Origin of the sequence: Pseudomonas sp. NBRC 111140 (assembly GCF_001320885.1) — a bacterium.
Lineage (GTDB): Bacteria > Pseudomonadota > Gammaproteobacteria > Pseudomonadales > Pseudomonadaceae > Aquipseudomonas > Aquipseudomonas putida_P.
Genome location: NZ_BCBQ01000046.1, coordinates 1 through 45,251 on the forward strand (window position 1 = coordinate 1; position 45,251 = coordinate 45,251).

Genomic DNA, 45,251 nt, shown 5'->3' on the forward strand with positions numbered 1-45,251 from the left:
GACCCAAAGTGGTGAGTCATCACCAATTTATAATCGAGAGGAATAGCAATGGAGTTGATATCAGTAAGCGCATTAGAGATCCGCTTTGATAACCGTCCTGACGATGATGTTCTTTTAGTCATTGACGAGCTGGTCAATGTGCTCCGAACCGTGCCGGGCTGCATGAACTATTCAACAATTGCGCTAAACAAAAATTTCAGCTCGATGATCATAAGCGGTTTCTGGAATGATCAGAAACATATGATAGATCATTTTTCAAGCTCTAGTTTCATAGCGCTGACGGAGTGCTTGACATCCAATTGCCGAAGCATCTCCTTTAGGTCCTTATTTATGGAAACCGATATGTGGGGTCAACATGCAGAACCTTGAGAAAATCTTGCTGGAAGCAGACCTGCATAGCCTGATCACTTTTTTGGTGGTATATCGTGAGGGAGGTGTAACAAGAGCTTCTGAACGTTTGGGGGTGAAGCAGCCAGCAATCAGTAACACTATAGCCAAGCTTCGCAAACGATTTGGCGACGAGCTATTTCTGGGAAGGCGCGCTTGGATACCAACTAAGCGGGCCGACCAGCTCGCTATCACTCTAGAGCCTGCATTCCATACCTTGCAGGAAGCGCTTGCTACACTGGATGCACAGCACACTGGATAGCGCTATTCACTAAGCATATCAAACGCCACTTTGCAGACAATTTCAGCTTCTGAAAAACGGGGACGAAAAAAACTATGGCCTAACGGCCATAGTAAAGGGAGGTTTTTATTCCACCCCAAGGAACCAAGAGGCCATTACGTGCTATTTGAAGACGCAATGAAAAAATAGATTTTGGAAAAAAGCCGCCTGCAGGCAAGCGGCAACACCAAAGGGGCAAATGAAGGACACTCGGCTGTTACAAAGAGGGGTACCGGGCCTCACTTCATCGAGAGTCACAATAATGGAAAGCCTCTAACCTGTGAAATCGAACCTACTAATAGTGACTATCGATACGCCAGTTAACCTACTCGATAAATACCTTCCTACAAACAAGGCGCAGGGTTAACCTTAGAAGTTGGTGATGAAAAATATGGAGCAGAGCTCATTAGCTGCTTCGCCGCCTGAGCGTCATGGACGGTGATTCTCCGAATCGCTGTTTATATTCAGCGGAAAATCGACCGAGATGAGTAAATCCCCATTTCAATGCCGTGGACGACACCTCCCCCCCAAAGAGCTGCTTGGTTTCGAGTTCAACACGAACGCGTTGCAAGCGAATTTCCTTTAGCCATTGCATAGGCGATAGCCCACGATAACGTTGAAAGCTCAGCTGAACTGTTCGAGCAGTCACGCCAGCGTGCCTTGCAATTTGGGAGATCGTGAGCGCCTCTTGCGCATGCTCTTCCATGAACTCCTCAATCATCCGAACAACCGCAGGGATTACTTTCTTTTCGGCCGACTCACGCAGCGCCTGGCTGTGGTTACTTTCATGAAATTCGAGCAAAGATGAGGCCAGCACCTCACCAATTTGGCTTTCTAGATACGATGAAGGTAATGACTTGGACGATAACTGGCTGTAAGCCCAGCCCAATGTCTGCAGCCAATTCTGACCAGCGGAAGTATCCGTGGGCAAGTGCGGCTGAAAGTAAATGTCTTGCTTGATACTCCTCCCCAGCTGACGTTGTAGTATGGTTTCCAGCAGCGTTCGGTCTATGCGCACGAGCAGCTTGTCAGTGCCAGGGAAATGGTTGAAGAAGGAGTGCTGGTGGTAGTTGAAAACAGTGGCATGTCCCGGGTTGCAGGTGAGGCGCAACTGATCACTGATCACGTGCTCATGTCCGGTGAGGACCGACTGGACCAGTACGATGTCATCCAGCTTCCCTGGATGGATCGCGACCTCTCCCCCAAAGGACATTCTGGCAACCCCAGCATCGCCAGCTGATCGATGAAAAAATCGAGCTTTGAAGTCAGCTCCCTTCTTCTCAAGCCGGTTCTTGCAGAACATCTGCTCACCGCACAGCACCGCCTGCTCTAGGTCGGACGACTCGCATACGCTGAAATCCGCTAGGACCTGATCAGGAGGTGTGAATGGATGGACATTGGGCCAGGCCATGGAACGCCCTCGGAAATGGCAATGACTTATACGAGCAACCTAGAACATAAGGGAGTTGAGAACAACGCCATGGCGACGATCTGTGTCGTCGCCATGCTTCGCCGTTATTCGTGCACGATGTGGTAGTTCAAGAAGCCGCTCGCATCGGTTTGGATGTCCTCAAGGGCTTGGTTGAGCAGGTCCAATGTGTAGGGGCGAGGTGCCCACTGATTGGTGTCGAGCAAACCCGCTCTGATCAACGCCATCAACTCCTGAGCTTCAGTCGTGGTGAACCATAGGGAGCCGATGTACTGAAGCTGAGTGCACATGAACGGGTGTGGATCGATCGGAATAGGCCCGCTTACACCGCCGATCTGTACGATTTTTCCTCCCGACGTGACGGCGCTCATGGAAGAAACAGAAAGCTCCGCAGGAGCCTTCGCGCCAAGCGTATCAACGACTGCATCAACTCCGAACGGAGCCATTTCACGAATGCTTGGGTTCAAATCGGTACTCGTGATCTGCAGGGTGCGAATGCGCTTTGGCGCCAGTTGGCGAAGTCGTTCGAGCACAGCCCCATCTCGTGCTGCCACAATGATGTCCGTCACGCCCATCGCCACTGCGGCAAGGGTCGCACCGATACCCAAGGTTCCAGAGGCACCCAGTACCAGCAAGCTCTTACCTGGTGTGAGTTCGAGCTTTTTCAACGCAGAGTAAGCGGTACCTAGGTATCCAAGACGCGTGGCTACTGCAAACGGCAAGTCATCTGCCAACGTGATCAGGTTACGTGCAGGTGCTCGGAGATACTGGGCGTACCCTGCATGGCGATACTCGCGGAATACCTCTTTCGATGACGGGCTAAATCCGAAATAGCCCATGAAGGTGTAGCTAGCACACCGCGTCGGAAGCCCGGCCAGGCACTGTTTGCAGCTACCGCAACTCAGTCCTGGATTGACATAGACCCGATCACCTTCCTTGAAATTCTTCACAGAGCGGCCAACCGATACCACGGTGCCAGCGGCGTCCAACCCGAACACAGCAGGCAGCTCAGGTAGAGGTAAAAACGGGTACCACTCAGGGAAATTTGTGACGACGTTACGTAGATTCGGGATAACGCCACAGACGGCAGTTTTGATCAGGACGTCATGCTCTCCAACAAGAGGAAGCGGAATTTCGTCCACGGTAAATTTGCCACCCACTTCGTGGAGGCGAGCAGCCAACATCGTACCTGGCATGAAGCTAACCCTCTTTTTTTCGTTGTCAGGGCTGTAGGGCTCTTGCAAGCCATTGAGGTGTGACCGGCACATCGGCCACATCTCCAATTATCCGCTCGACTTCCAACTTGACTATCCAAGTCGGGTAGACGCTATCCAGATAACGAAATTATTTGACGCCGCTCGATGGCGGTTGAAGGGGTGCGGCCAGATCTTGGGCCAACTGACGCAGCCAGCTAATAGCCGCGTCAGAATCGTCCCTCGGATGCCAAGCCATCACGAGATGGAAAGGCTCGCTTTCAAATGGCAACTCAAACGTCTCGATGGCATCGTTCTGGGATTGAATAAGCATGCGAGGCATCGTACAGACCAAGTCCGTCGACATCAGAATCCCTGGAACCATCCCAGCGGTCGGCACGGTGAGGTAGATCCTTCGGCTCATGCCGGAGGAGCGTAAATACTCATCCATATAGCCCCTAAAGCTCTCCCGCTCTGGCGATACGACAAGATGATCGAGCTCACAGTACCCATCCAGGGTAAGAGGCTCGCCGCCACGAGGGTGCCCTTTGCGCTGCGCCATAACGAACTCATCGGTCCCCAACGTTGTGCATTTGATCCCCGGCGGAACGCCGCGGCTTGAGTCGATCAGCAGATCGAAAACACCTTCCTCCATTTGCTTTCCAATGAGTCCAGGATCAACGGCATTGAGCGAGACCTGAATTTGGGTACCAGCGTGCTTGCTGATCGAGGCAATCAACGGCTGACAGATGTTGCTCAAGGCGGTATCACAGGCGGCTATCCGGAAGACTCTCTTGTCATTCCAAGGATCAAATCCCAGCTCACTTTGAATGACTGAACCGAGATTCTTCAATGCCGAGCGTAGAGGTCCCCGTAGCGCCATGGCCCGGGCGGTGGGGGTCATGCTCCGGCCTTTTTGAATCGGGACCAACAGCGGATCGCCCATCAGCTCGCGCAAGCGTGAAAGCTGCGCAGACATTGCCGGCTGGCTGATGTGAAGGCGTGAAGCTGCCTTAGTCACGTTCAACTCAGCCAGTAGCGTGTCCAGCGAAACCAAAAGGTTGAGATCAATACGCGACAGGTCCATAACCAATCCATCCCGATGATAGGTCGCATAACGATAAACAATTTCATGGATAGCTTCGCACGAATTTATTGTTCTGCAGACCTACGCTATTGGAAATGGACCATGACCAAACAGAGAGTACTGATCACGGCGGGAGCATCTGGTATCGGGTATGCGATCACTCTGGCGTTCAGCAATCGCGGAGCTGACATAACGGTAGTCGACATCGACTCTGACGCCTTGAACCGCCTTCAGTTAGAGCTTCCTGGTATTCGCACCACGGTGTGCGATGTAGCTGATCGCAGCAGCCTTGAACACAGCATTCCAAGCCTCATCGAAGCCATGGGTGGTTTAGATGTGCTCGTCAACAATGCCGGAGTATCCGGGCCCACTGCCCCCATTGAGCAACTTGATCCCAATGAGTGGGATCAGGTCATGGAGATAAACCTCAATGGAACCTTCAACGTCACGCGCCTGGCTGTTCCTGCGCTCAAGCGTTCATCCCAGGCATCAATTATCAACATGTCTTCTGTTGCGGGGCGACTGGGCTATCCAGATCGATCCCCCTACTCAACCAGTAAATGGGGACTGATTGGTTTCACCAAAAGTCTCTCACGTGAGCTCGGCGCGTATGGTATTCGTGTCAACGCCATTCTGCCCGGGGCTGTCGAAGGTGAACGCTTCGAGAACGTGCTCAAAGGTAGGGCCAATCTCAGCGGCAATTCCGTGGAGGAAGAACGCAGCAAGGCGTTTTCTGTTCAGTCACTCCAACGCCTGGTGGACCCGAAGGACATTGCAGAACTAGCAGTCTTCCTCGCATCGGACGCAGGCAAGTCTATTTCAGGACAGCTTTTGCCAATCGACAACGACATGCAGCAGACAATGTGAGGTACGACCATGAGCATGCGCGAAAAACTGATTGGAACCTGGTTGCTCGAAACCTATACAGAATACCCGGTGGACGGATCCGAGCCCGTACATCCCTTCGGCGAACATCCTGAAGGCTTCATAATTTACACAGCAGATGGTTATATGTCGGCTCAGCTGAGCATGCCAAATCGGGCATCGTTTTTCTCGGGTGACTGGTTTGAAGGTACCGATGCGGAATACCGCGCCCAAGGGCTGTCGTACATCTCCTACTGCGGCCCCTTCAATGTGGACGAGCAATCGGGTCAGCTCACCCACACCATCGCAGTTTCAATGTTTCCGAACTGGATAGGCCAGGTGCAGCCGCGAACGGTGAAGCTTGCGGGAGATGTCTTGGAGCTTGGCAATAACAGTCAATATCGCTCTAGCGGACGTGCAGTAAACGCAAGGATTCGTTGGCGTAGGGCAAAGTCGCCATTCCCCCATCGACCGCTAATGGAGCGGGGATGACTCACAGTCCGAAGTAGTTTAAACGATCTCCCCACCACAGAAGTGGAATGCTAGTATGCGCCATCATGTATATGGATACAGGCGTTTAAAATGGAAGACGCATATGGCAAGCCGCCCCTCCTCCGCGTCGCAAAAAAAGCCGCTTCAGCCCAACCTAAGGAGAAAGGCCGCAATGGCGACTTGGGGGCAGGAGACCAACGCTTGTTGTGGGGGCGCGCTGCTGGTAGGTGCCAACGATGTAACAAGGATGTCAGCCGTGACCGCCTAAGCTGGAGAGCCTACAACCTTTCGGAGAATGCTCACATCACCGCCTCCTCCGTCAATGGCACTCGCGGAACGAAGGAGAAATCTGCAGCTCTGGCTGACAAACTGGAGAATCACCTCCTGCTGTGCCGCGATTGCCACAAGATCGTTGATGACAAACGTCGGGGAGAGGTGCTCTTTCCCACAGAGTGGCTGCTCAAGCTGAAGCACGACCAAGAGGCATTGGTACAACGCCTCATGGAACTCGCCAAAAAACCACAAAGTGTGGCTGTCTATATCAGTGCCGCCGTGGGGCAAACGCGACTGCAACCGCTCGTAATCGATGACATCAACATGGCAATCGTGGACGCCGGTCTCGTCCCCGCGCTTAACCACCCCATCCACATCGACCTGCTCGACCTCCTTGAAGTCGATAAGCTCGACAGCGATCCAGCGTTCTGGGCAATGGCGAGTAAGCTGACCCTGCGGAAGCTTGAAGCCAAGCTCCTTGAAGGGGCACACAAGAAACTTAGTGAGGTCGAGCACTTCAGTTTGTTTGGAATAGCGCCAATCCCCGTACTGGCCCTGCTGGGCAACCTCATCCCCGACACTCGCAAAGCCATGATCTACCAACCCATCTGGGACGAAATCAACCCAGGTCGGGAACCGCTTGGTCCCACGATCGATATCGATATTCATCAGTATGATCGAGACCCTGAGACCTGGTGCTGGCCAAAAGAACGCAGACAACCTGTGCCGGTCTTCAGTTACGTGCACTTGGCTGGTCCCGCTCAACAGCGGGGGGGCGATATTGCAGTGTTGTGCGAGCTGTCTTTCCCTACTCACCTCGATCTGGTCGAAGCAGCTCTTCCGGGAGCACCTGTTTACCATTTCACCGCGAGCGACGTCATCCCCGATATCGTTCAGGCCCCTGCTGACGTGAAAGCCTTCATGGCGGCATTCAGGCAACTGCTGAGCGTGCTTGAGCGTGATCATGGCCACAACGCGCATGTCCATGTATTCGGATCGCTGCCGGTTTCCTGTGCCATAGCGATGGGTCGAATTCAGGTCAAAGGAAGCCTTTCGATGACCATTCATAACCTGCAACGAAACCCTAACCGCTACGAACGCGGGCTGACCTTGCCATTCGAGGCCTGAGCATGAAGCTGGAAACCTTCACTCCGGTAGGACCGACTGATCAATCGGAGCAGATGCTGACTCAATTGGTCGATGCTTTGGAAATCCCGGCCAGCCGCTATGAGGCCGCTGAGCGAAGTTACAAGTCGGTAGGTCGCTGGCTCGATCGACCTGCCTCGCGGCTAGCGGGTCATACCACCACGATATTTCCTCAGGGCTCGTTTCGCCTAGGTACAGTCATCAAGCCACTCAATGACGCTGAGGACTATGACCTCGACATTGTTTGCGAAATCCAGGCATCCAAACTGGACTACACCCAAGAGGGGCTAAAGGGCCTACTAGGGCTCGAACTTGAAGATTATGCCCTCAGCCAGAGCATGGCACCCCCGGTCGAGGCGCGACGTTGCTGGACGCTGAACTACGCCGATGGCGCACAGTTCCATATGGATGTTTTGCCCGCCCTTCCGGATGGTGTCCGCCAACGGCAGTTGATCGAGTCGCTCGGGCACCAGAATGAATGGGCTGATCATGCCATGGCAATCACCGACCGCGAGCACGTAGAGTACCGGCGCCCTAGCGCCAACTGGCCTGGCAGCAATCCCAAAGGCTATTCGGAATGGTTTCGCTCCCGTATGGAAGAAGTGTTCAATGCCAAGCGACACGGCATGGCGCTAAAAGAACACGCATCGGTCGAAGAAATTCCTGAACACCGGGTTCGCACTCCATTGCAGGCCGCGGTAAAGCTGCTAAAACGACACCGCGACATTCGATTCAGTGAAGAACCTGATATTCGACCGATCTCGATCATTCTCACGACGTTGTCTGCCCATGCTTACCAACAAGAGGTAACCATTGGTGGTGCCCTCCAGGGCATCCTGACTCGGATGTCAGAGCATATCGAGATCCGCAACGGTGTCTATTGGATCGAGAATCCTACAGACCCCCGAGAGAATTTCGCGGACAAGTGGGAGGCGTCTCCTGAAAAAAAAGACGCCTTCTTTGACTGGTTGTCGATGGCACGAACCGACTTTGAAATCGCCATGCGCATGGATGATACTGACGACTTTATAGATGCACTGTCGCCGCGCATGGGACGCCAACTGGTAGAAGATGCCGTCACTCCATCAAAAGCCTCATCAGGCCTTAACCTGAGCTTGGCCAGGGGGCGGGTCAGCAGCAAAATACGCAAAATCCTAGATGCCCCCCATCGCAAGCCCCTGGCCTGGCCTGACTTGGCCAGAGGTAGCGTGCATATTTCTGAAATGACCGTCACTCGCAATGGCTACCAGCCCTACTCCCTAGGCAGTGATGCCGCCGCCCTGCCGAAGAATTCGAGCCTGGTTTTCCATGCGAAAACTAGCGTGGTCTATCCATACAAGGTCTATTGGCAAGTGGTTAATACAGGGGAGGATGCCAGCCGACGGCGGGCACTGCGTGGGGGGTTCGACGAGGGGGTAGTCCAAGCAGGGCGCCTTGAGAAACGCGAGAGCACATTGTATTCCGGTAGTCACAGCATGGAATGCTTGATCGTCAAGGACGGCTACTGTGTCGCGCGCAGCGGACCGTTCATTGTCAACATCCTCTAGCTCAACACTTAACAACCAAGAATATCTGTAGGAAGTGCTGCTGCGCTGCGGGAGTCATATTTTGTTCAGATTGATACATGTTCTCAAGCCCACAAATCAGGAATTTGTTGCGCCATCGACAGGAGGAGCAGCACCATTCAAGAGTGTCATTGTCGGCGGGAACGCTACAGGAAAGACCCGCTTTATCGTATCGCTGATTGAATCATTCCGCTTGCTCTCAGAAGCAAAAAACCAGCACGGAAAATTCAGTACGGTTAAGAAGAAAGGAGCTATCACCGAGCAGTTGCAGTTCAAGTACTACATCAACGGTGATTTGGTGGAGTGCGTCGCTGGCGACTTTGGCGTGGGCTTTACCATCGATGGAGAGGAAGGCTCTGCCTTTGATCTCCCCTTACCGTCACGACTTTTGGCCATCAGCTCCACCGTCAATGATAAGTTCCCCTATGCTGACTCAGACGAAGACGACTTTTATCGATACTGTGGTGTACGTGAGACGTCCAATGCGTCTTGGACGGCGACGCTTTCACGTCGCACAATCGAGAACCTACTTAACATCCCCTTAAGACACCATCACCACTCGCTTTATGAACTATTTAAATATCTAGGCATTTCGCCCACAATCGAAGTAACCTTTAGCCTTAAGAATCTCAAGGAGTTTCACGAGCTAGTGGCTGACCCGGGCCTTGTAGTGCTGGCCGCGCAAAGTTACTCAAGTAAAAGTTCCAGACTGCAAGTCCAAATGTTTCGTAGCTTCAGCTATGAAGATGCTGCTCGAGCATGCAGTGGCTTGGCCAACAAGAAGTTTACCGGCCGTAACAACAGCGTGACCATAGACCTCAACGATACCCTAGCCGATTACAGCGACCTTTATTTCGGAATTAATGTTTTTCGCCGTATCGGCATGATTTCAGATGTCGACTTGAATATACAGAAGCTTCATACACAAAAATCGTTTGGATTCGGTCACTCCAGCTCAGGGGAAGCCCAACTACTCTACACATTCTCCAGCCTTATCCGGCATGCGAGACCGAACTGCCTGATATTTATTGACGAGCCAGAGCTTAGCCTGCACCCAAGTTGGCAAATAAAATATGTGGCATTATTGAAGCGCGCACTTGCCTCATTCCCTGGCAGTCACGTTATCATCGCTACGCACTCACACTTTATCATATCGGATCTTGAGAAAGAAACCAGCTCACTTCACGTATTCGAGAACAAGGACGAACAGCTGTGCGTCAGAAACGTTGAATACTCAACATACGCATGGAGCGCCGACCACATCCTATATGATGTTTTTGATGTAAGAACCGTGGGAAACTTAGCTTTCGAAAGTGATCTTGCCGAAGCGCTGAAGTTAATCTCAAGTAAGCCGGAGGACCACATTCGGCTCTCGCAACTGAAGAAAAAGTTTGAGCGTTTAGTGTTTAACGAGTCAGACCCCCTCCACAGAGTCATCAAAAACATTACGGAGTTGGTCAATGCCAATCAGTGAATGGTATCTAAACATCACCGAATTACCGGCATTCGAAAAGTCGACAACTGACTACCTTGATGGATTGAAGCCACACAAGGCCAAGCAATGGGACTTACAGACTAATCAGATGAAGGCGTACAAAACCAGCCTTCTTGAGCAACTGCTTAAAATCCAGGATAACAGGTGTGTATACTGTGGCACCGGATTGATGCGACAGCTTGTAGACCGAGAGCATTTCGCGCACAAGGATCAAAAAGGCGGCTGGCCAGAGTTCATGTTCATCACCGAGAACCTTTTTGCAGCTTGTGGTTACTGCAATAGAATGCTAAAAGGCATTAAGCCAATGGTCAAGCGCTACAATAAAAACTACAGCGATTGTGAGTTTCATCTAATTCACCCTTATTTCGACATACCTACGAAAGAAATCGTCTTTGTCTCACGCGGCGGTAGCGATGCTATTTTTGTAGAACATATAACCCCAAAAGGAGAAGAAACGATTGCATTCTTCGAGCTGGACTCCACTATCGCTACCGCCAGGCGCGCAGGTTACATAACTGAAATTGCTATATACAATCAGCTATCAGCAGACAATGCAGCCGAAGTGAAAGCTATTTCACACTACAGGCCCGCCTAGCAATCAGTGCGGCAACAACATGCTCCGGCGAGGAGAGCCTGTTACAGGCCATCTGCCATTGACCTAGACGGAATCGGCGACAGCATGGTAATAATCGCCGCCGCGGTCCCAGCGTCGCCGCTCCTTCTTCACCAATTGTTGCATATCCTCAATGCGCAGAGTCAATACTGAGCTTCTGCGCTGTGCACTCTGCTCAGCGGATAGAATACGTTTTGGATCCTGCTTAGCTGCCTTATGACAAATGTCCAAGAAACTCTCTTCATCAGCTCGCGCTGAACGCATCATCCGCGCGCCGTCATCGAAAAACATATAGCGAATAGGATTCAGCCGCAGCAGATTACGCCATCGAGTATCCAGTGAGACGAAGAATGGGACATAGAAATCCCCAAATGCCTTCTGCGCAGCGAGCCGTTCAAGTAAGCGTAAATGAGCGATATCCCAAGCCATTCCGGTAACTTTCTTGAGCATTGTGCTCGGACTGCCCAACAACGGACCTAGGAATGGCGCTGGAGCCTTCGCGGATATGGCTTTCCAAATCAGGCTGAGCTCCGTCAATGGCGTAAAACCAAGTTCAAGGTTACAGAAATCAATCAGTTGTCCAAAAATCACTTCAGGATCACGATTAGGCACGCGCCAAAGCGCCGCTAACCTCAACAGTAACGTCTCGATGGCCAGTGCTGTTGCTTCGTGCCGTAGAAATTCGTCGGACGTTTCAAACTCACTAATTACATTTTCGACATCCGGGCGTAGCTTTTCCTTCAAGGTATCCAGGGACATGCCATCGACTTGAAAGGTGCGCGATCGTTGGTAAACAGCCCAATTTATATGGTCCAACACACGGAACGCCACCATCGTATCGACAGGCCGTGTATTACTCGGGCTTTCACGTGACAATCTCACATTTTCAAACAGGAAAGGCAGTATATCAAACTGCACCTGCTTATTTTTCGCCTTGATCATCAGCACGCTTTCAACATCAAGCAATTCTTTATCAGTACCTGCCGCCCCTCGATTGATCAATAGTTTCAATTTTTCAGCAAAATTAGAATCGAAGCTGAGCGAGTAATCAATATTAACGCTTGAACGGCCTGCTTGCAGCATCCCTTTTAAGGCGGTCATGGCCGAGATAAAAAAAGCGCGCGGACCAAGCAGAATAGGGAGGATACAATTATTGGAATCAACCCCCAAACTGAGCCCTAAATCTATGGCGCCGGGATGATCCGTGCAGATAATGGCCCTCAGCGCTGCACATTCTTTTGCGCGCTCCTCCAATAGAGTCCAATGCTCAGTTTTCCCAGATATCACAGCCTGATAGAACTCGTCAATCAAAGCAGTCGGCACGCTGCCCTCCACTTAGAGCTGATCAATTCACCACCGCCTGAGCGATACTCGTGTACGCGAATCTGTTACAAAGTAACATACAACTATATTGACTAATCAGGATAACTTGGGTCAAGTTCATTGCAACTGCTCATCAACTGGCAGCTATTAACCGGTACACGCGACGTGTCGGTATAAACGCGTGTAATTTGAAGCTGTCCGAAACGGTAGCTGCCAGGCACACCGGCGAAAGGATGGGTTTCTTGGTCATTCGGTAAGCCATCGTAAATCGTGGCCTGCTCTCCGAAAAGCGGCGTCAGCGTGACCTTAATACGCCCATTGTAGTTACATGAGACTTGGAGAATCACATGCTGATGGGAATTATCGCGATCGAAAGTCCTCGTCAGGGTGTCACCGCCTGCCCGCTTACACCGTCCTGGCCACAAGGTGACGCGGGTGCGCTCGAACCTCGCTGTATCAGCATTTTCTTGCAGTCCAAAGCGAAAATCTAGACGGGTGACGACCCCCTCCGCCATCGGCTTATCGAATACATGAGCCCAGATAGCGGTGGCACGGCGCTCGATCGTGGAGGAGAGCCAGCCCTGGTACACCTGCCACATGGCAGTCAGAGAGGCGGCTAGTAGAGCCAACCAAAGCTTGATCATATGCCTACGCCAAGTTCCGCCCTCAATCCTGGTACCGTCTGGGCTGGACTTGGAAATGGAGTTCTTCGGCCGCTTTGCCACTCTTCTCTCTTTGCATTCCCAGAAAGCATCAGAGCATACATCACCATCGGCGCGGCAAGATAAATGATCACTTAAGCTTCGCATTCTCGGGTAATTGGCGAGAACCGACGCCTTTGGAAAACCTCTCTCGCGGCAGTGGCAGCGAGGTAAGTGCGATGAGAATACGCATACGGTCAGCGGGCCCAATCTCCAAACGGCGCGTCGCCTTCGATATAGCGCGCTGCCGTCTGCACATCGCGCCACCCGACATAGTCCATCAGGGCTTTATTACTCCATTGGTTTTCACTCGCCCACGTGGCGAACCCTCGGCGCAGCGAATGAGCAGAGTACCCTTCCGGGTCGACGCCGCTACGCAGAAAAATCTGGCGCAACAACCGCGACAGGCTATTCGGGTTTAGTGCATGCTGCCCTAGATGCCCCCAGCGATCGATGGAGCGAAACAGCGCGCCTTCGGTGAGCCCACTTTCATTCAACCACACCTGATAAGCCGCGACCGGGCACAAGCGCTTGAGTGCAGGAACTTTGACCAACCGGCCGCGGTTGCTGCGATCGGTTTTGCTGCTCGGCAAGAACAGCTCCAGTCCCTGCGCCTTACGTAGATGAATGTGCTCGATGCGCAACCGGCTCAATTCATCGCTGCGAAATGCCCGCCAGAAGCCGAGCAATATCAACGCCTGGTCACGAGTAGCACGCAACCTCACCCCCGGTAACGGATCCGCGAGTTCTTCGGCCAACTGGGCGATGCAGGTTTCCAACTCCTTTAGCGCCAGGGCCTCGGCTTGCTTTACCGGCTGCGGGTGCAGCGCCTGAATCCCCTTCAGCGTATCGCGCACCCGATAGGATTTGGTGGGGTCGTTAAAGCCGAATTGCAGGTGCCAGCGCGCCAAGGCGGCCAGATTCACACGCAGGGTTCGGGTCGTCAGTTGGTCGCCGTAATGCGTGAGGTAGCGCACGACACTTTCGCTGGAGGCCGGCAGCAAGCCGCCCCACTCCGTTTCGAAGTGCGCAATGGCTTGGGCGTAGCGCCGCTCGGTACTGGCTCGACGCGCGGCCTGTAAATAGCGATCGGGCGAAGTGTCCACCACCGCCTCCTTCTGTACCCTCGCACGCGGCAAAACACCGCTAAAAGCGTCATCACGTTCGAGAAACTTGGCTTCTCAAACGTCAGTCTGTCCGATTATTAGTACCGGATCAGGCGCTTGTACACGTGTACTTCCATACTGATTGAACAGTACGAAAAAGTGGGAGCAGAACCATGGCCCGCGCCGGTATCAACAAAGCCCTCGTGCAGCGAGCACGGGATGCCCTCCTCGCCCGTGGTCTGTCACCCAGCATTGAGGCCGTGCGTGCCGAACTCGGGAACACCGGTTCAAAGACCACCATCCTTCGCTACCTGCGTGAACTGGACGTAGCAGAACCCCATCCCCCACAGGTGAATCTGTCGGAAGAATTACAGGCGCTGCTGCAGAGTCTAGCTGAGCGCTTGGCCAACGAAGCGCAGGCCACGGTCGCCGCCGATCGCGCCCGCCTGGAACGGCAACAAGCGGCCTATCAGCAGCAGCGTGCGGTGGAGGCGGCGCGGTTCGAGCAATTGCAGGTGGCACATACCGCAGAGATGGAGGCCCACCGGCAGTTGCGTCTACGTGAAGTGCAGCTGACGGGCCAACTGCAACTGGCCGAAGGCGAGCGACGGCGTCTTGAAGAGGCTTGCCGGCAACAGCTCCAGCTGCTCGAGGAGCGAGCGACGACGATTCACTCGCTCGAGTCCAAGCACCAGCAGGCGCGTGAATCCCTGGAGCACTTTCGCCAGCAGCATCAGTTACAACGCCAGGAAGAACTGCAACGCCATGATCAGCAGTTGAGTCAGTTACAAGCCGAGGTGCGGGGATTACGTGAACAACTCGCTGTCCGCCAGGAAGAACTGACTCAACTCTACCGAGATCTGGAACGTTCAACCGGCGCACAGGGCTTCCAGCAGCAACAGCTCCGTCAGCTCGAGCGTGAGTTGAACGCCGCGCAGCAGCACTTGGCGGCCGAGAAGCTGCTCATCAACCAGGCGCATCAGCAGGAAGAAATCATGGCGAGCGAGATTACCTTGCTACGCGAGAAGTCCAGGTCTTACCTCTTGGCCCACCGACATGACCAGCGCCTCCTACGGGCGCAGGCGCAACAACTGGCACGCCTGCAAGGCTTGATCAAGCCGGGATCATCCGACAGCCCAATTCAATGACGAATTGAGCCTGGCGCGGAGTCGTCCCTCCACACGCGAGCGTCGCGGTGTGCCTCAGCGCATGCGGGCAGGAAAGTTAAGAAAAAATGCAGCAAAACGCCAAAACTGAAGATTTTCATGGGCCGCTTAAGAAAAAGCTGACGCCCGAGTCTTTCTGAACAGAAAATTCCCGGATAGCCTCATAACACTCCAGCACTAGCCTAGCCTGCCACAGCGACCTGGCGGTTCCTACTCACGACCCTGGTCCGCCCGCACAGGCCGGATGTGAGCTTACTAGCCACATCATAAAATTGGGTGGTAGGCGGCCACTGATCACCGGACGGAGATCCATGTCTATGCGCCCTACCCTTTCCCGTGAAACGGCCATGCTGGAGAAGGGCAAAGCACGCCTCCTGAGAAGCGGTGATTTCTTGAGTGTCGATGCGTTTGCAGTGGTGGCACAGTTAAGCACGGAGCAATCCAGAGCTGAACTCAAGGAGTGGAAACGCGCGGGCAACATCTTCTCGCTGGCTCAGGAGGACAAGGAATACTTTCCCCTCTATGCCTTTGACCCCGCTTCCAACTTCCGCCCATTTTCGTCAATGGCAGCCATCATCACGGCGCTCGGTTCCAGCAAGCCAGACTGGGCTGTGGCGCTCTGGTTCGGCTCATCCAATAGCTACCTAGGGGGGCAGATGCCAAAAGATGTGATGGTGGACGACCCGGCGCGGGTACTGGATGCTGCCCGAAGTGAGAGGTACGGGGCGCTACAGGGTTGATGGGTTGCCTCACCATATACCTAGGTTTGGCCAAAGTCGTAGACGTACCAAATCGCGATACGTTACCCCCGTGAGCGAGGTCAAAAGCTGACACAACATGCTCAGCACTGGACCCGGGAAAGTGCTTTTTTACAGGTAGACTTAACCTGCCAGACGCCCTACAGGCTCCCAACTCCGGTCTTTGGAGGCAGCGATGTCGAGAAAGCGACTCTGGTTGCTGCGCTTGGCCAGTGTTTGGCGTGCTTCTGCTTGAAAACGGGCGGTCATCAGAGGCTTGGGTTCGTGTTTGATCTGCTTCATGGGCACCCCGCGTGTCATGACATTTAGGTGGATAGTATTACGCTCAGCGACCCGCCCAAACGCTTCGTCGTCTCGTGCTCGAATGGGGCAGCATCGGGGCAGGCAGCAACTGCTACCTAGAGTATACGTGGCGATCAATAGACACCGTAATCGAGCCGTGTCAGGAAATCCACAACCTCCGTGTACCCCTGATCAGTTTCCAAGAGCATGCACGGCAGACGCCGGCTAAGTCCAATCGCCTGCTTGGTGAGCCATGCTTCAGCCAGCTCAGAGTTGCCCAACACTTGCTCAGCTGTCATCAAAATTTGTTCGCGGCGCCTCATGAAGCAGCGGTGCTTTAGGCTCCAACACCTGTCAGGAAATGGCGAGCTGAGTACGAGGATTCTAAATACCGTCATGTTGCACAACGCCCCGTTGGGTGAGCCCGAACTGCGTCGGGAAGGTCTGATTGGCGATGGTGAGCCTTCCAGGAGCTGCCGGTCCTTCTACCCTGTATCTGTATTCATGAGGAGAGAATCGTCCCGAGCCAAATAGCAACTGAGCGGTGCACGACTCCACGAACGCAATAGCCTCGCTTTCCACGTTGCGTTCGTAACGGGCGCGATAGGCCAGAGGCACGGTAGCGCGATTGCCTAAGCAAAGGCTGACTAGCTCCGATAACAGATAGCCACGGACGTCGTATCGCATATCCGCCGCTTTGAGCACAGTTGCATAACAAAATTGGTAAACGAGCGTTGCATCACCGGAGCTCTGGGGCAAATTTTGATCGCTAATCTCTAAATTCCTATAACGCCATTGAACAGCTGACGCAGTGACGACACAACTTCCTAATCTGGGATGCCAGCGGCCAAGGCTTCAAGGTAACGTCTCAAGGTATCCACGGCCTGCTGGGCTAGCGGTTGGCTCTCGGTATCCGTCCGGCCAACCCACCTTCGGCGGAGGCGTCAGGAAGGTGTGTTGGCCTGACGAATACCTTGACTATCGTGAAATCTCGATAAATCAACTGTCCACATTCCATGGAATGTGGACAGTTGGCATTCAGGAGTCCGCAGCTGTCAATGGGTATGATCCAGGCCAAGCCCAGCCCATCTGAATAACACGTAGCCACGGACATCGTAACGGGCATCAGCTGCTCTGAGCACCGTTGCATACCAAGAGTGAAAAACGAGCTTTGCGCTAGGGGAGCTCTGAGAAAGTATTTGATCGCTAATCTTGCATTCCCTATGAGATCGTTAAGCAGCTACGGCAATGAAGACACAAAGTGGTGAACGATTGACTCGAAGCATGTCGGCATTGATGACAGTGACGGAAGTATCCAGACTGGAGAAAATCCGTCCAGCCCCTGGGCATTCTGGACTCAGTGAAGTTGCCCCTCGGCCAGCCTTTCAATGAGCGATAAGATTCACCCCAAGGCCGGCCATTGACCTGTCAGGTGGGACAGGTTAGGTGCCTCGCTGCCGCTACAGGCTGGCCGGTCCGTTGGTCCGGATCGGCTGCCGCGGTAGTACGCGTAGATCAGTCCAAAAATACCTGCAAAAAAATGTGTAGAAAACAGCCATGTTCAACCAGTGGAAAAGCGATGAAAGGCCCGCGTCACCTGATTCAGGGTGGACAGGAACTTATGCAGAAAAATGTGCAAACCTGTTGAGCCAACTGCGGATTTTGATACTAGTGACGATGCCTCACCAGGGGCTACAAGCGGTTCTCCCACACCGTCCAGTCAAGGAATTTTCTGTAGGTGTCGGCATGAGATTATCATCCTGACATTCCGTCTAGAGTACAAATGTACTCAACACCGTGACGTTGAGCTTTGTCGTCTGGGGTAGATGACAATCTGACTCGCTCATTTGATGTGATCAACGCCGGAGCGAGCGTGAACATCGGCAGGGTATTGCTCCTCGACCGGTACCACAGCAAGCAAACCATTACCGACCTGGGCCTATCGCTCGGAGGACATTTTGTGATCTAGAGGGTCTGATCCCTCTTCACATCGACAGCGTGACAACAAATCGTGCCCTTTTGACTAATGCCCGTTGCACTTCAATGGCTACCGCGGGCGGTTTCATGACGTGCGGAACTACATCCGTGGATAGTAGCGATTCCACTAACCCAGTGTGTTGTGGTTCAGCTAAAGACCAAAGCCAAAGCAGACATTCATCGTCCCAACCATCGACCCATCCGCGACTAATCAGCCGATCACCCAGTTTGATCTGCTTCATCACGAGGCGCTCGAACGACGCCTCGTCCGCCGGCCAAAACGCTATGTCACCCAGCTTGCCCCGGTCCTCTAATGAATCAATTGCCTTCCAAAGCGGTATTGCCAGTTTTCTATGACCTGGTCGCACACACATCAAGCAGCAAAAAGCTGCAAAGGACTTACTCAACCAGCGGCGCTGCATGAGGAACAAGCTCGATTTCGAACGAAGGATCGCGAGAAGCGGAGCGAGCCGCTGCCAATGAGGGCAGTCGGATAGTATTTCCAATGACTTCGGGCTGAAGCCCAACAACTGCTTGCCATTCAAGCGCAACGATTGCGCTAATTCTTCAACGCGTGTGGGCAATAAATCTGGCTTGAGCAAGCTCCACAAGGAGGAATCGAAAACGCCACGGAGCTCGGGAAAGCGCTCATATAAGCTCACTCGAGCTGCCTCAGAAGCAACGGCGCCATTGAGTCGGCGTCGCCAAAGCTTGAGCAGTTCTGGAGGTGTTCCCGTTCGTGGGAGAACGGTTATGTCGTGGGCTGCTTCACAGGCTGCTACCGCTGCAGCACTGTCTTGACACTCATAGCATTCAGCCACCGAAACGAAAAAAGCGATGCCTCGAGCACGTCTGATCTCGGGCAAATCCAACCGGCTGTCCCTCATAACAATTACTCCTTTGCAGTCGCTTTACCCATAAGGAGGAAACGGATTGCATCAGAATGTAGTGCCGCAACAAAAAATGTAGCAGCACTACACATCGAGCCTTAGCACTACATGACAAACTTGAGGCACTACAAGGAGCGGTCATTGCTGTCTCAATTCACAAATGCAGAAGTTTTCGCATTTGTTAACCTATTGATTTTTCTAAAAAATGCCTACGTCAGACCGATAGATTTGTTTTATATCATGGTCTTTCAAGATGTACCGAGCTAGGTGAAAATGAAGCCAATGGTCACCCATGACCCGAAAAATGGTCCTCTGTACTCGCGATCTGGGACGCCTTCCGCGTGACCCACGTCAGCACACAGTCAGTGCATGAGGCAGAGGAAGATCAGGGTTTTGATTAGAGAGCCCAAAGCCCGTCTATACACGGAGGCTTTATGGAACTTGATCTGAAATCCCATCTGCCGGGCACGGTTACGATCACTGCGCGTGCTGAATTAACGACCGGTCAACACCATAGGCGAATCACCCATTTCCCTTCGAATAAAAACAAATCCGCTGTGGGCTGCACGGCGCTTCAGCATTCAGATTTTTGTATTCATTTAGAATATGAGCCCAGGGTCACAGGCTACTGCAGCCGACCCGGAAAAATTCGCTTCGAAAGAAGGAATCAGTACTACAGCCCTGACTTCTGCGCCTTGTTCGACCAGGGCCATATTGTCTTCTACGAACTGTTGAAACCTGCAACTGCCGTCCTACAAGTAGAGAAAGATAGGCAGAGCAGTCTCCGCGCACTCTTTGGCGAAGCGGGGCTAACGCTGGAAATGATTACGCTCTCCAGCATTAGCCAATCCCAAAAAACTCATAACCTTAGGTTCCTTTACCATCACGCCCTGCATGGCACATCAGAAGGGGCGCGCGGGGTCGTTGCTACAATTAATAATTCCGGCTGTGATGAATTATCAGTCCAGCATCTCCTGGGCAGCGGCCATCCGGCTGGAGACATTGCCTATTCTATTTTTTATAGGATGACCTCTGTCAATCTTAGCCAACCATTTAACCTCGATTCCCGCATGCGGAACTCTTAACATGCGTGCACTGGTTGAATTCCGAACTGGAGAACGCTACCACTACTGTGGCAGAGACTACCAAGTGATGGAGACGGACGGCGAGCGCGTGCAATTACGCTCGGTCTACGGGCCTCCCCAAGTTTTATATCAGTATCTCTCCGCTCTTCGGCGAGGTGTTGACCAAGGTAAAATGCTGAAGATACAAGAAGCCCCTATACAGACCGACCCTAATTTAATCATCGCCCGGCTGCCTAAAAAGGAAGCTCGCAGTCTGGAAACACGGGTCGCTTACGTCAGAGCCTCATTGGAAGAATACACCTGGGTCACAAGACGAACTCATGCCGAGTTCATTGAGATCATGACTGAAAAAATAGGCCCACATAAAGCGCCTAGCTTCACCACCTTATGGGAGTGGAAAAGGACATTCCTTGATGCAGGAAGAAACTTCACCTCTCTCATACCTAATACCTTCAGACCCATAAACAAACATATTTCGCACCAACCATTTGAGGTCCAAAACCTAATAAAATCCGACATCGCCAGCTTTTATTGGACAACGACGCCCTTTACCAAGACAGCTTTAATCAGCAGCATCAGGTTAAAGCTGGATGCACTGAATAGTCGACGCCGCACTACTGAGCAATTTCGTATCCCCTCAATATCCACACTTTACAGGATAATTAATGAGATCGACGCTCACGAAACCACCCTCCATCAACGCGGTCGAAAGGCCGCAAAGAGAGATCATTACTGGGGTGCAACAATTCCTGAGCCTGAGCGTCTGTTCGAACGTGTAGAAGCCGACTCGCGCCCTTTGGACATTATATTGGTCGACAAGAATGGAAAGCCGCTAGGAAGGCCGGTGCTTACCGTCTTTATCGAAGTTAAAACTCGATTCGTAATTGCGTGGCACATTTCATTTAATCCGGCTTCTTTAGACACTACCATTCTCGTTTTGCGAGACTCATTAAACGCGGATAACCCGCATGGAGGCTTGGCTGAGCTGTACATTGTTGATAACGGTCCAGAATTCATCGCCAAGGCGCTGAGAAAGGTTCTCTGGTTGATGGGGGCTGAAGTTACCTTTTGCGAGCCAGACGAACCGAATCAAAAGCCACATGTCGAGAGGTTCTTCGAAACGTGGGCCTGTGAGATAGAACATGTTTTACGCGGCACAACAAAAGAAAGTATTGAAGCAAGAGGTGACTACAATTCGGAAGAGCAGGCAATGTATACGCTCGAACAAGCCCGATGCATATTCGCCACATGGCTCGAGACGTATCATGCAGCCAGGCATAGCACGTTAGATATGTCTCCTAACGAAGCTTGGTCAACAGCCGTAAGTACGCAATTCCAGCCCCATAGGTTTTCGGGAGACGATTTGCGGCGCTGTTTTTGGCGGTCTGCGGAAGTCACTGGCACGGCAAGCGGACGAGTGCGTCACGACAATTTACACTGGTGGGGCCCCGCCGTTAGCTATTACAGAACAAAACAGCCCAAGGCCAAGAAGCTTGTTCTTTATTTTGATGCTGGAGATGTAGGTAAAGCGTGGATATGCCACCCTAGCTACCCTGATGATATCCAGCCACTGAATGCCCTCCATCCTGCATATCAAAACGGCTTGACATTAGACTTCCATCACCTGATTCGAGCACAGCAAAAAGCTATTAGGCAAACGCATTGCTATTGCAGGGCTGAAGAAGCTCGCACGCAACTTCTCTGGAAGATCGCCAAAGCCAATAAAAAAGGCTACCAACCCCTGGTGGCAGCCTTGGAAAATGGAGAACTAAATCTACGGCAGGTTACGGAGGCCTTTGAGCCACAAACACCTGCGCTATCTCGTGCACTGCCTAGCGAAGATTATAACACTAATACTCCTGGAGATTTCACCCTAACGCTTGGAGACGACTAATTTGGAAGCCGATAAAATTAGCTCTCTGCTAAATAAATTTAGAAACTGCATTGTCCACTTTCCACGCTTCAATGCCGCCCATTCTGTATTACTCAATGCGATTGAGGACACCAATACGTCTGGCGAACCTTATGGTGCCATATTATGCGCCAAATCTGGAGTCGGGAAAACAACACTTTGCTTCCAGGTGATGGGCCAATTCAAAGATAAATACTCGGCAATAGTCGAAGGCGGGGTCGACTTATGCGCATCCGTCATCTACTTTGAAGTGCCTAGCGAGGTTACTATCAAAGGTATGCCGCGAAAAATGCTAATTGCACTAGGTATCGAGAACCCTAGGGGCAGTACGGAGGAAATGACGCAGCAACTGGTTCAATTACTCAAGCAAAGACGTGTTGAGCTCGTTTTTCTGGACGAGATAAACCGTCTGTGTGTGGGGGCCGCAAAGAAGATCCGCCCTCAAACTCTGGGGTGGATAGCATCTTTTATTAATGCATTGGGAAAGCCTGTGATAATAAGCGGCACTGAAGAGTGTGTGGATATTCGCCTGCATCTCGATTCCTTTGCCACAAGATTCCCCTACCAAGTCAATTTAGAGTTTTTCACCTACAGTGAAGACCCTAACTCGGAGTACATTCGCACACTGGAGAAACTTGACGAAGCCATGTTCACAATTACTGGACTTACGGGCGACATACATATACATGACTCGACGGTTGCATTAAGCCTCTTTTTGGCAACAGCTGGAAATCTGGGTTGGATGAGGAAGGTACTGTTCGTCGCACTGAAGCGGTGCCTCCTTCGCGATGATGGAAAAGGCTTAAAACTAGCCGATCTCCAACATGCTTGTGAACTCCTCAGCCTGGATACGAGGCTAGTTGCTGGCAATCCGTTCTCATCAGAACCACTGAGCAATCTCGCTCTTTTGAATAGCAAAGATGTTCAATCAAAACTTATGAAAATTCGGATAACGCCATGAACGAATTTTTCTTCGTACCATTTCCCTTGCCAGAGGAGAGCCCAACCAGTCTTCTTAAGCGATTCGCAACCAAGCACGGGTGCGTTACGTCCGCGCAGTTTCATAGCCTAGGTGCTCCATACTATCATGTACGATCACTTAGTAGTGCGGGGGATGTACCAGCTTGGATCGCAAAGACAGCCGGCGCTTATGGAAATCGCTTCTTATCTGGCTTCTACACCCCAGTAGTTAAAGATGGCTCAAAACAACACGTTGTAAATGGAGTCACCGTCAAAAACAGAATGATACGCTGGTCTGGCATTGCCTTCTGCTCAGAATGTTGGAAAGAGGGCAAAGAACACTTCATTAAAGATCTTAGGGTCTGCATGCACTGCCCACTACATAACAAGACCTACTTGTTCACCTGCCCAGCCTGCAACGCACGCCTACGGTGGTCTAATACTCTGACCCATCTATGCGGAGTATGTCACACCGAAATCATCTGTCCTTCGTGCAGCCCTGAAGAAGCGGTACCAGAACAAGTGCTGCTGAGCTGGTTTCGAGAGTCGAAACAAGAAAACTTGGATTGTTTCGAGCGTACTCTGCGCTTGCTCAATTACAACCTTCCAGTTCTAGGCGATGACATGAACAGAAATACACTGATCGCTGCAATAGGTGTAGTTGAGAACGACACAAAAGTTCTGGAGGATTACCTCTGTAGTTTACACAGCCAATACCCGCACTTGGAGCGACGCGTGATATCAGCAGTGCTCAGCCGGATAGGTACAGAAGCATCGCGAAACGCCACACTCAAGTTCTCACAATCCGACAATCAGCACTACACCCTCTCCTCCCTTCCACCCCCAACGCATACTCCCATTAAAAAACAACCTTTTCTATTGTCACGCAAGCAGGTGAGGAAACTCACTGGCCTATCAGTGAGCCAATGGCCAATCTTCGTCAGAGAACAGAAAACCTTATGGGAAAGTGTTGGCCGCGGACTCCCGCTTCCTGAGAGTCTTATTTTGCAGCTCCTTGATAAATCCGAAGAGTTCAAGCTGCGAATCTCTACTTCCGATACAGACTCAAAAATCATGACTCTACAAGAGGCCGCGCAATGGCTTCAACTTTCACCCCATACGATTAAGCGACTAATTAGGGAGGGCTTACTTCAGACAACTACTCTCTCGGATCATCGCAGGCTTGCAATAGCAGAAAATCAACTCCAGAAGTTCAGTGACGAGTATGAAACCTTGGATCACCTAGCTGCGAGAATAAATCAACGCAAAAGAATCATTCTTTCAGCCATCCAAATCTTGAACATCCCCCGCTATTACACTAGCACATTTAAACATCCGTCCCTACTACACCACAATGATACAATACGCATCATTAAACATCTCGCACCATTAAAACAAACAAAACATCATTCCACACTAAGCAGAGAACAACTTAAGCTCTTAGACGACCACAACGCTACTGACTACTGCATTTGCGATGAGGCAGCAAAATTATGTGGATTCCCAGAGGGCACCATATCGGCCCTTATTAGGCATGGCTGGCTAACTCCACACCGAAAACTTAACGGGGGCAAAGCGGGCATTTACTTATTGAAATCAGAAATTATGTTCGCCAAACATAATTTCTTGAGGCCCGGAGATTATTCCAAGTTGATTGGCACGAATCCTAAAATAGCAACCGAACTTATACTAAGCTTAGGCATCAACCCCATCGCGGGCCCGCTTTTGGATTGCACCGCCACACATATCTTTTTAAAGAAGGACATAGATAATTTAATAGTTAGCAATACAAGCACTTCTGAGGACAGCATGACAATTCTTGAAGCGAGTCGCTATCTCAATCTCACAGAGAAAACCATAATTTGTCTTTTAAATACTCACGACCTCTCTTGCAGCTGCGAGAACAAGCAAAGTTCCCTTTTCATCAGCAAATCTAAAGCTCAAGAATTTTCAACCACTCACGCTAACGGCGCAACCATTGCTAAATGGTGGGGCATACGACCCACTAGAATATTGAGATTCTTGGCAAAAATGAATATTTTCCCAATTCATGAAAAGTACGGAACAACCAATGAAACCATTTATAGAGTTAGCGACTTGGCCCCTATAGGACTCGACTCACTAAAGCAGAATTCAAAAAAAAAAATTACTTGAGCTCTCTCATATCAACTCGCGACACGAGTAAGAAATTGCAGATATCAGTAATGGCTTTAGCCAAAAACTTTATCAAAACCGGATTCATAACCGCCATCAAGGTGCAGGGAAGACAATGGATAAGCCCAGCGGACTATAGCAAATTACGAACTTTTTTAAAAAAATATTGCACTGTCGCCATGGCAGATGCGCGTATAGGTTTAAAATCTCACTTTAAAGAATTGGTAGCCAAAGGTGAAATATGCATTGCAAGTGACCTCCCCCCAGAACTAGCAGGAAAGCAGCTTCTCAAACAAAGTGATGTTTCTCGCCACATTAAGAAAATCACCCCCGTCACCCCCTCCGCCTTCCAGCACGACCTTAATCGTCACCCTTAGGTGACTCGAGGTAGAGCTAAATACTCGCTAACTCATGTAAAAAATGTTCGCCAGGAAGCTCCACAAGCATGAAGCGGCCACTGCGCTAACCGAAGCATAGGTTAGTTTGCTACCTATTGGTATCTACGAAGTAAGTCCCCAATCCTAGCCTTCTATCCTACTACTGAATGGTTGTCAGTCTCGGGGGCGCCGTATTTTCGTGCCACCAGCACTCACCCATACGATCGCCAGTGAATCATTATCTTCCGGTTCGGTTTTTTTGATTTTTTTGTTCGTTTATTGCTGATTAAATCTTTGTTCATCACAGCCTATAATTCGAGCCTCAGTGAAAAATGAAGCCGGGCTGAGCATCGAGAAGGCTGCCGAATGGCAGCCTTTTTTTTTGCTGGAATGGCTTGGCAATGTGCTCTGTGAGATGACGCTGAGCCCTTCGCAGCAACTGTCCTGCATCATCACTCAGGCTGCCCCTTCAGGGACTGTGCAAGCCTTGGAGCTTAAGCGAAGTCATCGTATGTCTTTGTAGAAGGCATGATAGAGCCGCTACACCTCATTATTCGAGTGCCGGGCCTATAATCAATAGGCCATTACACGTTGACAGCCTACCTCGGCCTTGCTAATAATCGCCCACAGTTGTACGACAACACATAACAAAAACAACAATCAGTGGACGATCCCATGTCGACACCCATCCCGCTGCATCCACGTCTGTTGCACATCCCTCTACCCCCAACTGGCTGGCGTACGCCCATCAGTACCTAGCGGCCCGTTTCCGCGCTTTCACCCCTGGCCCTGACCGGCCCGTTACCTACCCGCCCCTACCGCAGGCCGCTCGCGCGTGCCCGGTGGACGGGCTGCCATACCCTTCGGGAGCACAACAATAATGAGAGTCTGCCATACCCTGCCTTTCGCCCTGTTGGGCGCCGGTGTCATCGCTGGCCTGCCGGGCACCAGCCTGGCTGCTGGATTTGTCGAAGACAGCAAAGCTACGCTCGGGCTGCGTAACTTCTACATCAACCGTAACTTCACCAACCCCAGCAACCCGCAAAGCAAGGCCGAGGAATGGACGCAAAGCTTCATCCTCGATGCGCGGTCGGGATTCACCCAAGGGCCGATCGGGTTCGGGGTGGATGTGCTGGGGCTATGGTCGGTAAAGCTCGATGGCGGCGGCGGCACTTATGGTACAGCGTTGCTCCCGCGCCACGACGATGGCAAGCCAGCAGACGACTACGGGCGCCTGGCAGTCGCAGGCAAGGCACGGATCTCCAAGACCGAACTGAAAATCGGCGAGTGGATGCCGGTGCTACCGATTTTGCGTTCGGACGACGGGCGCTCGCTGCCGCAGACGTTCCGTGGCGGGCAAGTCACCTCCAACGAGATCGCCGGGTTGACGTTGTATGGCGGCCAGTTCCGCGGCAACAGCCCGCGTAACGACGCCAGCATGGAAGACATGAGCTACGGCGGCGGGGTGTCAGACCGCTTCAACTTCGTCGGTGGCGAGTACAAATTCAACCAGGACCGCACGCTGGTGGGGTTGTGGAATGCGGTACTGAAGGACGTGTATCAGCAGCAGTATCTGCAAGTGAGCCATAACCAGCCAGTGGGTGACTGGACCCTGGGCGCCAACCTGGGCTACTTCCAGGGCGATGAGGATGGCTCCGAGCGCGCCGGGCAGTTGGACAACAAGACCTACTCGGGGATGTTCTCGGCCAAGTACGGCGGCAGCACGTTCTGGGTGGGGCTGCAGAAAGTTGATGGCGATACCTGGATGCGGGTCAACGGCACCAGCGGCGGGACCCTGGCCAACGACAGTTACAACTCCAGCTTCGACAATGCCAACGAACGCTCGTGGCAGGTGCGCCATGACTTCAACTTCGTGACGGTCGGGGTGCCGGGGTTGACCTTGATGAACCGCTATATCAGCGGGCGCGATGTGCATACCGGGTCGGTCACTGATGGCAAGGAGTGGGTGCGCGAGACGGAGCTTGCGTATGTGATCCAGAGCGGGGCGTTCAAGGACTTGAGTGTGAAGTGGCGCAACTCGTCGATTCGGCGGGATTACAGCAACAACGAGTTCGATGAGAACCGGTTGATCTTCAACTACCCGTTGTCGTTGCTGTAACCCGCTCAACCCGGGCCCTTGTAGGAGCGGCCTTGTGTCGCGATCGGGGTGCGAAGCGCCCCCAGGGTCTTGGCCTCACCGCAAAATTGCCGGGGCCGCTTTGCGGCCCTTTCGCGACACAAGGCCGCTCCTACAAGTACCGCACATAACGCTAATCAGTCACTGAGTTGTCATTGACAACAACCGAACCCACCGCCAATAATCAGCCAAGTCATACGACAACCTACAACAATTAACAACAAGAGCCGGCCATGACCCCTACTCCCCTCAATCGCCTGCTGCTCACCGGAGCCGCAGGCGGCCTGGGCAAGGTCCTTCGCGAACGCCTGCAAGGCTACGCCGAGGTCCTGCGCCTTTCCGATATCAGCCCTATGGCACCTGCTGCCGGGCCGCACGAAGAAGTGATCACCTGCGACCTGGCCGACAAGGCTGCGGTCCACGCCCTGGTCGAAGGCGTGGACGCCATCATTCACTTCGGCGGCGTGTCCACCGAGCATTCCTTCGAAGACATCCTCGGCCCCAACATCTGCGGTGTGTTTCATGTCTACGAGGCAGCACGCAAGCATGGGGTGAAGCGCATCATCTTCGCCAGCTCGAACCACACCATCGGCTTCTACCGCCAGGATGAGCGCATCGACGCCCACTCCCCGCGCCGCCCCGACAGCTACTACGGGTTGTCCAAGTGCTACGGCGAGGATGTGGCCAGCTTCTATTTCGACCGCTACGGCATCGAGACCGTCAGCATTCGCATCGGCTCGTCGTTCCCGCAACCTCAGAACCCGCGCATGCTCTGCACCTGGCTGAGCTACGACGACCTGGTGCAACTGATCGAGCGTGGGTTGTTCACGCCCGACGTTGGCCACACCATCGTCTACGGCGCCTCCGACAACCGCACCGTGTGGTGGGACAACCGCCATGCCGAGCACCTTGGCTATGTGCCCAAGGACAGCTCCGAAGCCTTCCGCGCCGCCGTTGAAGCCCAGCCGGCGCCCGCCGCCGATGACCCGAGCATGGTCTACCAGGGCGGCGCCTTCGCCGTGGCCGGCCCATTCAACTGAACCCACACGCGCCAGGAGGCACGGCCATGAATTGCGAACTGATTGTCGACGCCCGCAACGGCACTGGGGAAAGCCCCGTGTGGCACGTCAGCGAACAGGCTCTGTACTGGGCCGACATTCCCGCCCGCCAGCTGCACTGCTGGCAGGCGGCCGATGGCAAGCACCAGGTCTGGCAGGGCGACGAGATGCTGGCCTGCATCGCCCGCAGCGCTCAGGGCTGGGTAGCAGGCATGGAAAGCGGCATCTTCCAGATCCAGGCCAAAGCCGACGGCAGCCTGGACAGCCGTTTGCTCAGCAGCGTCCAGCACGCCCAGGCCGGCATGCGCTTCAACGATGGCCGCTGCGACCGCCAGGGCCGCTTGTGGGCCGGGACCATGCTGCTGGACATGCAGCAAGGCGCCCATGTCGGCGCGCTGTACCGGCATGACAGCGAAGGCCACCTGCACCTGCAGCAAGACGGCATGATCGTGCCCAACGGGCTGGCCTTCAGCCCCGACGGCACGCGCATGTACCTGTCCGACTCGCACCCCAGCGTGCAAAAGGTCTGGGCTTTCGACTATGACATCGACAGCGGCACACCGCACAACAAGCGGCTGTTCGTCGACATGCGCGGCTACCCCGGCCGCCCCGATGGCGCCGCCATCGACCAGGATGGCTGCTACTGGATCTGCGGCAACGATGCCGGGCAGATCCACCGCTTTACCCCCGACGGGCGCCTCGACCGCTCACTCAGCGTGCCGGTGAAAAAGCCGGCGATGTGCGCCTTTGGCGGCGCCAGCCTGGACACCCTGTACGTCACTTCGATCCGCCCTGCGGGCACAGACCTCAGCGACCAGCCCCTGGCCGGCGGGGTATTTGCCCTCAACCCTGGCACCAAGGGCCTGGAAGAACCTGCCTACCGGGGCTGACGCCCCCACACTTGCACACGAAACCAGATAATAAAAACCACGGAGTTTCATCATGACGTTCAAACGCAAGCTGCTCCTTGCCGTACTCCCCTTCGCCTTCAGCGTCGCCACACCCGCCTCGGCACTGGACATCAAGTTCGCCGAAATTCACCCGGCCGGCTACCCGACCGTGGTCGCCGAGCAAAACATGGGTAAAAAGCTGGAAGAAGCCAGCAACGGCGACATCACCTTCAAGATGTTCGCCGGCGGCGTGCTGGGCTCGGAGAAGGAAGTGATCGAACAGGCGCAGATCGGCGCCGTGCAGATGACCCGCGTCAGCCTGGGGATCGTCGGCCCGGTGGTGCCGGATGTAAACGTGTTCAACATGCCGTTCGTGTTCCGCGACCATGAGCACATGCGCAAGATCATCGACGGCGAGATCGGCCAGGAGATCCTCGACAAGATCACCAACTCCGATTTCAACCTGGTGGCCCTGGCCTGGATGGATGGCGGCTCGCGCAGCATCTACACGAAAAAACCGGTACGCAGCCTGGAAGACCTCAAGGGCATGAAGATTCGCGTACAGGGCAACCCGCTGTTCATCGACATGATGAACGCCATGGGCGGCAACGGTATCGCCATGGACACCGGGGAAATTTTCAGCGCCCTGCAGACCGGCGTGATCGATGGTGCCGAGAACAACCCGCCCACGCTGCTCGAGCACAACCACTACCAGAGCGCCAAGTACTACACCTTGACCGGGCACCTGATTCTGCCGGAGCCGGTGGTAATGTCCAAAACCACCTGGAACAAACTCAGCCCCGAGCAGCAAGCACTGGTGAAGAAGGTCGCGCGTGAAGCGCAGATGGAAGAACGCGCACTGTGGGATGCCAAGTCCGCCGCCAGCGAAGAGAAGCTCAAGGCCGCCGGTGTCGAGTTCATCACCGTGGACAAGAAGCCATTCTACGACGCCACTGCCTCGGTACGCGAAAAATACGGCGCGCAGTACGCCGACCTGATGAAGCGCATCGACGCCGTCCAGTAACAGCGCCCCCTACCCAAACGACCTCGGCAGTGCGGCGCCCGCCGCCCTGCCGCTTTGGTGATGCCCATGAAGAACCTTTTTCTGCGTGCGAACGACACGCTGTACCGCGGCTGCATCTGGATCGCCGGCCTGTCGATCCTGGCCATGTCGCTGATCATCCCTTGGGGCATTTTCGCCCGCTACGTGCTCGGCACTGGCTCAAGCTGGCCGGAGCCAGTGGCCATCTTGCTGATGGTGGTGTTCACCTTCGTCGGCGCCGCAGCCAGCTACCGGGCTGGGGCGCACATGGCGGTGGCGATGATTACAGACCGCCTGCCACCACTGCAGCGCCAGTTGGTTGCGCTGCTGGTGCAAGTGCTGATGATTCTGGTGTGCGTGTTCATGACTTACTACGGCACCAAGCTGTGCATCACTACCTGGAACCAGTCTCTGGCGTCATTGCCTGGGGTGCGGGTTGGCATGACCTATGCGCCGATTCCGCTCGGTGGTGTGCTGACCCTGGTGTTCGTACTGGAAAAACTCCTCTTGGGCGATCAGAGCCACCGCAAGGTGGTGCGCTTCGACCACGTAGAAGAAAGCGAAGGAGCGGCGTAAATGGATGCGTTCATTCTGTTGGGCAGTTTCATCATGCTCATTCTGCTGGGCATGCCGGTGGCCTATGCCCTGGGCCTGTCGGCGCTGATTGGCGCCTGGTGGATCGATATCCCGCTGCAGGCAATGATGATCCAGGTGGCCAGTGGGGTTAACAAGTTCTCGCTGCTGGCGATTCCGTTCTTCGTGCTGGCCGGCGCGATCATGGCCGAAGGCGGTATGTCACGGCGGCTGGTGGCATTTGCCGGAGTGCTGGTGGGCTTCGTGCGCGGCGGGCTGTCGCTGGTCAATATCATGGCCTCGACCTTCTTCGGCGCGATTTCCGGCTCGTCGGTGGCCGACACCGCCTCGGTGGGCTCGGTGCTGATCCCAGAGATGGAGCGCAAGGGTTACCCGCGCGAATTCTCCACTGCCGTGACCGTCAGCGGCTCGGTACAGGCGCTGCTGACCCCGCCCAGCCACAACTCGGTGCTGTATTCGCTGGCGGCGGGCGGCACGGTGTCGATTGCCTCGCTGTTCATGGCGGGAGTCATGCCCGGTTTGCTGCTGAGTGCGGTGATGATGGGCCTGTGCCTGATCTTCGCCAAGAAGCGCAACTACCCCAAGGGCGAAGTGATCCCGATGCGCCAGGCGCTGAAAATCGCCGGTGAAGCGCTGTGGGGCCTGATGGCCATGGTCATTATCCTTGGCGGCATTTTGTCGGGCGTGTTCACCGCTACCGAGTCGGCGGCAGTGGCGGTGGTGTGGTCGTTCTTCGTGACCATGTTCGTCTACCGCGACTACAAGTGGCGCGACCTGCCCAAGCTGATGCATCGCACGGTGCGCACCATCTCGATCGTGATGATTCTGATCGGCTTTGCCGCCAGCTTTGGTTACGTGATGACGCTGATGCAGATCCCGTCGAAAATCACCACGGCGTTTCTGACCCTGTCGGACAACCGCTATGTGATCCTGATGTGCATCAACTTCATGCTGTTGCTGCTGGGCACGGTGATGGACATGGCGCCGCTGATCCTGATCCTTACGCCGATCCTGTTGCCGGTAATCACCGGTATCGGCGTGGACCCGGTGCACTTCGGCATGATCATGCTGGTGAACCTGGGAATCGGGCTGATCACCCCACCGGTGGGCGCCGTGCTGTTCGTCGGTTCGGCCATCGGCAAGGTGAGCATCGAGTCGACGGTGAAGGCGCTGCTGCCGTTCTACCTGGCGCTGTTCTTGGTGCTGATGGCGGTGACCTACATTCCGGCCATTTCGCTGTGGCTGCCTAGCGTGGTGCTGTAAATAGAATCGGGGCCGCGTTGCGGCCCCTTTGGCTCTATCTGCAAACGGATCCTGCACATGGCTGTCCCCTCCTCTGTTTCCCCCTTGTTCCCACGCAAGCTGGCCATTGCCCTGCTGGCTTTGCTGGCCTGCTCATTCGCCGGCAACCACATTGCCGCACGCATCGCCTTCGATGACGGCACCGGCGTGTTGCTGGCGATCCTCTGCCGCTCAGGTATTACCTTGCTGGTGCTGGCCGGCCTGCTGGTCTGGCAACGCCAGGCGCTGGGCCTGCCTGCCGGTACCCGGCACTGGCAACTGCTGCTCGGCCTGCTGATCGCCACCCAGAGCCTGTGCCTGTATTCGGCGGTAGCGCGCATCCCGGTCGCCCTGGCGCTGCTGGTGGGCAACACCTTTCCGATGCTGCTGGCACTGCTCACTTGGGCACTGGGTGGCGCACGCCCCACCGGCCGCACGGTGCTGTTCATGGGCCTGATCCTGTGCGGTCTGGTACTGGCACTGGATGTGCCGGCACGCCTGGCCGACAGTGGCGCGGCCAACCCGCACTGGGCAACGGGCATCAGCCTGGCCTTTGGCGCCGCCTGTGCCTTTGCCTGCGCCTTGTGGATCACCGACCACAAATTGGCCAGCGTGCGGGGCCCCGTGCGCAGCCTGCTGACCTTGCTGATCGTGTTCTCCAGCATGCTGATTGCAGGCGCAAGCGGGGTGATGCCGTCCGGCCTGTCACTACCAGGCAGCAGCAGCGGCTGGGCGGCCCTGGCCTGCCTGGTGGTGTTGTACGGCCTGGCCTTCACCTTGCTGTTCGTTTGTGTACCTCGCCTGAACATGGCGCAGAACGCGCCAGTCATGAACGTTGAACCCATCGCCACCTTGCTGCTGGGCTGGGCCTTGCTCGATCAGCACCTGAGCCCCCTGCAACTGGTCGGGGGCGCCGTGGTGGTGTGCGGCATCGTGCTGCTCACCTACCGTCGGCCCCATTGATCGATCATCCAGAAAGGAGCCTTGCATGGCTGTGACCGAGCTGCACCTGCAGGACCGCCTGACCCGTCTGAGCCTGGCACCGGAGCTGGGCGCCAGCCTGGTGAACTGGGAAGTGAAGGCAACCGGCCAGCCGTTGCTGCGCCATTCCGACACGGCTGCGCTGGCCAGTGGCACCCCGAGGCGGCTGGCCTGTTACCCGCTGGCACCGTGGTCCAACCGCATTGCCGAGGGTGGCTTTGCCCAGCCCGAGGGCTGGCAGGCACTGGCACCGAACACCGAGCATGATCCATACCCGATTCATGGAAGTGCCTGGCAGCAGGCCTGGCAGGTAGATCACCACAGCGAACGACGTGCGCGGCTGAGGCTGGACAGTGCCGTGCCGTTTGCCTACCAAGCCACGCTGGATGTGCACTTGCATGAGGGCTGCCTGAACCTGGACCTGCATGTGGTGCACCTGGAAGCGCTGGCGACCTGGTATGGGCTGGGTTTGCACCCTTACTTTCCGCGCTATCCCGATACCAAGCTGTACGCGGCGGCGCGCAAGGTGTGGCTGGCCGAGGATGGGCGGTTGCCGTCGTATCAGGCCGAAGTGCCTGAACCGTGGCGTTTCAATGCCATGGGGCTTTTGCCTGAGAGCGTCGTCGATCATGCCTTCAGTGGTTGGCCGGGGGAGTGTGTGATTGAACAGCCAAGCGCGGGTCATCGACTGACGTGCAGTGCCAGCGGGGCTGAGCACTTCTTGCTGTTCTGCCCGCAAGGGCAAGGCTTTTTCTGCTTTGAGCCGGTAAGCCACCCGGTCAATGCGCATCACTTGCCAGGGCGGCCGGGGTTGCGGTTGCTGCAGCGTGGGGAAGCGATGAACCTTGGGTTCAGGATGCAGTATCAGGCGCTGTAAGGGAGCTGCCTGGAATTGGGGCTGCAAAGCGGCCCCAAAATCTCAAGCCTTATGCCAGTGCCTCGGTCGAGCTTGCCATCTTCCTGACAGAAGACTCGCCACTCACTTCGCGCGCCACCTTCCACACCAGCACCGCCGCCACGATATCGAACGCTGCCAGCACCACGAACAACGGGCTGTAGCCAATCTGCGTGACCAGCACGCCGAACACCAGGGTGAACACCGCCGCCCCCAGATAGCCGCACATGCCACCCATGCCGGTCGCCGTGGCCACCTGGTCCTTGCTGAACGAATCCGAAGTGATCGAGTACAGCGCCCCCGACAGCGTCTGGTGGGCAAAGCCGCCAATGCACAGCAACAGGATCGCGGTGTACGGGCTTTCCACCAGGCCGATGCAGGCCGGGCCGATCATGCAACTGGCACCGAACACCAGCACCATCTTGCGCGAGGTGAACAGCGACACCTTGAAGTAGCGGTGGAACAACGGGCTTAGGTAACCGCCCAGCACACAGCCGATATCGGCCGCCAGGAACGGCAGCCAGGCGAACATCGCCACTTCCTTGATGTTCATGTGCCGCTCGGTCATCAGGTACAGCGGGATCCAGGCATTGAAGGTTTGCCAGGCGGGCTCGGAAAGAATTCGCGCCGATGCGATGGCGTAGAAGTTGCGGGTCTTGAAGATGCGCTTCCACGCGCCCTTCTCGCGGGTGTCCTGTTTGAAGTGCGCTTCCTGCCCGGCAAGGATGTAGTCCCGTTCCTCATCGCTCAGGCGCTTCTGGTCACGCGGGTGCTTGTACAGCAGCATCCACAGCAACGTCCAGACAATGCCTGACGCGCCAACAATGACGAACGCCAGTTGCCAGCCACTGTGCAGGATCGCCCACACCACCAGTGGCGGCGCCAGCAAGGCGCCAAGCGACGAGCCGATATTGAACCAACCGATCGCCACCGAACGCTCCTTGGCCGGGAACCACTCGGTAGTAGCCTTGACCCCGGCCGGCAAGCCCGCGGCCTCGGTCATGCCCAGCAGCCCGCGCATGAATGCCATGCTCTGCCAGCCTGTAGCCAAGGCCGCGCCGGCACAGGCCACAGACCAGGCCATGGCGAACACGGCAAAGCCCAGCTTGGTGCCGATGAAGTCGATGAACCAGCCGGCCACCGGCTGCATGAGGGCGTAGCACACCTGCCAGGCGGCGACGATCTTGGCGTATTGCTCGGTACTGATGGAAAGGTCGGTCATCAAGGTGGGGGCAGCCACCGAGAGGGTATTGCGGGCGAGGTAGTTGACGACGAGCCCGGCCGTGACAAGGCTGACCATCCACCAACGGATGCCTTTCATCTTCATGGTTCACCTGAATTTTTGTTTTTAGAGTTGCGGGTGATTGGCGCAAAGGCCGACGGGGGCTATTTGCGACAAATTGTTTCAGGTGGAAGATTGCCACGTCATATGTCGTCGTACAACACTTATTATTTCTAGCAGTTTGCAGCTATGTTGTACGACCTCAATCAAGCTGCTGGGCTCGCAGGGCCTGCGCCAGCATGTCGATAAAGGCCCTGACCTTGGCCGAGCCGTACTTGCTTTCGCGGTGTAGCACATGAATGGGCCAGGGCGCCTCCTCGTACTCGGCCAGGATCACCTGCAGTTGCCCGCTGGCCAGCTCTTCTGCCACTTGGTACGACAGCAGCCGGGCAATCCCCAGCCCGCCGCTGGCCGCTGCGATTGCCCCATCATTGCTGGTTACCGTCAGCCGCGGCTTCATGCGTACCAGCGTCGGCTCATCGGTGACCCCAAAGCGCCAACCGGCCCGTGGCGAAAGGTTGGTGGTGCCGATCACCGCATGCCCTGCCAGGTCCGACGGGTGCTCCGGTACGCCATGACGCGCCAGGTAGTCGGGCGAGGCACACAACATGCGACGCACCCTGCCCACCCGCAACGCCTTCAACCCGGAGTCGGGCAAAGGACCGATGCGCACGGCCACGTCCATGCCCTCCTCGACCATGTTCACAACACGGTCGAGGAAGTAGGCGGAAACATCGACTTCCGGGTACTGCTGCAAGTAGCGGACGATGCACGGCATGACGAACTTCTTGCCGAACAGGATCGGCGCGGTCACTGCCAGGTCGCCCTTGGGGGTGGCGTTGATACCGGCAGCCGCCTCGTTGGCTTCGTGAATGCTGGCAAGGATATGCCGCGTGTCTTCCAGATAGCGCCCGCCGGCCTCGGTCAGGCGCACGCTGCGGGTGGTACGCAGCAGCAGCTTGACCCCGAGCTGGTCTTCCAGAGCGCTGACGGCGCGGGTGACGGCGGCTGGCGAGATGTCCAGGCGGCGAGCAGCGGCGGCGAAGCTTTCCAGTTCGCCGACGGCAACGAACACCTTCATCAGGTGGATCTGGTCCATGCGAGCTCCTGGCATCGGAGGGGGTGGAGATTATCGGATATCCGGGCGTTTTATGCTTGCAGGACAGGCATATCAGATTTCCAGCACCAGGGCCTGTGCGCCCTCTTCCTGATGTGCCGGCACCGCACAACAGATCAGTACCGAACCCGACTCCGGCAGCTCTGCCGGTAGGTTCGGGTAATGCACCTGGCCACTGACGAGCTTGGTCTTGCAGGTGCCGCACGAGCCGCCCCGGCAACTGAACTCCGGCGCCAACCCACGCGCCTCGGCCAACTCCAATAACGTACCGCTACCGGGCGTCCAGCGTGCCTCCTTCGCCGAAGCCGCAAAATACACCGGCACCGGCTCGTTGGCAGCGGGTGGCTGTTGCACGGTGGGCCGCCCGTCATCCGTGTGCCGGCGCAGCGTCGACGGGCCAAAGGCCTCGGCGTGAATCCGCGCATCCGGCACATGCACCCCGCGCAGCCCTTCATACAATGCCTGGGTAAAGCTGCCTGGGCCGCACAGGTAGAAGTCATAGTCGTCCAGCGCCAGCGTCGCCTTGACCTGCTCGATGCCCAATCGCCCGATAAACTCGAAATCGCGACCGACCCGCGCATGCCCTTCCGGTTGGCTGAGGGCACGGTGCACGCGCAACAACCCAGCGGCCTGCTGCTGCAAACTCGCCAGCTCCTGCTGAAACGGCAATTCGGCCAGGCTGCGCGCGCCATGAAACAAATGAATTCGCCGGGCCTGCCCCGTGCTCACCTGCTCACGCAGCATGGCCAGCAAGGGCGTAATACCCACACCTGCACCAATCAGCACCAACGGCCGTGTGCTTTGCTGGTCGAGCGTAAAGCTGCCCATCGGTGGGCGCACGTTCAACACATCACCCGCCACGATGCGCTCGTGCAAATAGCGCGAGGCCGGGCCCTGGGCCTTGACGCTGATGCGCAAGTAGCCATCAGCGGGTGCACTGGACAGGCTGTAGGTGCGGATCAGCGCAGCCTCGCCATTACGCTGCACTTGCACAGGAAGATGCTGGCCTGGCGCGAAGGCCGCACGGCTACCGGTGGGTGGCTCAAGGTAGAACGAGCGGATATCACGGCTTTCCTGCTCCACCCGCAGCACACGCCAGGCTTGCCATTGGCGCTGTTGCCGGCGTTGCTCCAGGCGCGCGTCGGCCTCGGCCCAGGTACCCGTCATCAGGCTGGCCGGTGCGTACGCCTTGAAGGCCCAGCGCAGTGAGACCGCAGCCGGGCGCCACACCACCTGCTCGACCTGCAGCGTCCATAACCGCTCGGCACCTTCAAAAGCCTGGATGGCAGGGCTGTCCAGCAGCACCTCGGCACGCCCGCATACCTGCAGAACATTACCGTTACTGAAATCGATGAACAGCAAGCCTGCCTGCGGGTTGACCAGCAAATTGCCCAAGGTGTTGAAGTGCAGGTTGCCAGCGTAGTCGGGAATGGTCAGAAGGCTGCCTTCGACCTTGATGAACCCTGGCCGACCACCCCGATGGGAGACATCCACCGAGCGCTGGCCATTGCCGTGCTCGACATAGCTGGCGACGAAGAAGGTATCGGCGCCCTCGATCATGCTGGCAGTCGTGGCATCCAGTTCAGGGGCGTCAATGCGCCCCTGGGGGGGTTGGTCGACGCGGGTGTAATCACGCAACTGAATGTACTGCGGGCAGTTGCCGAACGACTGCTCCACGGCCACCTGCAGTTGCCCTTGTGCAGCCTGACGGATTTGCCCATTGATGCGATTGCGCCGACGGGTGTGCAACTCGATACCCAACAGGCCGACCGCCTCTCCTGCTGCCAGCCCAGGGGTGGCGGGGTCGTCCGCTGGCAACGTGGTATCGATGGTCAGCAGGCGAGGGTCGGGCGAGCTGACAAACCCTTCTGGCCCCTCCAGCAGGGTGGCCCACGGCCGACCCAGGGTATCCACGCTGGCGGCGATCATGAAAGGTAACTGATGATAGAAAGTACGGTGCTGGTCGGGCATGTAGTCACGAATGACCTTTTGCCCGAACGCCTCCATGCGCTCTGCTACACCGACCTTTTCCTGCAGGGTCTTCTCGCCCGCATGCCAGGGCGAGGGGCGATGGTCCGGGGGCTGTTGCATGGCGGCGTTCCTCCCGATGGCGGGGTGTCAGGCGCTGGTCTGCAGCCCGATCACTGTGCGTGGCATGGGCACGAAGCCTGGCAGTGACTCGATCCGTGCCAGCCAGCTGCGCACGTTGGCATAGGGCTCCAGCGACACGTTGCCTTCGGGCGCGTGGGCGATGTACGAGTAATTGGCAATGTCGGCGATGGTAGGCGTGCTGCCCGCCAGGAATGGCGTCCTGGCTAGCTCTGTATCGATCACCTTGAGCAGGGTGTGGGCACGGCCAATCACTTCGTCGGTATTGAACGAAGCCCCGAACACCGTCACCAGGCGGGCCGCAGCCGGGCCGAAGGCCAGCGGACCGGCAGCGACTGACAGCCAACGTTGCACACGGGCAGCGGCAGCAGGCTCTTCGGGCAACCAAGTGCCGTTGTCATACTTTTTCGCCAAGTAGACGAGGATGGCATTGGAATCGGCGATCACCGTACCGTTGTCATCGATGACCGGGACCTGGCCAAACGGGTTGAGGGCAAGGAAGTCCGGCTGCTTGTGTGCACCTTTGGCCAGGTCGACGAACACCAGCTCTGTGGGCAGGTTCAGCAGCGAGAGCATCAGCTCGATGCGATGGGCGTGGCCAGACTTGGGGAAGTTGTAGAGCTTGATCGGGTTCGACATTGGCTTGGCTCCTGGTCAGCACCGGGATGGGCTGATGGAGCACATGCTGCACTGGATCGGCTGGCAGCAGAATCAGTGCGCAGGGGAAACCATAATTTCGCGCAGCGGAATAATGGTTTCCAGAACGTGCAGGTGGTCAGTTCAGTTTCTTGAAATAGCGGAACAATCCGCGCGAAGCCTCGACAACCTGCGGTACGCAGGCCTGGATATCCGCTTCGCTCATCTGGTCCAGCAGTTCGAAATTGTCCTCCAACCCATGCAGCGAAATCGCCTTGAGCAGTTGGTCCTGCTCCTGCGGCAACTCGCCCCAACCGGCAATCTGGGTACCGCGCATGTAGCCGAAGCACCATTCCTCCATCACGATCACAGTGCCCTGCTCGTCTTCCCTTTCTTCGAACAGCGGCTCGAACTGGTCGACATCATCGCTCAGCTCTTCCGCCACTTGGCTGGCATAGCGCAGCATCAACGCCACATAAGCCTCTTCATGTGCCGGCTTCTTGAACTTTGGCACCTTGCCACCGGCAGCGGCTGGCAACCAATGTTCCGGGGTCACGGTTACCGGTGAACTGGCCAGCGCGGTGAAGAAACCATTGAGCTCGGCCAGGTTGAGTACCGAGTAGTCGTTGCCATAGGTGATCAGCAGGTCTTCGAGGCGGTCGAGTTCTTTTTCGCTGAGTACGGGGAGCATGGGGTGAAAATCCTGGGAAGCAAAAGTGTGTGCACCCTAGCACAGCAACGGCGCAAGGGCTGCCCGCGAGCACCACTGCGCGGGCAGATTCCTCAGATGGCCAACCAGCCCTGCAACTCATGCTGCCGTTCGGTGCCAATCAGCAGCCAAAGCAAGATGCGGCACTTGCGCGGGCAGAGGTGCCCGGCCATTTGCACGCCTTTGCGCTGCAGGTCGATCTCGGAGCCTGCAAACCCGTATGTTGTCCGGGCTGTAGGGCCTCTACCTGTGCGGGTGGCTACAATGACCGGCAAGGTGGGCGCCAGATGCTCCAGCACATCGGACCAAGTGCTGGAAACGTGCCCGGCACCAAAGCCAGCAATAACCAGCCCTTCATAGCCCAATGAAGCCACAGCCTGCAGCAGCGCTGTGTCCGCATCCAGGCAAGCCTCCAGCAGGGCAACGCGCTGGTCGGTGCGACACGGTAACGGCAGCACAGCCCGACGACCTGGCGGATGGCGATAGACCACAACACCCTCTACAACTTCCGCCGAAGGGCCGAAGCCTGGTGACTCGAAAGCCGCCATCGCCAGGCTGGCCATCTTGCGAACCCTTGCCGCGCAATGGACCTGATCATTCATCACCACAAGTACACCACGCCCTCGGCTGCCTTGTGCCAATGCAACCTGTGCCGCAGCCAGCAGGTTGGCCGGGCCATCGTTGCCCGCCTGGCTGGCCGAGCGCATGGCACCGGTCATCACCAACGGTGCATCGAATGACCAGAGCAGATCAAGGAAATAGGCCGTTTCCTCAAGGCTGTCGGTGCCTTGGGTCAGGATCACGGCCTGGGCACCGCGCTCTACCTCGCTGCGGGCCCAGACCAGCACATCCAACAACGCCACGAAGCCCAGCGATGCACTGGGGAGCAGGGATAATGAAGCAACGTTCAACTGCGCCATTTCGCGCAACTGTGGGACTTGCAGCAGTTGCTGCTCACAATCCAGGGTTGGGGCCACGCCACAGCCAGCAGCCCCAGCCTGCATGCTGACGGTACCCCCCAAGCTGGCGATCGACAGCCTGGGCAGGCTTGAATGCTCAATCATGCGTCTCCTCCCACAAGTAACCCGATCAACGGCACAATTCCCAGCGTGCTGATGGCCATCGACATCACGTTGCCAATGTAGCCATGCACATAGGCCGGCAACCGGCGCGTGATCGCCACCGCCAGCGGCGGAGCCACCAGCGCCCCCAGCACAGCACTGGTCACCACGACTTCCCAGCTGCCGCCATGCGTCAGCACCGCGGCCGGAACGATCGAGACAATCGGAATGTAGGTAGGGTACCACCCACGGGCTTGCCACTGGCTACGCCAGATGACGACACCAACCAGGGGCGCCAGGGCCTGCCCTGCCACAATGTGCATCACCAGCATTGAACCGTATGCCGGTGCAGCCGGGGCCACAGCCCGCTGCCATAGCAGATGGCAAAACCTTGCCATCGATACCCGCGAACATGGGCCCAATGCGCCAGGCAAGCCCCTAGCAACAAGCCCAGAGCAGGCAGTTCATGTTTGTAGAATGCCACCTCGCTGATATCACCCACTATCCAGCGCAAGCGGCTTAGCGGCTGATCGAGTGTCGCCGCCAGTTGCGCGTAGTCCGGCCATTGGCCCAGCGCTAGGCTGGCTACCAGCAGCATCAACAAGCAAATGAAGAGCAATACAGGGGAGCGCTGCCGACTGGACAAACGTAATGCCTTCATACGCGCCCCCTTAGCGTGGCATAGGCGTATGCAAGCGATAGCCAAGCGACGCATCATAGAGGTCGGTGCGGCGGTCACGCTGCAGGTCGTTGAGGCTGTTCCAGATCGGTGCTGAACGCGCGCTGCTAAGGTCGACGTCGGCATACAGAATGGCCTCCTCCTGCGCACTGGCAACCTCCCCGATAGGCCAACCATTGGTACCGGCGATCAATGAACAACCGAGAAAGCGCCCTCCCCGTTCATTGCCGATACGGTTGGCGGCGGCAATGTAGACATTGTTTACGTGCGCGGCGGTCATGGTCAGGTACGAGGCCATGCAACGACCTGCTTCGTCGAACAGGGGGGGTGGAGTCCACACCCAATTGTTCAAACTGCAAATGATGTCGGCGCCTTGTGCGGCCATAAGCCGCGGCACTTCAGGGAACCAGATATCCCAGCAGATCAACAGGCCTATACGACCGATAGCTGTCTCGAACACAGGGAACCCGAGGTTGCCCGGGGTGAACCAAAGCTTCTCCTGGTTCCATAGGTGAGCCTTGCGGTAATGCCCTAGCAGGCCGTTGGGGCCGAACAGTGCGGCACTGTCGTATAGCTTCAGTCCATCACGCTCGGTGAAACCCGCTGCCAGATACACCCGGTGCTCTCTGGCGAACGCTGCCCAGGCTTTCAGGCTGCGGCCCTCCTGCAACGTCTCGGCATGGGCGTAGGCCTCGGCACGGGAGTGGAAGGTATAGCCGGTGTTGGCCAGCTCGGGCAGCACGATCAGATTGGCGCCTTCACGCGCCGCGCGTCGAGCCAGTGCCAAGCCTTTGCTCAAATTGCCGTCGCTGTGTTCGACCCCGACCTGAGGGTCGTACTGGATGACGGCAATACGGACAGGGCTGACGGGGGTGCTGTATTCAGACATGGCGGCTTCCTTCTTGTGGTTGTTTTGGAAGGTCGCCAGTAGAGCGGGGTTCGGCTTGGCGGGGACAGTCGGGTGAGTCCTATGGGGTCGACAGACAAGCGAATAATTGCAATAGGAAAAGTCTCACAGAAACGCTCGGACGCCGCTATTTCCCAACTTGATAATGGGGGTAGTCCTCAAGGGTGAGCCACCATTGAACGCCGCTGAAGTTCGATGGCAGAGGTTGATGACTGCATCCAGCGCGGTACGCAAACACGGCTCGGTCCAGCCGGCGTCAACAGAGAAAGACTCTCCAGCCAGATACAGCCCTGAGCGGGCACTGAAATCGCGGTTGTATTTCATCAGCCCGATCGCGTCGTAGTAGGTACCTGCTCGATACAGCTTCGCGCAGCCGAGCGCATTTTTGTCCGTCATCCAGCGCTGTATGCGAATGTTTCGGGTATCGATATAAGGCGATATGGCTTCAGCTACATTGCTGCAGCGCAGGAGGATCCGATCAAGCTCCTCGATACACTTGTTGGCCAGTTCTTCATCGGAAAAGGCAGCCAGCTTCGTTGCATCATCCTCCCAAGTGTAGCTGAGCAGGATGCAGTCTTCGGGGTAGTGGTCGTTGTATCGATAGGCATAGACGTCGTGGACAAAGCTGTCGGTGACGAGAATCTGCGGTAGCGCCGAGTTGCGGTCCAGGTAGCGCTTCTTCAGTGGCGCGTAGACCTTGCAGCTGGTTTCCCAGTGAGCGTGATTCCATGCGTCCATAATCGACTGCGGGAGTATATGACGGCTGAAACCGTCGAGGCGGATGTTGGTCTCGATCAGCCAGGAAGGGGTGGCCAAGATCACACTGTCGAAGTCATCGTATTGAACGCTTTGGTGCTCAGGGACACTACAGTGCCAACGATACCCAACTCGAATGCGCCCCCCTTCAAGCTTTTGCAGGGAGCAAACCGAGGTGTCCGTCAACAGCCCGTCCTCTTGTTGAAGGAGATGGTCATAAAGCGAAGTGCCGTTCATTCCCGTATTCAGAAACAACAAGCTTTCATCCATAGACGCAAGCCCAATATAAGCCGGCCCGTTGAACATCAGCCCTCTGCTATCAGGCACAGTGCTGGCCTCCAGATACGGGGCAGCATATGGCACACCTTCCTTATCGACACGGCCATGCACCAGCTGCAAATGGCTGCTGAAACCCAAAATTGCTGTACGTAGTGGGTAAAGGCAGCAGACGTCATAGAACGCTCCCCAGCTCCCATCACCAATGCCGATGGAATAGAAAATGGCCGACTCTTCACGGCTCATGCCCAACCCACCGAAATCACCAGGGTTGGCGGGGTCCCACGCTGTCAGCATCGGCAAATGTACCAAATCCCTGAATGACATCAGGTGATAGCGCTCGACAACACTCTGCCATATCGACGCCCAGCATTGCGTGCCATATACCACAGCGATGCGCTCGGCAAACTGCCCGGCGAAGCGGTACCATTTTTCATAGACCTTTTGCAGTGTGGCTGTAGGTGGAGGGGTATTCCCTTCTGGATTTCGCCAAATCAGCAGCTCTGGCTTCCCCTCTCCTTCTAGTTGTCCATTCCGAAGATAGATACCCGTTGCATTCACCCAGGGTGTCCCAGGGTTTGGAAATTCGGAAAGCCGTAGCTCGAACAGCTTGGCGTAATAGGCCATAAGCGAGCGTCCATCTTTAGGCGGTTCGCCTGTCCTGCTGAACAAAGGTATACGCATGGCCCCCATCTCGAATGGCGTTGAAGGCTGCTTGTGATTACCGCCTTTGTTCGCCACAGTCAGGTGGCGACCGCCCACACGGTGCGACTGCTCTATCAAGGTGATGCGGGTGAAACCACAGCGTAGCAATTCCCGAGCAGCAGTTAACCCTGTGACACCAGCACCGACAATGCAGATCCGATGTTCCGGTTGGGCGGCACTTGCAACGCCTCCCGGTTGTTCAACCAGACGTCGGTAATCGAAGCAGAGGTCTGGTGGATTCGGAAACCGTGCGGCCCACGGCTGCAAGGGCAAGGATGGCTCAAGGGCCAGATCAGCAGGATAGTTGTGGGTCGAACCGATGGTCATGTTCTCGGGCGCTCCATGAATTGAGAAGCCTGAGCATGATCGAGTTGAGATGTGCGGAGTGTTGGTTATGTGTCACCAACACCCACAGAATCGAGAAAGGCCTGTGGGTGTTGGCTTGCGTTGGACGTTATACCGCCAGCGCGCGCTCACGCAACTCGCTGTTGAGGATGCGGTCGTTCTCGCTGTAGTCGACCGGGCAGTCGATCACGTGCACGCCTGGGGTCTTGATGCAGTGTTCCAGCAGCGGCAGCAGGCCTTCGGCGCTTTCCACGCGGTGGCCATTGGCACCATAGG

General features: G+C 55.7%; 40 protein-coding genes and 2 pseudogenes. 23 read left to right on the forward strand and 19 right to left on the reverse strand.

Features of this window, described 5'->3' with window-relative positions; all coding sequences use genetic code 11:
* Nucleotides 1-48 precede the first annotated feature (48 nt).
* Together APH42_RS30830 and APH42_RS15850 are read left to right on the forward strand one after the other, a co-directional pair.
* On the forward strand, nt 49-369 hold the full coding sequence (locus APH42_RS30830) for an antibiotic biosynthesis monooxygenase (RefSeq protein ID WP_060493718.1): 321 nt from the start codon (nt 49-51) through the stop codon (nt 367-369).
* Entirely contained in the window at nt 356-649 is a 294-nt protein-coding gene (locus tag APH42_RS15850; RefSeq protein WP_060493719.1) for a LysR family transcriptional regulator, read from the forward strand. The genes APH42_RS30830 and APH42_RS15850 overlap by 14 nt, the downstream gene beginning before the upstream one ends.
* A gap of 424 nt (nt 650-1,073) precedes the next feature.
* On the opposite strand, the gene APH42_RS15855 is transcribed toward APH42_RS15850, so the two are convergent.
* The 3 genes from APH42_RS15855 to APH42_RS15865 form a co-directional block, all read right to left on the reverse strand.
* Nucleotides 1,074-2,078 carry an AraC family transcriptional regulator gene (locus tag APH42_RS15855; protein WP_060493720.1) on the reverse strand — a complete coding sequence of 335 codons (1,005 nt, stop codon included), beginning with the start codon at nt 2,076-2,078 and terminating at the stop codon, nt 1,074-1,076.
* A 104-nt stretch (nt 2,079-2,182) separates the two neighbouring features.
* Nucleotides 2,183-3,292, reverse strand: coding sequence for an alcohol dehydrogenase catalytic domain-containing protein (locus tag APH42_RS15860; protein WP_082421408.1), 1,110 nt, complete (start codon nt 3,290-3,292; stop codon nt 2,183-2,185).
* A 148-nt stretch (nt 3,293-3,440) separates the two neighbouring features.
* On the reverse strand, nt 3,441-4,376 hold the full coding sequence (locus APH42_RS15865; protein WP_060493721.1) for a LysR family transcriptional regulator: 936 nt from the start codon (nt 4,374-4,376) through the stop codon (nt 3,441-3,443).
* Between the two features lie 102 nt (nt 4,377-4,478).
* Here APH42_RS15865 and APH42_RS15870 point away from each other — a divergent pair, with 102 nt between their 5' ends.
* The 6 genes from APH42_RS15870 to APH42_RS15895 all read left to right on the forward strand — a co-directional run bounded on the left by APH42_RS15870 (nt 4,479) and on the right by APH42_RS15895 (nt 10,806).
* The gene (locus APH42_RS15870) at nt 4,479-5,243 is read left to right on the forward strand and encodes an SDR family oxidoreductase (protein ID WP_060493722.1); all 765 of its coding nucleotides are present in this window, start codon (nt 4,479-4,481) and stop codon (nt 5,241-5,243) included.
* A gap of 9 nt (nt 5,244-5,252) precedes the next feature.
* A complete protein-coding gene (locus APH42_RS15875) occupies nt 5,253-5,732 on the forward strand; it encodes a lipocalin-like domain-containing protein (RefSeq protein WP_060493723.1) in 480 nt (159 codons plus the stop codon).
* A gap of 90 nt (nt 5,733-5,822) precedes the next feature.
* Nucleotides 5,823-7,133, forward strand: a complete 1,311-nt coding sequence (locus APH42_RS29875; RefSeq protein ID WP_156352782.1) for an SAVED domain-containing protein — start codon at nt 5,823-5,825, stop codon at nt 7,131-7,133.
* 2 nt (nt 7,134-7,135) lie between these two features.
* Entirely contained in the window at nt 7,136-8,698 is a 1,563-nt protein-coding gene (locus tag APH42_RS15885) for a nucleotidyltransferase (protein WP_060493725.1), read from the forward strand.
* Nucleotides 8,699-8,759: 61 nt separating this feature from the next.
* On the forward strand, nt 8,760-10,190 hold the full coding sequence (locus APH42_RS15890; RefSeq protein ID WP_060493726.1) for an AAA family ATPase: 1,431 nt from the start codon (nt 8,760-8,762) through the stop codon (nt 10,188-10,190).
* Nucleotides 10,177-10,806: an HNH endonuclease gene (locus tag APH42_RS15895; RefSeq protein ID WP_060493727.1), complete on the forward strand. Its 630-nt coding sequence runs from the start codon at nt 10,177-10,179 to the stop codon at nt 10,804-10,806. Before APH42_RS15890 ends, APH42_RS15895 begins: the two co-directional genes overlap by 14 nt.
* A gap of 63 nt (nt 10,807-10,869) precedes the next feature.
* Here APH42_RS15895 and APH42_RS15900 read toward each other — a convergent pair whose 3' ends face one another.
* The 3 genes from APH42_RS15900 to APH42_RS15910 all read right to left on the reverse strand — a co-directional run bounded on the left by APH42_RS15900 (nt 10,870) and on the right by APH42_RS15910 (nt 13,954).
* Nucleotides 10,870-12,147 (reverse strand): hypothetical protein, encoded by a 1,278-nt coding sequence (locus tag APH42_RS15900; protein WP_060493728.1) that lies wholly within the window; start codon nt 12,145-12,147, stop codon nt 10,870-10,872.
* Nucleotides 12,148-12,239: 92 nt separating this feature from the next.
* Nucleotides 12,240-12,791 carry a hypothetical protein gene (locus APH42_RS15905; RefSeq protein ID WP_060493729.1) on the reverse strand — a complete coding sequence of 184 codons (552 nt, stop codon included), beginning with the start codon at nt 12,789-12,791 and terminating at the stop codon, nt 12,240-12,242.
* 254 nt (nt 12,792-13,045) lie between these two features.
* Complete coding sequence (locus APH42_RS15910; RefSeq protein WP_060493730.1) at nt 13,046-13,954, reverse strand: site-specific integrase; 909 nt, start codon at nt 13,952-13,954, stop codon at nt 13,046-13,048.
* Nucleotides 13,955-14,127: 173 nt separating this feature from the next.
* On the opposite strand from APH42_RS15910, the gene APH42_RS15915 reads away from it, so the two are divergent.
* Both APH42_RS15915 and APH42_RS15920 read left to right on the forward strand, forming a co-directional pair.
* Nucleotides 14,128-15,102, forward strand: a complete 975-nt coding sequence (locus APH42_RS15915; RefSeq protein WP_060493731.1) for a DNA-binding protein — start codon at nt 14,128-14,130, stop codon at nt 15,100-15,102.
* Nucleotides 15,103-15,431: 329 nt separating this feature from the next.
* The gene (locus APH42_RS15920) at nt 15,432-15,860 is read left to right on the forward strand and encodes a hypothetical protein (protein ID WP_156352786.1); all 429 of its coding nucleotides are present in this window, start codon (nt 15,432-15,434) and stop codon (nt 15,858-15,860) included.
* 141 nt (nt 15,861-16,001) lie between these two features.
* Here the strand turns inward: APH42_RS15920 and APH42_RS30155 are convergent, their stop codons facing one another.
* The 3 genes from APH42_RS30155 to APH42_RS15930 form a co-directional block, all read right to left on the reverse strand.
* Complete coding sequence (locus APH42_RS30155; protein ID WP_177336857.1) at nt 16,002-16,160, reverse strand: hypothetical protein; 159 nt, start codon at nt 16,158-16,160, stop codon at nt 16,002-16,004.
* Nucleotides 16,161-16,294: 134 nt separating this feature from the next.
* Entirely contained in the window at nt 16,295-16,558 is a 264-nt protein-coding gene (locus APH42_RS30835) for an antitoxin Xre/MbcA/ParS toxin-binding domain-containing protein (protein ID WP_082421405.1), read from the reverse strand.
* A 1,587-nt stretch (nt 16,559-18,145) separates the two neighbouring features.
* Complete coding sequence (locus APH42_RS15930) at nt 18,146-19,024, reverse strand: hypothetical protein (protein WP_060493734.1); 879 nt, start codon at nt 19,022-19,024, stop codon at nt 18,146-18,148.
* A 437-nt stretch (nt 19,025-19,461) separates the two neighbouring features.
* On the opposite strand from APH42_RS15930, the gene APH42_RS29880 reads away from it, so the two are divergent.
* From APH42_RS29880 to APH42_RS15985, 13 genes are all read left to right on the forward strand, one after another.
* On the forward strand, nt 19,462-20,112 hold the full coding sequence (locus APH42_RS29880; RefSeq protein ID WP_156352789.1) for a hypothetical protein: 651 nt from the start codon (nt 19,462-19,464) through the stop codon (nt 20,110-20,112).
* Between the two features lies 1 nt (nt 20,113).
* Entirely contained in the window at nt 20,114-22,006 is a 1,893-nt protein-coding gene (locus APH42_RS15940) for a DDE-type integrase/transposase/recombinase (protein ID WP_060493736.1), read from the forward strand.
* A 1-nt stretch (nt 22,007) separates the two neighbouring features.
* Nucleotides 22,008-22,985 (forward strand): TniB family NTP-binding protein, encoded by a 978-nt coding sequence (locus APH42_RS15945; protein WP_177336858.1) that lies wholly within the window; start codon nt 22,008-22,010, stop codon nt 22,983-22,985.
* Entirely contained in the window at nt 22,982-25,138 is a 2,157-nt protein-coding gene (locus tag APH42_RS29885) for a helix-turn-helix domain-containing protein (RefSeq protein ID WP_156352792.1), read from the forward strand. Before APH42_RS15945 ends, APH42_RS29885 begins: the two co-directional genes overlap by 4 nt.
* 50 nt (nt 25,139-25,188) lie before the next feature.
* Nucleotides 25,189-25,515 carry a hypothetical protein gene (locus tag APH42_RS29890; protein WP_156352795.1) on the forward strand — a complete coding sequence of 109 codons (327 nt, stop codon included), beginning with the start codon at nt 25,189-25,191 and terminating at the stop codon, nt 25,513-25,515.
* Between the two features lie 880 nt (nt 25,516-26,395).
* Nucleotides 26,396-27,634 carry an OprD family porin gene (locus APH42_RS15950; protein WP_012273803.1) on the forward strand — a complete coding sequence of 413 codons (1,239 nt, stop codon included), beginning with the start codon at nt 26,396-26,398 and terminating at the stop codon, nt 27,632-27,634.
* Nucleotides 27,635-27,885: 251 nt separating this feature from the next.
* The gene (locus APH42_RS15955) at nt 27,886-28,692 is read left to right on the forward strand and encodes an NAD(P)-dependent oxidoreductase (protein WP_012273804.1); all 807 of its coding nucleotides are present in this window, start codon (nt 27,886-27,888) and stop codon (nt 28,690-28,692) included.
* 26 nt (nt 28,693-28,718) lie between these two features.
* Nucleotides 28,719-29,600 carry an SMP-30/gluconolactonase/LRE family protein gene (locus APH42_RS15960; RefSeq protein ID WP_060493738.1) on the forward strand — a complete coding sequence of 294 codons (882 nt, stop codon included), beginning with the start codon at nt 28,719-28,721 and terminating at the stop codon, nt 29,598-29,600.
* A 52-nt stretch (nt 29,601-29,652) separates the two neighbouring features.
* The gene (locus tag APH42_RS15965; RefSeq protein WP_012273806.1) at nt 29,653-30,624 is read left to right on the forward strand and encodes a TRAP transporter substrate-binding protein; all 972 of its coding nucleotides are present in this window, start codon (nt 29,653-29,655) and stop codon (nt 30,622-30,624) included.
* Nucleotides 30,625-30,690: 66 nt separating this feature from the next.
* Nucleotides 30,691-31,218 (forward strand): TRAP transporter small permease, encoded by a 528-nt coding sequence (locus tag APH42_RS15970; protein WP_012273807.1) that lies wholly within the window; start codon nt 30,691-30,693, stop codon nt 31,216-31,218.
* A complete protein-coding gene (locus APH42_RS15975; RefSeq protein ID WP_012273808.1) occupies nt 31,219-32,499 on the forward strand; it encodes a TRAP transporter large permease in 1,281 nt (426 codons plus the stop codon).
* Nucleotides 32,500-32,556: 57 nt separating this feature from the next.
* On the forward strand, nt 32,557-33,480 hold the full coding sequence (locus tag APH42_RS15980) for an EamA family transporter (protein ID WP_060493739.1): 924 nt from the start codon (nt 32,557-32,559) through the stop codon (nt 33,478-33,480).
* A gap of 25 nt (nt 33,481-33,505) precedes the next feature.
* Nucleotides 33,506-34,375: an aldose 1-epimerase gene (locus APH42_RS15985; protein WP_060493740.1), complete on the forward strand. Its 870-nt coding sequence runs from the start codon at nt 33,506-33,508 to the stop codon at nt 34,373-34,375.
* Nucleotides 34,376-34,424: 49 nt separating this feature from the next.
* Here the strand turns inward: APH42_RS15985 and APH42_RS15990 are convergent, their stop codons facing one another.
* From APH42_RS15990 to APH42_RS30490, 10 genes and pseudogenes are all read right to left on the reverse strand, one after another.
* The gene (locus APH42_RS15990; RefSeq protein ID WP_041166576.1) at nt 34,425-35,720 is read right to left on the reverse strand and encodes an MFS transporter; all 1,296 of its coding nucleotides are present in this window, start codon (nt 35,718-35,720) and stop codon (nt 34,425-34,427) included.
* A 157-nt stretch (nt 35,721-35,877) separates the two neighbouring features.
* Nucleotides 35,878-36,774, reverse strand: a complete 897-nt coding sequence (locus tag APH42_RS15995; RefSeq protein WP_012273812.1) for a LysR family transcriptional regulator — start codon at nt 36,772-36,774, stop codon at nt 35,878-35,880.
* 72 nt (nt 36,775-36,846) lie between these two features.
* Complete coding sequence (locus APH42_RS16000; RefSeq protein WP_060493741.1) at nt 36,847-38,883, reverse strand: pyridoxamine 5'-phosphate oxidase family protein; 2,037 nt, start codon at nt 38,881-38,883, stop codon at nt 36,847-36,849.
* A 27-nt stretch (nt 38,884-38,910) separates the two neighbouring features.
* Nucleotides 38,911-39,540 (reverse strand): glutathione S-transferase family protein, encoded by a 630-nt coding sequence (locus APH42_RS16005; RefSeq protein ID WP_012273814.1) that lies wholly within the window; start codon nt 39,538-39,540, stop codon nt 38,911-38,913.
* Nucleotides 39,541-39,676: 136 nt separating this feature from the next.
* On the reverse strand, nt 39,677-40,228 hold the full coding sequence (locus APH42_RS16010; RefSeq protein ID WP_012273815.1) for a UPF0149 family protein: 552 nt from the start codon (nt 40,226-40,228) through the stop codon (nt 39,677-39,679).
* Between the two features lie 92 nt (nt 40,229-40,320).
* Entirely contained in the window at nt 40,321-41,310 is a 990-nt protein-coding gene (locus APH42_RS16015; protein ID WP_060493742.1) for an asparaginase, read from the reverse strand.
* Nucleotides 41,307-41,968: pseudogene (locus tag APH42_RS29260) on the reverse strand (hypothetical protein). The gene APH42_RS16015 and the pseudogene APH42_RS29260 overlap by 4 nt, the downstream one beginning before the upstream one ends.
* A gap of 10 nt (nt 41,969-41,978) precedes the next feature.
* Nucleotides 41,979-42,875, reverse strand: coding sequence for a nitrilase family protein (locus APH42_RS16030; protein ID WP_060493745.1), 897 nt, complete (start codon nt 42,873-42,875; stop codon nt 41,979-41,981).
* Between the two features lie 145 nt (nt 42,876-43,020).
* Nucleotides 43,021-44,957, reverse strand: a pseudogene (locus APH42_RS16035) (flavin monoamine oxidase family protein).
* A gap of 127 nt (nt 44,958-45,084) precedes the next feature.
* A partial coding sequence (locus APH42_RS30490) for a hypothetical protein (protein ID WP_177336859.1) occupies nt 45,085-45,251 on the reverse strand: 167 nt, incomplete at its 5' end.

What these genes read in the sequence shown, in the direction of transcription:
- APH42_RS30830 (WP_060493718.1), top strand. Translation starts at nt 49, where the DNA reads ATGGAGTTGATATCAGTAAGCGCATTAGAGATCCGCTTTGATAACCGT.
- APH42_RS15850 (WP_060493719.1), top strand. Translation starts at nt 356, where the DNA reads ATGCAGAACCTTGAGAAAATCTTGCTGGAAGCAGACCTGCATAGCCTG.
- APH42_RS15855 (WP_060493720.1), bottom strand. Translation starts at nt 2,078, where the DNA reads ATGGCCTGGCCCAATGTCCATCCATTCACACCTCCTGATCAGGTCCTA.
- APH42_RS15860 (WP_082421408.1), bottom strand. Translation starts at nt 3,292, where the DNA reads ATGCCAGGTACGATGTTGGCTGCTCGCCTCCACGAAGTGGGTGGCAAA.
- APH42_RS15865 (WP_060493721.1), bottom strand. Translation starts at nt 4,376, where the DNA reads ATGGACCTGTCGCGTATTGATCTCAACCTTTTGGTTTCGCTGGACACG.
- APH42_RS15870 (WP_060493722.1), top strand. Translation starts at nt 4,479, where the DNA reads ATGACCAAACAGAGAGTACTGATCACGGCGGGAGCATCTGGTATCGGG.
- APH42_RS15875 (WP_060493723.1), top strand. Translation starts at nt 5,253, where the DNA reads ATGAGCATGCGCGAAAAACTGATTGGAACCTGGTTGCTCGAAACCTAT.
- APH42_RS29875 (WP_156352782.1), top strand. Translation starts at nt 5,823, where the DNA reads ATGGAAGACGCATATGGCAAGCCGCCCCTCCTCCGCGTCGCAAAAAAA.
- APH42_RS15885 (WP_060493725.1), top strand. Translation starts at nt 7,136, where the DNA reads ATGAAGCTGGAAACCTTCACTCCGGTAGGACCGACTGATCAATCGGAG.
- APH42_RS15895 (WP_060493727.1), top strand. Translation starts at nt 10,177, where the DNA reads ATGCCAATCAGTGAATGGTATCTAAACATCACCGAATTACCGGCATTC.
- APH42_RS15905 (WP_060493729.1), bottom strand. Translation starts at nt 12,791, where the DNA reads ATGATCAAGCTTTGGTTGGCTCTACTAGCCGCCTCTCTGACTGCCATG.
- APH42_RS15915 (WP_060493731.1), top strand. Translation starts at nt 14,128, where the DNA reads ATGGCCCGCGCCGGTATCAACAAAGCCCTCGTGCAGCGAGCACGGGAT.
- APH42_RS15920 (WP_156352786.1), top strand. Translation starts at nt 15,432, where the DNA reads ATGTCTATGCGCCCTACCCTTTCCCGTGAAACGGCCATGCTGGAGAAG.
- APH42_RS30155 (WP_177336857.1), bottom strand. Translation starts at nt 16,160, where the DNA reads ATGAAGCAGATCAAACACGAACCCAAGCCTCTGATGACCGCCCGTTTT.
- APH42_RS30835 (WP_082421405.1), bottom strand. Translation starts at nt 16,558, where the DNA reads ATGACGGTATTTAGAATCCTCGTACTCAGCTCGCCATTTCCTGACAGG.
- APH42_RS15930 (WP_060493734.1), bottom strand. Translation starts at nt 19,024, where the DNA reads ATGAGGGACAGCCGGTTGGATTTGCCCGAGATCAGACGTGCTCGAGGC.
- APH42_RS29880 (WP_156352789.1), top strand. Translation starts at nt 19,462, where the DNA reads ATGGAACTTGATCTGAAATCCCATCTGCCGGGCACGGTTACGATCACT.
- APH42_RS15940 (WP_060493736.1), top strand. Translation starts at nt 20,114, where the DNA reads ATGCGTGCACTGGTTGAATTCCGAACTGGAGAACGCTACCACTACTGT.
- APH42_RS29885 (WP_156352792.1), top strand. Translation starts at nt 22,982, where the DNA reads ATGAACGAATTTTTCTTCGTACCATTTCCCTTGCCAGAGGAGAGCCCA.
- APH42_RS29890 (WP_156352795.1), top strand. Translation starts at nt 25,189, where the DNA reads ATGGCTTTAGCCAAAAACTTTATCAAAACCGGATTCATAACCGCCATC.
- APH42_RS15950 (WP_012273803.1), top strand. Translation starts at nt 26,396, where the DNA reads ATGAGAGTCTGCCATACCCTGCCTTTCGCCCTGTTGGGCGCCGGTGTC.
- APH42_RS15955 (WP_012273804.1), top strand. Translation starts at nt 27,886, where the DNA reads ATGACCCCTACTCCCCTCAATCGCCTGCTGCTCACCGGAGCCGCAGGC.
- APH42_RS15960 (WP_060493738.1), top strand. Translation starts at nt 28,719, where the DNA reads ATGAATTGCGAACTGATTGTCGACGCCCGCAACGGCACTGGGGAAAGC.
- APH42_RS15965 (WP_012273806.1), top strand. Translation starts at nt 29,653, where the DNA reads ATGACGTTCAAACGCAAGCTGCTCCTTGCCGTACTCCCCTTCGCCTTC.
- APH42_RS15970 (WP_012273807.1), top strand. Translation starts at nt 30,691, where the DNA reads ATGAAGAACCTTTTTCTGCGTGCGAACGACACGCTGTACCGCGGCTGC.
- APH42_RS15975 (WP_012273808.1), top strand. Translation starts at nt 31,219, where the DNA reads ATGGATGCGTTCATTCTGTTGGGCAGTTTCATCATGCTCATTCTGCTG.
- APH42_RS15980 (WP_060493739.1), top strand. Translation starts at nt 32,557, where the DNA reads ATGGCTGTCCCCTCCTCTGTTTCCCCCTTGTTCCCACGCAAGCTGGCC.
- APH42_RS15985 (WP_060493740.1), top strand. Translation starts at nt 33,506, where the DNA reads ATGGCTGTGACCGAGCTGCACCTGCAGGACCGCCTGACCCGTCTGAGC.
- APH42_RS15990 (WP_041166576.1), bottom strand. Translation starts at nt 35,720, where the DNA reads ATGAAGATGAAAGGCATCCGTTGGTGGATGGTCAGCCTTGTCACGGCC.
- APH42_RS15995 (WP_012273812.1), bottom strand. Translation starts at nt 36,774, where the DNA reads ATGGACCAGATCCACCTGATGAAGGTGTTCGTTGCCGTCGGCGAACTG.
- APH42_RS16000 (WP_060493741.1), bottom strand. Translation starts at nt 38,883, where the DNA reads ATGCAACAGCCCCCGGACCATCGCCCCTCGCCCTGGCATGCGGGCGAG.
- APH42_RS16005 (WP_012273814.1), bottom strand. Translation starts at nt 39,540, where the DNA reads ATGTCGAACCCGATCAAGCTCTACAACTTCCCCAAGTCTGGCCACGCC.
- APH42_RS16010 (WP_012273815.1), bottom strand. Translation starts at nt 40,228, where the DNA reads ATGCTCCCCGTACTCAGCGAAAAAGAACTCGACCGCCTCGAAGACCTG.
- APH42_RS16015 (WP_060493742.1), bottom strand. Translation starts at nt 41,310, where the DNA reads ATGATTGAGCATTCAAGCCTGCCCAGGCTGTCGATCGCCAGCTTGGGG.
- APH42_RS16030 (WP_060493745.1), bottom strand. Translation starts at nt 42,875, where the DNA reads ATGTCTGAATACAGCACCCCCGTCAGCCCTGTCCGTATTGCCGTCATC.